This window comes from Sphingomonas bacterium (genome assembly GCF_028289855.1).
Lineage (GTDB): Bacteria > Pseudomonadota > Alphaproteobacteria > Sphingomonadales > Sphingomonadaceae > Sphingomonas.
Genome location: NZ_JAQGKZ010000105.1, coordinates 1 through 56286 on the forward strand (window position 1 = coordinate 1; position 56286 = coordinate 56286).

At 65.1% G+C, this 56286-nt stretch carries 57 protein-coding genes and 1 tRNA gene (1 of these 58 only partly in view); 36 read left to right on the forward strand and 22 right to left on the reverse strand.

What is annotated here, in order from left to right; genetic code table 11:
- Together JWM94_RS12265 and JWM94_RS12270 are read right to left on the reverse strand one after the other, a co-directional pair.
- Window positions 1–953: glycosidase (locus tag JWM94_RS12265; protein ID WP_299427230.1), on the reverse strand; the 953-nt coding region annotated here is incomplete at its 3' end.
- Window positions 954–961: 8 nt separating this feature from the next.
- Window positions 962–1837 (reverse strand): alpha/beta hydrolase, encoded by an 876-nt coding sequence (locus tag JWM94_RS12270; RefSeq protein WP_299427233.1) that lies wholly within the window; start codon window positions 1835–1837, stop codon window positions 962–964.
- 37 nt (window positions 1838–1874) lie between these two features.
- Here JWM94_RS12270 and JWM94_RS12275 point away from each other — a divergent pair, with 37 nt between their 5' ends.
- From JWM94_RS12275 to JWM94_RS12320, 10 genes are all read left to right on the forward strand, one after another.
- Window positions 1875–3311, forward strand: a complete 1437-nt coding sequence (locus JWM94_RS12275; protein ID WP_299427236.1) for a protein adenylyltransferase SelO family protein — start codon at window positions 1875–1877, stop codon at window positions 3309–3311.
- 11 nt (window positions 3312–3322) lie between these two features.
- Entirely contained in the window at window positions 3323–4744 is a 1422-nt protein-coding gene (gene astD / locus JWM94_RS12280; RefSeq protein ID WP_299427239.1) for a succinylglutamate-semialdehyde dehydrogenase, read from the forward strand.
- 207 nt (window positions 4745–4951) lie between these two features.
- Window positions 4952–5173, forward strand: coding sequence for a YdcH family protein (locus tag JWM94_RS12285; RefSeq protein ID WP_299427242.1), 222 nt, complete (start codon window positions 4952–4954; stop codon window positions 5171–5173).
- Window positions 5174–5188: 15 nt separating this feature from the next.
- Window positions 5189–5899 (forward strand): Bax inhibitor-1/YccA family protein, encoded by a 711-nt coding sequence (locus JWM94_RS12290; RefSeq protein WP_299427245.1) that lies wholly within the window; start codon window positions 5189–5191, stop codon window positions 5897–5899.
- Between the two features lie 2 nt (window positions 5900–5901).
- Complete coding sequence (locus JWM94_RS12295) at window positions 5902–6171, forward strand: zf-TFIIB domain-containing protein (RefSeq protein ID WP_299427248.1); 270 nt, start codon at window positions 5902–5904, stop codon at window positions 6169–6171.
- Between the two features lie 97 nt (window positions 6172–6268).
- Window positions 6269–7060, forward strand: coding sequence for a uroporphyrinogen-III C-methyltransferase (gene cobA, locus JWM94_RS12300; RefSeq protein ID WP_299427252.1), 792 nt, complete (start codon window positions 6269–6271; stop codon window positions 7058–7060).
- The gene (locus JWM94_RS12305) at window positions 7057–7353 is read left to right on the forward strand and encodes a DUF2849 domain-containing protein (protein WP_299427255.1); all 297 of its coding nucleotides are present in this window, start codon (window positions 7057–7059) and stop codon (window positions 7351–7353) included. Before cobA ends, JWM94_RS12305 begins: the two co-directional genes overlap by 4 nt.
- Window positions 7354–7456: 103 nt before the next feature.
- The gene (locus JWM94_RS12310; RefSeq protein ID WP_299427258.1) at window positions 7457–9088 is read left to right on the forward strand and encodes a nitrite/sulfite reductase; all 1632 of its coding nucleotides are present in this window, start codon (window positions 7457–7459) and stop codon (window positions 9086–9088) included.
- On the forward strand, window positions 9081–9482 hold the full coding sequence (locus tag JWM94_RS12315) for a DUF934 domain-containing protein (protein ID WP_299427261.1): 402 nt from the start codon (window positions 9081–9083) through the stop codon (window positions 9480–9482). The genes JWM94_RS12310 and JWM94_RS12315 overlap by 8 nt, the downstream gene beginning before the upstream one ends.
- The gene (locus JWM94_RS12320; protein ID WP_299427264.1) at window positions 9475–10233 is read left to right on the forward strand and encodes a phosphoadenylyl-sulfate reductase; all 759 of its coding nucleotides are present in this window, start codon (window positions 9475–9477) and stop codon (window positions 10231–10233) included. Before JWM94_RS12315 ends, JWM94_RS12320 begins: the two co-directional genes overlap by 8 nt.
- Here the strand turns inward: JWM94_RS12320 and JWM94_RS12325 are convergent.
- The gene (locus JWM94_RS12325) at window positions 10230–11735 is read right to left on the reverse strand and encodes a replicative DNA helicase (RefSeq protein WP_299427267.1); all 1506 of its coding nucleotides are present in this window, start codon (window positions 11733–11735) and stop codon (window positions 10230–10232) included. The genes JWM94_RS12320 and JWM94_RS12325 overlap by 4 nt on opposite strands.
- A gap of 88 nt (window positions 11736–11823) precedes the next feature.
- On the opposite strand from JWM94_RS12325, the gene JWM94_RS12330 reads away from it, so the two are divergent.
- The 4 genes from JWM94_RS12330 (at window position 11824) to dcd (ending at window position 14056) form a co-directional block, all read left to right on the forward strand.
- Window positions 11824–12306: a UPF0262 family protein gene (locus JWM94_RS12330; RefSeq protein ID WP_299427270.1), complete on the forward strand. Its 483-nt coding sequence runs from the start codon at window positions 11824–11826 to the stop codon at window positions 12304–12306.
- Window positions 12307–12308: 2 nt separating this feature from the next.
- Window positions 12309–12983, forward strand: a complete 675-nt coding sequence (locus JWM94_RS12335) for a GH25 family lysozyme (RefSeq protein ID WP_299427274.1) — start codon at window positions 12309–12311, stop codon at window positions 12981–12983.
- Window positions 12980–13414: a cytidine deaminase gene (locus tag JWM94_RS12340; protein WP_299427277.1), complete on the forward strand. Its 435-nt coding sequence runs from the start codon at window positions 12980–12982 to the stop codon at window positions 13412–13414. Before JWM94_RS12335 ends, JWM94_RS12340 begins: the two co-directional genes overlap by 4 nt.
- An 87-nt stretch (window positions 13415–13501) precedes the next feature.
- Window positions 13502–14056 (forward strand): dCTP deaminase, encoded by a 555-nt coding sequence (gene dcd, locus JWM94_RS12345; RefSeq protein ID WP_299427280.1) that lies wholly within the window; start codon window positions 13502–13504, stop codon window positions 14054–14056.
- Window positions 14057–14246: 190 nt separating this feature from the next.
- On the opposite strand, the gene JWM94_RS12350 is transcribed toward dcd, so the two are convergent.
- From JWM94_RS12350 to JWM94_RS12365, 4 genes are all read right to left on the reverse strand, one after another.
- Window positions 14247–14675 carry a biopolymer transporter ExbD gene (locus JWM94_RS12350; RefSeq protein WP_299427283.1) on the reverse strand — a complete coding sequence of 143 codons (429 nt, stop codon included), beginning with the start codon at window positions 14673–14675 and terminating at the stop codon, window positions 14247–14249.
- A 29-nt stretch (window positions 14676–14704) separates the two neighbouring features.
- Window positions 14705–15175, reverse strand: coding sequence for a biopolymer transporter ExbD (locus tag JWM94_RS12355; RefSeq protein WP_299427286.1), 471 nt, complete (start codon window positions 15173–15175; stop codon window positions 14705–14707).
- Window positions 15176–15268: 93 nt separating this feature from the next.
- Window positions 15269–16063: a MotA/TolQ/ExbB proton channel family protein gene (locus tag JWM94_RS12360; protein WP_299427289.1), complete on the reverse strand. Its 795-nt coding sequence runs from the start codon at window positions 16061–16063 to the stop codon at window positions 15269–15271.
- A 70-nt stretch (window positions 16064–16133) separates the two neighbouring features.
- The gene (locus JWM94_RS12365) at window positions 16134–16799 is read right to left on the reverse strand and encodes a TonB family protein (RefSeq protein ID WP_299427293.1); all 666 of its coding nucleotides are present in this window, start codon (window positions 16797–16799) and stop codon (window positions 16134–16136) included.
- Between the two features lie 214 nt (window positions 16800–17013).
- Between JWM94_RS12365 and JWM94_RS12370 the strand changes: the two genes are divergently transcribed.
- Window positions 17014–17844 (forward strand): hypothetical protein, encoded by an 831-nt coding sequence (locus JWM94_RS12370; protein WP_299427296.1) that lies wholly within the window; start codon window positions 17014–17016, stop codon window positions 17842–17844.
- Here the strand turns inward: JWM94_RS12370 and JWM94_RS12375 are convergent.
- Window positions 17841–18212: a dihydroneopterin aldolase gene (locus JWM94_RS12375; RefSeq protein WP_299427299.1), complete on the reverse strand. Its 372-nt coding sequence runs from the start codon at window positions 18210–18212 to the stop codon at window positions 17841–17843. The two genes, JWM94_RS12370 and JWM94_RS12375, sit on opposite strands and share 4 nt — an antisense overlap.
- A 99-nt stretch (window positions 18213–18311) precedes the next feature.
- On the opposite strand from JWM94_RS12375, the gene JWM94_RS12380 reads away from it, so the two are divergent.
- Genes JWM94_RS12380 through JWM94_RS12395 form a run of 4 tightly spaced genes read left to right on the forward strand, consistent with a single transcriptional unit; the run spans window position 18312 to window position 21184 of the window.
- Window positions 18312–18824, forward strand: coding sequence for a GNAT family N-acetyltransferase (locus JWM94_RS12380; RefSeq protein WP_299427302.1), 513 nt, complete (start codon window positions 18312–18314; stop codon window positions 18822–18824).
- Window positions 18825–18849: 25 nt separating this feature from the next.
- On the forward strand, window positions 18850–19416 hold the full coding sequence (locus JWM94_RS12385; protein ID WP_299427305.1) for a DUF1285 domain-containing protein: 567 nt from the start codon (window positions 18850–18852) through the stop codon (window positions 19414–19416).
- Entirely contained in the window at window positions 19413–20009 is a 597-nt protein-coding gene (locus JWM94_RS12390; RefSeq protein ID WP_299427308.1) for a CoA pyrophosphatase, read from the forward strand. The genes JWM94_RS12385 and JWM94_RS12390 overlap by 4 nt, the downstream gene beginning before the upstream one ends.
- The gene (locus JWM94_RS12395; RefSeq protein ID WP_299427311.1) at window positions 19997–21184 is read left to right on the forward strand and encodes a CCA tRNA nucleotidyltransferase; all 1188 of its coding nucleotides are present in this window, start codon (window positions 19997–19999) and stop codon (window positions 21182–21184) included. The genes JWM94_RS12390 and JWM94_RS12395 overlap by 13 nt, the downstream gene beginning before the upstream one ends.
- Here the strand turns inward: JWM94_RS12395 and JWM94_RS12400 are convergent.
- Both JWM94_RS12400 and parC read right to left on the reverse strand, forming a co-directional pair.
- Window positions 21154–22800 (reverse strand): EAL domain-containing protein, encoded by a 1647-nt coding sequence (locus JWM94_RS12400; protein WP_299427480.1) that lies wholly within the window; start codon window positions 22798–22800, stop codon window positions 21154–21156. The two genes, JWM94_RS12395 and JWM94_RS12400, sit on opposite strands and share 31 nt — an antisense overlap.
- 149 nt (window positions 22801–22949) lie before the next feature.
- Window positions 22950–25199: a DNA topoisomerase IV subunit A gene (gene parC, locus JWM94_RS12405; RefSeq protein WP_299427314.1), complete on the reverse strand. Its 2250-nt coding sequence runs from the start codon at window positions 25197–25199 to the stop codon at window positions 22950–22952.
- 233 nt (window positions 25200–25432) lie between these two features.
- Between parC and JWM94_RS12410 the strand changes: the two genes are divergently transcribed.
- Window positions 25433–27286: a PEP/pyruvate-binding domain-containing protein gene (locus JWM94_RS12410; protein WP_299427317.1), complete on the forward strand. Its 1854-nt coding sequence runs from the start codon at window positions 25433–25435 to the stop codon at window positions 27284–27286.
- On the opposite strand, the gene gcvA is transcribed toward JWM94_RS12410, so the two are convergent.
- A complete protein-coding gene (gene gcvA / locus JWM94_RS12415) occupies window positions 27283–28179 on the reverse strand; it encodes a transcriptional regulator GcvA (RefSeq protein ID WP_299427320.1) in 897 nt (298 codons plus the stop codon). The two genes, JWM94_RS12410 and gcvA, sit on opposite strands and share 4 nt — an antisense overlap.
- A 114-nt stretch (window positions 28180–28293) precedes the next feature.
- Here gcvA and JWM94_RS12420 point away from each other — a divergent pair, with 114 nt between their 5' ends.
- From JWM94_RS12420 to JWM94_RS12440, 5 genes are all read left to right on the forward strand, one after another.
- Window positions 28294–28479 (forward strand): hypothetical protein, encoded by a 186-nt coding sequence (locus JWM94_RS12420; RefSeq protein ID WP_299427323.1) that lies wholly within the window; start codon window positions 28294–28296, stop codon window positions 28477–28479.
- A 67-nt stretch (window positions 28480–28546) separates the two neighbouring features.
- The gene (locus JWM94_RS12425; RefSeq protein WP_299427326.1) at window positions 28547–29434 is read left to right on the forward strand and encodes an alpha/beta hydrolase; all 888 of its coding nucleotides are present in this window, start codon (window positions 28547–28549) and stop codon (window positions 29432–29434) included.
- 66 nt (window positions 29435–29500) lie between these two features.
- The gene (locus JWM94_RS12430; protein WP_299427329.1) at window positions 29501–30388 is read left to right on the forward strand and encodes a hypothetical protein; all 888 of its coding nucleotides are present in this window, start codon (window positions 29501–29503) and stop codon (window positions 30386–30388) included.
- Window positions 30389–30487: 99 nt separating this feature from the next.
- A complete protein-coding gene (gene purC, locus JWM94_RS12435) occupies window positions 30488–31267 on the forward strand; it encodes a phosphoribosylaminoimidazolesuccinocarboxamide synthase (protein WP_299427333.1) in 780 nt (259 codons plus the stop codon).
- 7 nt (window positions 31268–31274) lie between these two features.
- A complete protein-coding gene (locus JWM94_RS12440) occupies window positions 31275–33092 on the forward strand; it encodes an acyltransferase (RefSeq protein ID WP_299427336.1) in 1818 nt (605 codons plus the stop codon).
- On the opposite strand, the gene JWM94_RS12445 is transcribed toward JWM94_RS12440, so the two are convergent.
- Complete coding sequence (locus JWM94_RS12445) at window positions 33064–33213, reverse strand: hypothetical protein (protein WP_299427339.1); 150 nt, start codon at window positions 33211–33213, stop codon at window positions 33064–33066. The two genes, JWM94_RS12440 and JWM94_RS12445, sit on opposite strands and share 29 nt — an antisense overlap.
- A gap of 156 nt (window positions 33214–33369) precedes the next feature.
- Between JWM94_RS12445 and purS the strand changes: the two genes are divergently transcribed.
- On the forward strand, window positions 33370–33600 hold the full coding sequence (gene purS, locus JWM94_RS12450) for a phosphoribosylformylglycinamidine synthase subunit PurS (protein WP_299427483.1): 231 nt from the start codon (window positions 33370–33372) through the stop codon (window positions 33598–33600).
- Window positions 33597–34262: a phosphoribosylformylglycinamidine synthase subunit PurQ gene (gene purQ, locus JWM94_RS12455; protein WP_299427342.1), complete on the forward strand. Its 666-nt coding sequence runs from the start codon at window positions 33597–33599 to the stop codon at window positions 34260–34262. The genes purS and purQ overlap by 4 nt, the downstream gene beginning before the upstream one ends.
- Here purQ and JWM94_RS12460 read toward each other — a convergent pair.
- Entirely contained in the window at window positions 34259–35002 is a 744-nt protein-coding gene (locus JWM94_RS12460) for a queuosine precursor transporter (protein ID WP_299427345.1), read from the reverse strand. The genes purQ and JWM94_RS12460 overlap by 4 nt on opposite strands.
- Window positions 35003–35059: 57 nt before the next feature.
- Here JWM94_RS12460 and JWM94_RS12465 point away from each other — a divergent pair.
- Window positions 35060–35136 (forward strand) — tRNA-Arg (locus JWM94_RS12465).
- A gap of 6 nt (window positions 35137–35142) precedes the next feature.
- On the opposite strand, the gene JWM94_RS12470 is transcribed toward JWM94_RS12465, so the two are convergent.
- The 3 genes from JWM94_RS12470 to JWM94_RS12480 all read right to left on the reverse strand — a co-directional run bounded on the left by JWM94_RS12470 (window position 35143) and on the right by JWM94_RS12480 (window position 38227).
- Window positions 35143–36150, reverse strand: coding sequence for a CaiB/BaiF CoA-transferase family protein (locus JWM94_RS12470; protein WP_299427348.1), 1008 nt, complete (start codon window positions 36148–36150; stop codon window positions 35143–35145).
- Window position 36151: 1 nt separating this feature from the next.
- A complete protein-coding gene (locus JWM94_RS12475; protein WP_299427351.1) occupies window positions 36152–36934 on the reverse strand; it encodes an SDR family NAD(P)-dependent oxidoreductase in 783 nt (260 codons plus the stop codon).
- A 117-nt stretch (window positions 36935–37051) separates the two neighbouring features.
- The gene (locus JWM94_RS12480) at window positions 37052–38227 is read right to left on the reverse strand and encodes an acetyl-CoA C-acetyltransferase (RefSeq protein WP_299427354.1); all 1176 of its coding nucleotides are present in this window, start codon (window positions 38225–38227) and stop codon (window positions 37052–37054) included.
- 148 nt (window positions 38228–38375) lie between these two features.
- On the opposite strand from JWM94_RS12480, the gene JWM94_RS12485 reads away from it, so the two are divergent.
- Together JWM94_RS12485 and JWM94_RS12490 are read left to right on the forward strand one after the other, a co-directional pair.
- Window positions 38376–40454, forward strand: a complete 2079-nt coding sequence (locus JWM94_RS12485) for a malate synthase G (RefSeq protein ID WP_299427486.1) — start codon at window positions 38376–38378, stop codon at window positions 40452–40454.
- Between the two features lie 222 nt (window positions 40455–40676).
- The gene (locus JWM94_RS12490; protein ID WP_299427357.1) at window positions 40677–41009 is read left to right on the forward strand and encodes a hypothetical protein; all 333 of its coding nucleotides are present in this window, start codon (window positions 40677–40679) and stop codon (window positions 41007–41009) included.
- A gap of 68 nt (window positions 41010–41077) precedes the next feature.
- On the opposite strand, the gene JWM94_RS12495 is transcribed toward JWM94_RS12490, so the two are convergent.
- The 3 genes from JWM94_RS12495 to JWM94_RS12505 are packed head-to-tail and all read right to left on the reverse strand — an operon-like array spanning window position 41078 to window position 46894.
- On the reverse strand, window positions 41078–44650 hold the full coding sequence (locus JWM94_RS12495) for an error-prone DNA polymerase (protein WP_299427360.1): 3573 nt from the start codon (window positions 44648–44650) through the stop codon (window positions 41078–41080).
- Window positions 44647–46194, reverse strand: coding sequence for a DNA polymerase Y family protein (locus tag JWM94_RS12500; protein WP_299427489.1), 1548 nt, complete (start codon window positions 46192–46194; stop codon window positions 44647–44649). The genes JWM94_RS12495 and JWM94_RS12500 overlap by 4 nt, the downstream gene beginning before the upstream one ends.
- On the reverse strand, window positions 46130–46894 hold the full coding sequence (locus JWM94_RS12505) for a hypothetical protein (RefSeq protein ID WP_299427363.1): 765 nt from the start codon (window positions 46892–46894) through the stop codon (window positions 46130–46132). The genes JWM94_RS12500 and JWM94_RS12505 overlap by 65 nt, the downstream gene beginning before the upstream one ends.
- A 98-nt stretch (window positions 46895–46992) precedes the next feature.
- Between JWM94_RS12505 and JWM94_RS12510 the strand changes: the two genes are divergently transcribed.
- Together JWM94_RS12510 and JWM94_RS12515 are read left to right on the forward strand one after the other, a co-directional pair.
- Window positions 46993–47286, forward strand: a complete 294-nt coding sequence (locus JWM94_RS12510) for a plasmid stabilization protein (RefSeq protein ID WP_299427366.1) — start codon at window positions 46993–46995, stop codon at window positions 47284–47286.
- A 41-nt stretch (window positions 47287–47327) separates the two neighbouring features.
- The gene (locus tag JWM94_RS12515; protein WP_299427369.1) at window positions 47328–49379 is read left to right on the forward strand and encodes an NAD(+) synthase; all 2052 of its coding nucleotides are present in this window, start codon (window positions 47328–47330) and stop codon (window positions 49377–49379) included.
- Here JWM94_RS12515 and JWM94_RS12520 read toward each other — a convergent pair.
- The gene (locus JWM94_RS12520; protein WP_299427371.1) at window positions 49376–49633 is read right to left on the reverse strand and encodes a hypothetical protein; all 258 of its coding nucleotides are present in this window, start codon (window positions 49631–49633) and stop codon (window positions 49376–49378) included. The two genes, JWM94_RS12515 and JWM94_RS12520, sit on opposite strands and share 4 nt — an antisense overlap.
- Before the next feature lie 75 nt (window positions 49634–49708).
- Between JWM94_RS12520 and JWM94_RS12525 the strand changes: the two genes are divergently transcribed.
- Window positions 49709–50602 (forward strand): alpha/beta hydrolase, encoded by an 894-nt coding sequence (locus JWM94_RS12525; protein ID WP_299427374.1) that lies wholly within the window; start codon window positions 49709–49711, stop codon window positions 50600–50602.
- Window positions 50603–50979: 377 nt separating this feature from the next.
- Window positions 50980–51261, forward strand: a complete 282-nt coding sequence (locus JWM94_RS12530) for a UvrB/UvrC motif-containing protein (RefSeq protein WP_299427377.1) — start codon at window positions 50980–50982, stop codon at window positions 51259–51261.
- Here JWM94_RS12530 and JWM94_RS12535 read toward each other — a convergent pair.
- Entirely contained in the window at window positions 51258–52418 is a 1161-nt protein-coding gene (locus JWM94_RS12535; protein WP_299427381.1) for an alpha-hydroxy-acid oxidizing protein, read from the reverse strand. The two genes, JWM94_RS12530 and JWM94_RS12535, sit on opposite strands and share 4 nt — an antisense overlap.
- Before the next feature lie 73 nt (window positions 52419–52491).
- Entirely contained in the window at window positions 52492–53166 is a 675-nt protein-coding gene (locus tag JWM94_RS12540) for a DUF6445 family protein (protein ID WP_299427384.1), read from the reverse strand.
- 566 nt (window positions 53167–53732) lie between these two features.
- Here JWM94_RS12540 and JWM94_RS12545 point away from each other — a divergent pair.
- Together JWM94_RS12545 and JWM94_RS12550 are read left to right on the forward strand one after the other, a co-directional pair.
- Window positions 53733–55019: an ATP-grasp domain-containing protein gene (locus JWM94_RS12545; protein WP_299427387.1), complete on the forward strand. Its 1287-nt coding sequence runs from the start codon at window positions 53733–53735 to the stop codon at window positions 55017–55019.
- Window positions 55019–56286, forward strand: the 5' portion of a protein-coding gene (locus JWM94_RS12550) for a hypothetical protein (protein ID WP_299427390.1). Its footprint extends 1444 nt past the window's final position; the window shows 1268 of its 2712 coding nt (coding positions 1–1268); the start codon lies at window positions 55019–55021; the stop codon falls past the right edge of the window. Before JWM94_RS12545 ends, JWM94_RS12550 begins: the two co-directional genes overlap by 1 nt.

The window sequence follows — 56286 nt, forward strand, 5'->3', positions numbered from 1 at the left end:
TCCAGCAATGCCTGGTGGCTGGTGCGGATCACCACGCTCGGGTCGTCCGCGTCGAGGATCGACCAATAGGTGCTGTAGATCCCGACCACGCCGGATGGCTCGACCCCATGCCACAGCGTCAGCCAGCCATCCTCGGTCAGCACAGGTGGCGATCCGCCACCCATCCGCGCGGTGGACACGGTCGCGGCGTGCGGGCGGATGCCGGGCTTGTCATACGGCTTCCAGTGCAAGGCATCGGGCGAACTGGCGAGGTTGATCGAGGGCCCGCTGCGCCATTCGCTACCCGGCGGATAGGCGAAGTACAGGTCGCCAAGCGGCCGAGTCTGCGCCCAAAATTTATCGCCGACGAGCCCCTCGAAGATCAGCATGTCCTTGTTCTGGTGGTCGAGCACGATCCCTTCGAGCCGCCAGTCACGCGCATCGTCGGATGTGTAGAGTGCGGTGCATTGCCGCTCGGGACTGACCGAGCAGGTGGTCATCAGCCACCGATCGCCGACCTTGCTGATCCGCGCATCCTCGACGCCATAGCATTGGTACGGGGCGCGCGGCGCGATCACGCGGTCGTAATGGATCGCTTCGACTCGCCGCCCCTCGGCATCGAGTTCGACCGGGAGCAGCCAGGACAGGCTGGTCAGCGCGATCACCTTCCACCCGCCGCTGCGCATGACGAACGTGCGCGGGTCGGCGGTGTCGACCATCTCGATCGGCCAGGCGTCGAGCACGTAGTGGCCATCGTCCCACCGGATCGCGTGGATATGCTGGTCGAAAATCGGCTGGTGCAGCGCTTCGGCGATTCGCACCATCATCAACAAATTGCCGTTGGGCAGCCGAGTCAGCCCGGGGTTGAACGCCCCCAGCACATAGGTTTCGGTATCGAGATGCCCGGCGAGCGGGCTCCGCGCCAGATCGATGTCGCGCGGGTCGAGAACAAGAGCGTCGAAGGTCATGGTCACGCGACGCCTCAGGCCCGCACCGGTTCCCTCGCCACCCGTTCGAGCAACCGATCGATCGCCGCCGCGGCCTCGCGCTCGGTCAGCAATGGGGTGTGGCCGACGTCGGGCACCGTCACCAGCTCGGCATGGTCGAGCCGCGCGACCATTTTCTTCGCGGTCTCCTCGCCCAGCACATCCGATCGGCCGCCGCGTACAAGCAGCGTCGGGACATGCTTTAGCGCGTCGAACATCGACCACATGTCCGGCGCCGCCTCATTGCCGGGCACGCGGAACGGTTCGGCGATCTTCATGTCGTAATCGAGCACGATGCGGCCCGAACTGTTGAGCCGATACAGCCGCTTGGCCATCGCCAGCCAATCCTCGATCGAATGGTGCGGATAGACGTCGGCATTGCCCTCCTGCACCGCGCGCGCCGCGTGCATCCAGGTTGGCCAGGTGTTCGACTTGCCGACATAGGAACGGATCCGCCCCAGCCCCGCCGCCTCGATCTCCGGCCCGACGTCGTTGAGCAGCACGCCCACGACCTTTTCGGGCGCCGCGGCTGCGAGCAGCATCGTCACGATCCCGCCGAGCGAGGTGCCGAACGCGACGTAGCGGTCGCAGCCGAGTTCGCCGAGCAATCCCTCGACGTCCTTCGCGTAGGTCGTCGGCAAATAGGTCATCGGGTCCTTGGCGTACCCGCTCCCCCCGCGCCCGCGGAAATTGACCGCGATGACGCGCCACTCGCCCGCCAGCCGTTCGGCGACCTCCTCGAAATCGCGCGCGTTGCGGGTCAGCCCAGCCAGGCACAGGATCGGCGGGCGGTCGTCGCGGCCGGGATAGTCGCGATAGTGCAGCCGCACCTCGTCGTCGGACTCCCAGTAACGATTTTCATAAGCCGGCATGGTTGCGTCCTTTGGGGCGACACCGCCATATTGCCGCATGCCCGCCCGCCCGCAAGCTTATCGCCCCGAAACCGCCATTCTGGAACTGGGCGACGCGTTCTACGACCCGGTCGCCGCGGCCGATTTCCCGCAAGCGCTCCTGCGCTTCCGCAACGACCGCGCGGCGGCCGAGGTCGGGCTGGATTCGCTGAGCGACGACGAATGGCTAGCGCATTTCGGACGGTTCACTCCGTTGTCCGGTTCGCTGCAGCGACCACTCGCGCTGCGCTATCACGGGCATCAGTTCCGCGTGTACAACCCGGAGATCGGCGACGGGCGCGGGTTCCTGTTCGCGCAGATGCGCGACGCATCGAATCGATTGATGGACCTCGGCACCAAAGGGTCGGGACAGACACCCTACAGCCGGTTCGGCGACGGGCGGCTGACGCTCAAGGGCGGCGTGCGTGAGGTGCTGGCGACCGAAATGCTCGAGGCGCTTGGCGTGCAAACCTCACGCAGCTTCTCGCTGATCGAAACCGGCGAGGAACTGGAACGCAACGACGAGCCCTCCCCGACGCGCGGCGCGGTGCTGGTACGGCTGAGCCATAGCCATATCCGCATAGGCATGTTCCAGCGGCTCGCTTATTTCCGCGAGGAGGAGAACCTCAGGGCTTTGACCGCCTACGTCCTGCGGCACCTTAATGATGAGGAGCCGGGCGATGACGCGGCCGTTCGCTTGCTCGACCTCGTCGTGCAGCGCACCGCCCGCCTCGCCGCCAGCTACATGGCCGCCGGCTTCGTCCACGGCGTGCTCAACTCGGACAATATCAACGTCACCGGCGAAAGCTTCGATTACGGGCCGTGGCGGTTCAACCCGACCTGGGACCCGGCGTTCACCGCCGCCTATTTCGACCATGCGGGGCTCTACGCGTTCGGCCGCCAGCCTGAGGCGATCCACTGGGACGCGATGCAGCTCGCGGTATCGCTACGCCCGATCAGCGAGGCGGAGCCGCTGATCGAAGTGCTCGATACGTTCGGCGAGCATTACCAGCGCGCGGTCAGCGACGCGATCCTGTGGCGACTCGGCCTGACCCCGCGCGATCCCCACAGCGACCGCCAAGTCGTGCAGACAATCGAGCCGGTATTGCGCGGTACCGAAACGTCGATCGACCAATTCTTCTTCGATGCGTTCGGCGGCACGCTCCCCGATAGCTATGGCGAGCCTTGGGCCGAGGCTCGCGCCGCACTCGTGGCCTACGCGCCCCGCGCCGACCGGTCGCACCCCTATTGGTCTGGCGAGCCCTGCTCGATGCTGATCGACGAGGTCGAAAGCATCTGGTCTGCCATCGACGAGCGCGACGATTGGGCGCCGTTCCATGCCAAGATCGCCGCGATCCGCGCGATGGGCGGAGCCATCCAAGGTTCCGGCGACGCGCAGCGTCGTGGGAAAGATGGCGGAGGGGAGGCGCTGGCGAACGCCGCGCCGACCGGCTAGGACATCGGCGAATGCCCGGCGACCTGATCTCCCACGAACCCGCGACCGGCGCCGAATTATGGCGCGGCAGCATCGGCGACGTCGATGCCGAAGTCGCGGCCGCGCGCGCGAGTTGGGCCGAATGGGCGGCCAAACCGGTTACTTTCCGCATCGAAACGCTGCGCCGCTACGCCAACGTCGTCCGCAAGCACGCCGACGCCTTCGCCGACCTGATCGCGCGCGAAACCGGCAAGCCGTTATGGGAAGCCAAGACTGAAGTCGCGTCGGTCATCGCCAAGGTCGACATTTCTGTCGCTGCCTATTCGGAGCGCACCGGCCAGCGCCGGATGGAAGGCGACGCGGGCAGCCGCATGGCGCTGCGGCATAAGCCGCACGGCGTGCTCGCGGTGCTTGGACCGTATAATTTCCCGGCGCACTTACCCAACGGCCACATCATCCCGGCTTTGCTCGCGGGCAACGCCGTGGTGTTCAAACCGTCCGAAAAGACTCCCGCGTCGGGCGCGTTCCTGATCCAGTGCCTGCGCGAGGCTGGCGTGCCGGAGGGCTGCGCGCGCGTGCTGATCGGCGGGCCGGCGGAGGGCAAGGCACTTGCCGCGCATGACGATATCGACGGGCTGCTGTTCACCGGGTCGGCGCACACGGGCCTCGCGCTCAACCGCCAATTCGCGAGCCGCCCGGAAAAAATCCTCGCGCTAGAGATGGGCGGCAACAACCCGATCATCGTGTGGGACACGCCCGACCTCTACGCCGCCGCGGTGCTGGTGGTTCAATCCGCGTTCACCAGTGCGGGGCAGCGCTGCACGGCAGCGCGGCGGCTGATCGTCGACGAGGCGCTGTACGAGCCGCTGATGACCGAAATCGGCAAGATCGTCGACCGGCTGATTGTGGGGGGGCCGCACGACAATCCGGCGCCGTTCATGGGCCCGGTGATCGACAACCAGACTGCCGATCTACTGACCGAAAGCTTCCTCGAACTGATGATGCGTGGTGGCAAGCCGATCCGCCACCTCGAGCGGACCAACGACAATCTCCCCTTCCTGCTGCCCGGCATTCTCGACGTGACCGGTTTGAACGACCGGCCCGACATCGAATTGTTCGGCCCGATCCTGCAAGTCGTCCGCGCGCTCGATTTCGACGAGGCGATCGCCGAGGCGAACAACACCCGCTACGGCCTGTCGGCGAGCCTGATCAGCCAGACGCCCGACCTCTACAACCGCTTCTGGGCCAACGCCCGCGCCGGGATCGTCAACTGGAACAAGCCGACCAACGGCGCCAGTTCGGGCGCGCCGTTCGGCGGCATCGGCTGGTCGGGTAACCATCGGCCCAGCGCCTATTACGCCGCCGATTATTGCGCCTATCCAGTCGTGTCGAACGAGGCCGACTCCGCGCGGGCGAGCATCGGCGTCGGGTTGCGCGAGTACGAGCCGGAATAGGCGCGCGCCGCCCACCCCTTGCAACTTTCCGCGATTTCCCTAGTTTATAGCGTGCGGGACCGGGCCCCTCTGGCGACGGCTGAAAAGCCTTCGTGATGTCGGACCGCATCGAGGTAAACTCGGTGCAGGTTCGGTTGCCCTTTATCCGGCGCCCCAACTCTCAACCGAGCGGACTTCGATCGATTCAATATCGATGGAGTGGCTTGTATGACCAATTTGATCGAGCGGCTGATTGCCGCTCACCAGCTTATCAACCGGGAGATTCGCCGCGAACTGGCGCGCATGGCGCCCGATGCGTTGCGCATCCGCGACCTCAAGAAGCGCCGCTTGGCGATCAAGGATCGCTTGTTCCGGCATGTCCCCGACGCCGCCGAGATGCGGCGCGTCGCGCGGATTGCGCTGCGCCGCCGCGCGGTAGCGGCAATCTGACCAGGAGCCAGAGACATGGACACATACACCCCCTTCTCGCGCTTGGCGCAGTCGAGCGCGGCGTTCGACACAGATCTGCGCGGCTATATGCTGGGCATCTATCGCAACATGGGTCTCGGCCTCGCGCTGACCGGGCTGGTTGCCCTGGCGGTGGCAGCAACGCCGCCGCTCAGCGCGTTGATCTTCGGCACCCCGCTCAAATGGGTGGCGATCTTTGCGCCGCTCGCCTTCGTAATGTTCTTCAGTTTCCGGATCGACCGGATGACCACCGCCGGAGCGCGCGCCGCCTTTTTTGCGTTCGCCGCGGTGATGGGCGTATCGATGGCGAGCATCTTCCTCGTCTTCACCGGCACCAGCATCGCCAGCGCCTTCTTCACCGCCGCCGCGATGTTCGCCGGCCTCAGCTTGTGGGGCTACACCACCGAGCGTGACCTGACGGGCCTCGGATCGTTCCTGATGGTCGGGCTGATCGCGGTGGTCGGGGTCAGCTTGGTCAATCTGTTCATCGGATCGTCGATGCTTCAGATGCTCGTCTCGATCGTCGGCGTCGTGGTGTTCGCGGGCCTGACCGCGTGGGACACGCAGCGGTTGAAGAGCGAGTTCGTTCAGTATCGCGGACATCAGGCGCTCGACAAGATGGCGATCATGGGCGCGCTGTCGCTCTATCTGAACCTGATCAACATGTTCCAGTTGCTGCTCGGCCTGATGGGCCAGCGGGAGGAATGACGATGAGCAATTTCACCTGTCCGGTCGACGGCGCGACCCTGGTGCCGATGGAGCGCCAAGGGATCGAGATCGATCATTGCCCCACGTGCCGCGGCATATGGCTCGATCGCGGCGAGCTCGACAAGATCATCGAGCGCAGCGCGGCGCCCGCGCCACCATCGCGTGAGATGGCGTATGAGGAACGGCGCCCATCCTACGGCGACCGGCCCAGCCTTGACGATCGCCACCGGCCCAAGCGCAAGCGGTCGTTCCTGGAGGATTTGTTCGACTGATCCTCCTTGGGGCGGGCGTGGCAAAAGCTCCGCTACGCCCGCCCCAACCATCCATGCGTTGCCCGACCGGCCCGTCGCGACCATTTCGCGTCGCATCATGGCAACGCTTCTCGACCCCCAGGCGCGCGGGCGCGTCATCCTGGTCGGCGCCGGTCCCGGCGACCCCGGCCTGCTCACAGTTCGCGCGGTGGATGCGCTGAAATGCGCCGACGTCGTCGTCCATGACGGGCTGATCGATCCGCGTGTGCTCGACATCGCGCCGCCCGACGCTCACCGCATCTCGGTCGCCAAGCAGCGCGCCAAGCACACGCTGCCACAGGAGGCGATCAACGCCCTGATCGTCGCGCACGTTCGCGCCGGATCGATTGTCGTTCGGCTGAAGGGCGGCGATCCGTTCATCTTCGGGCGCGGCGGTGAAGAGGTCGAGGCGGTGCGTTCGGCGGGATTGCCGGTCGAAGTTATCCCCGGCGTGTCGGCTGCGCTCGGCTGTGCGGCGGAGGCAATGCTACCGCTGACGCATCGCGACCACTCGTCGGCGGTCAGCTTCGTCGCGGGCCAGTGCAAAGGGCTGGCCGATCAGGATTGGTCGGGGCTCGCCGGCAAGGGCCGCACGCTCGTCATCTATATGGGCGTCGCGACGTGCCCTGACATTGCCGACAAATTGATGGCGGATGGCGTCGCGCCCGACATGCCCGTCGCCGTGCTCGAGCGCGGCACGCTCGAAGGGCATCGCGCGATCAAGACGTTGCTCGCCGATCTCGGCCCGATGGTCGAGCGCGAGAAGGTGCAGAGCCCGGCGATCATCGTCGTCGGCGAAGTGGTCGATCTGTCCGACGCCGAGGACAAGCTCGCGCGCTGGGCGCGGGTTGCCGAAAGTGCTGCAGCGTGAAGCTCGCGACCGGCAACGACTTGGCCACCGGCGACGTCATCTGGTGGACCGGCCAGGGCTGGTCGCGCCATGTCCAGGATGCGGTCGATGTCGGCGATGGCGGCGATGCGATCCTCCAGGCCGAGGAAGGCGCGCGCCGGGTCAACGGATCGTATATCATCGACGCGACCGAAACGCCCGACGGCCCGCGCCCCGCGCACATCAAGGACCGCGTCCGCGCGCTAGGCCCGACGGTGCGGCCCGACCTGACGCTCAAGCCGAGCGATCCGGCGGCGGGGAGCTGGGTAATATGAGCGCGTTTTCTTCCCCGTTCATCCCCGGACTGGATCCGGGGCTGTCGAAGCACATGCCCGGTACACGCCCTTCGACAAGCTCAGGGCGAACGGAGTCCATTTGATGTACCGCTACGACCGATACGACCAGGCGATCGTCGATGCCCGCGTCGACGAATTCCGCGACCAGGTGCGGCGCCGCCTGGCCGGGCAGATTACCGAGGATCAGTTCAAGCCGCTGCGCCTGATGAACGGGCTGTATCTACAGCTGCACGCCTATATGCTGCGTGTCGCGGTGCCGTACGGCACGCTCGACAGCCGCCAGATGCGGATGCTCGGCCACATCGCGCGCAAATACGACCGCGGCTACGGCCATTTCACCACGCGGCAGAACATCCAGTACAATTGGATCAAGCTGGAGGAATGCCCCGACATCCTCGCCGACCTAGCGACCGTAGAAATGCACGCGATCCAGACGAGCGGCAATTGCATCCGCAATATTTCATCCGACCAGTTCGCCGGCGCCGCTGCGGATGAGGTCGCCGACCCCCGCCCCTGGGCCGAACTGATCCGCCAATGGAGCACCTTCCACCCCGAATTCAGCTTCCTGCCGCGCAAGTTCAAGATCGCGGTGATCGCCGCCAACGAGGACCGCGCGGCGATGCGGCTGCACGATATCGGCATCCAATTGATCGAGTGCGACGGTGTGCTCGGCGCCAAGATTTTCGTCGGCGGCGGCATGGGCCGCACGCCGATGATCGCGCCCGAAATCAAGGACTTCATCACAGCCGACGACCTGATGAGCTATCTCGAAGCCTGCTTGCGCGTGTACAATCGCCACGGCCGGCGCGACAATATCTACAAGGCGCGGATCAAGATCCTGATCCATGAGATCGGCGCTACCGAATATGCCCGTCAGGTCGAGGAAGAGTTCATCGCGGTGAAAGCGCTCGGTATCGACCCGCCCGCGGCAGAACTGGCGCGCATCACCGCGTTCTTCGGCGAGCCCGCGTTCGAAACCGGCGCGGCCACCCACATCGACCGCAGCGACCCTGATTTCGCGGTCTGGGTCGACCAGAACGTCAAGCCACACAAGCAATCCGGCTACGCGATCGTCAACATCAGCCTCAAGCCCATCGGCGGCATCCCCGGCGACGCGAGTGCCGATCAGATCGACGTCATGGCCGACCTTGCCGAACGCTACAGCTTCGACGAATTGCGCGTCACCCACGCGCAGAACATCGTCCTGCCGCATGTCCGTACCGCCGACCTGTATGCGGTGTGGCAGGCGCTCACTGACGCGGAACTCGCCGAGGCCAATCTCGACTTGATCAGCGATATCATCGCTTGCCCCGGGCTCGATTATTGCAGCCTCGCCAACGCGCGATCGATCCCCGTCGCGCAGAAGATCGCGACGCGGTTCGCGGATCTCGGGCGCCAGCGCGAACTGGGCGAACTCAAGCTCAAGATTTCTGGCTGTATCAACGCATGTGGGCATCACCACGCTGGCCATATCGGAATCCTCGGCGTCGACAGGAAAGGCACCGAGAATTACCAGCTCCTGCTCGGCGGATCGGGCGCGGAGGACGTCAGCCTCGGTAAGATCACCGGTCCGGGATTCGACGAGGACGGCGTGGTCGACGCGATCGAGCGCGTCACCGACAAATATCTCGCGGTGCGCGCCGACGGCGAGCGCTTCCTCGACACGTATCGCCGCATCGGGTTCGAGCCGTTCAAGGAAGCGATCTATGGCTGAGCAGGACGAACCCGCGGTGACGCTCGACGCATTCCTCGACGGCCAGACCAATGCGACGTCGGTGCGGCTGGAGGCGGGCGACGATGCGCGCGCGCTGATCCCGCATCTCGGCCAACTCGCGCTGATCGAAGTGTCGTTCCCGGCCTTCCGCGACGGTCGCGGCTATTCGTCGGCGCGGGTGTTGCGCGAGGCGGGGTATGCGGGCGAGTTGCGCGCGGCCGGCGACGTGCTGATCGACCAGGTGCCGTTCATGCGGCGCTGCGGCTTCGACAGCTTCGCGCCCGAAGCGCCGATCGATCCGGCGGTGCTGGAGGCGTCGCTGGCGCGCTACGAATACCACTATCAGTCGGCCGCCGATGCCGCCGTCCCGGTGTGGAAGCTGCGGCATGGCTAACCCCTTGCGCAAGATCGACCTGATCGACACCGCGCCGGCCTTCACGCAGGCAGATGCCGACCGCCTCAACACGCGGTTCGCGGGCGTCGATACGCTGACGATGCTGCGCGCGCTGTTCGCCGACGGCACGCTTGGCAACACCGCGGTGGTGTCGTCGTTCGGTACCGAAAGCGCGGTGCTGCTCCATCTCGTCGCGCGCGCCGATCCGGCGACGCCGGTGATCTTCGTCGATACGCTGCGGATGTTCCCCGAAACGCTCGCCTATCGCGACACGCTGGTCGCGGCGTTGGGGCTGCGCGACAGCCGCACGATCACTCCCGATCCGCTCGTGCTGGCGGCCAGGGATGCGGAGCGGTTGCGCTGGTCCTTTGATCCCGACGGCTGCTGCGACATCCGCAAGGTCGAACCACTTCGCCGCGCCAAGGCCGGGCTCGACAGCTGGATTTCGGGTCGCAAGGCGTTCCAGTCGCAGACTCGCCAGAACATCGCGCGGTTCGAAGTCGAGGACGGTCGGCTGAAGGTCAATCCGCTCGGCGACCGGGTGAAAGCCGATCTGGACGCGTATTTCGCCGAACACGATCTGCCGCGCCATCCGCTCGAAGCCGATGGCTACGCATCGGTCGGCTGCCAACCATGCACGTCGAAGATCCAACCGGGCGAAGATCCCCGGGCGGGCCGCTGGCGCGGGTGGGAAAAGACCGAATGCGGGATACACGTGCCAGAAAAACCGGGCGAAGAGCCAGTGTTTTAGGGCGCGGCTAAATAATTCCTGTCGAGCTCATAATTACTGAATTTCGTTATTTCGGCCTCAAAGCGAAGCTTGACCTTTCCCGTAGAGCCATGGCGTTGTTTAGCGATAATTAGCTCTGCCAAACCTTGGTGCTCTGCGAACTTTTCCGACCAAACCGCGTGTTTGGTGTGGACGTCCGCGGCGCTCGTCGGCGTCGGGTGCTCAGGCTCGCTCATCGCAAGATAATAATCCTCGCGATAAACAAAGAGCACAACGTCGGCGTCTTGCTCGATCGATCCCGATTCGCGTAGGTCGGATAGAACCGGACGCTTATCCTCTCGCTGCTCGACAGCGCGACTAAGCTGCGACAGTGCTAACACTGGCACATTCAAGTCTTTCGCAAGTGTCTTCAGCCCACGGCTGATTTCGGAGATTTCTTGCACTCGATTATCGTTTGAACTTCGACCACTACCCTGCAAAAGCTGCAGGTAATCCACAACAATCAATCCGAGCTCGCCATTCATCCGACGTTGCATTCTTCGTACGCGGGTATGGAGCTGTCCGATCGTCAGGCCAGCTGTATCGTCTATAAGAAGAGGCAAATCCTGAAGCTCCCCCGAAGCAGCTACAAGCTTATCCATCTCGTGTTGTTTGATGTCTCCCAAGCGGAGCCTATGCGAACTCAGCCCAGCCTGTTCAGCTAAGATGCGCGTCGCCAACTGGTCGGCGGACATTTCTAAACTAAAAAACCCGACCTTCGCACCGATACGCCGTTGGACAGCGATCTCATCCTCAACGTCCCGCATCCAACGCTGGGCAGCATTAAATGCAATATTTGTTGCAAGCGCGGTTTTCCCCATACCTGGTCGACCGGCAAGAATAATTAGGTCTGATTTTTGCAGTCCACCCATAACAGCGTTCATGGACGTTAGCCCGGTAGTAATTCCGGACACCTTACCGCCAGAATTTAGGGCGCGATCTGCCATCGCCACCGCTTGTGTTGCCGCCTTTCCGAATGTCTTGACCGCCGCCTCGCTACCGCCATCGGCGGCGACTTTGAACAACTCCTCTTCCGCCGCCTCGATCTGACCGCGCGGATTGACTTCTTTCGACGTGTCCATCGCCTTGTCGACCAAGCCGCGCCCGACTTCGATAAGCGTTCGCAGCATCGCCAAATCGTAAATTTGCTGCGCGAACTGCCGCGCCCCGATCATGCCCGCGCCCGATCCGGTCAACCGCGCTAGATAGCCAGGGCCGCCAAGCTCTTTCATCGCCGGATCGGCCTCGAACATCGGCCGTAGCGTCACGGGTGTCGCATTCATGTCCCGCTCGCGTAAGCCTTTGATCGCGGCGAAGATCCGCCCATGCAGCGGCTCGAAGAAATGATCCGCGGTCAGCCGGTCGGTCTCATCGGCGATGCGGTTGTCGATCATCATCGCGCCGAGAAGCGCGGCTTCCGCCTCGACATTCTGCGGCAACGTCGGGGGTTCGGTCGTTGTGAGAGAATGAATCGCGGTCGCCATGCCAGTCCTTCTACGCGCTCGTCGGTTTGGCTCAACCATGGTTGCGACCGGCGTTGTGCATAAAGCCGTGGACCGATAAGCGCGAAGCGTGGCCGATCATCGCATCAAGGAGATCAAGCTCGACGAGCGGACGATCATGTGGCGCAACGCCGATGTCGAGCAGGAACGCCGCATCGCGATCTTCGACTTGCTGGAAGACAATAGTTTCCGGCCCGAGCGCCAATATCCTGACGATTATGCCGGCCCCTATCTACTCAACGTGGCGGTCGAGGAAGGCCGGTTGGTGCTCGACGTCGCGCGCGAGGACGGCTCGCAGCTGGAAACATTGATCCTGTCGCTCGGCACGCTCAGGCGGCCGATCAAGGACTATTTCGCGATCTGCGATTCGTATTACGACGCAATCCGCAACGCGAGCCCGGCACAGATCGAGACGGTGGACATGGCGCGGCGCGGTGTCCACAACGATGCCGCCGAGCTCCTCAAGGAGCGGCTGGGGGGCAAGATAGAGGTCGATTTCAACACCGCGCGGCGGCTGTTCACGCTGATCTGCGTGCTGCACATCCGGGGCTGACGATGTCGCGGCGGGTTTTGCTGTGGGGCGGGCTGAGCGTCATCGCGGCGCTGTTCGCTGGCGCGCTCTATCTGTTTGCGCTGAGCTGGCGGCCATCGACCGACATATACGACGTCCAGGGAATCGACGTGTCCGCGGCGAACGGCGCCATCGACTGGAACGCGGCCAAGGCGGCTGGCGCCAGCTTCGGCTACATCGCCGCCACCGACGGGGGCACGCGCGACGAACGGTTCGAGGAGAATTGGCGCGCCGCCGCCGCGGCCGATGTCAGGCGTGGCGCGGTTCATGTCTGGTCGCTTTGCCAACCCGCCGCCGATCAGGCGAACAATTTCAATACCGTGGTGCCCAAGACGGACGATTCGCTACCGCCGGCGCTATCGATGGATTTCGCGGCCGGTTGCGATGCGCGGCCCATGCGCGATGCCGTGCTGGGCGAAATCCGCCGCTTTGTCACGATGGTCGAGGCGCATACCGACCGTCCGGTGATCCTGCTCGCGTCGCGCGCGTTCGAGGCGCAGTATCGCGTCACGGAAGCGATCGACCGCCCGATATGGAGCGCGGGGAATTTCTTGTCCCCCGATTATGCCGAGCGGCCATGGCGGATGTGGCGCGCGAGCGATATGCGTCGGATCGACGGCATAAACGGGCCGGTAAACTGGGACGTGGTGGCGAAATGAGCGATGCGGAACGACTGATCGCAGCGGCGCGCACGGCGGCGGCCAACGCCTATGCGCCCTATTCGGGTTTCTCGGTCGGCGCGGCGTTGCTGATGAGCGATGGCGACGTGATCGGCGGCGCCAATTTCGAGAATGCCAGTTACGGCCTCACGCTTTGCGCGGAAACCGTCGCGACCGCCACCGCCAGCGCAGCCGGACGACTGAGGGAGATCGTCGCGGTCGGCATCGTCGGCGGGATGACGGGGAAGGACGGCATCGAGCCGGTGCTGCCCTGTGGCCGCTGCCGCCAGGTGCTCAACGAAGCCGCGCAGGTCGGTAAACGCGATCTCGCGATTTATTGCTCGGGGCTAACCGGCGGCCCGGTCGAGGAGTATCGATTGTCCGACCTGCTGCCACACGCGTTCGGCCCGGCGAGCCTCGGTCTGGCCTGACCCGCACCGTCCACAACTTTTCGTAGGCCGTCGCCTTGCCCGCGGCGTGCCCACGCGACATCGTTGGCAAAAGGGAGCGATTGCCGAATGTCCATCCTGTCCGACCGCTGGATCCGTGAGCAGGCTACCGAACACGGCATGATCGAGCCGTTCGTCGAGGCGCAGCGCCGCGAAGGGTGCATTTCCTACGGCCTGTCCTCCTACGGCTATGACGCGCGCGTCGCCGACGAGTTCAAGATCTTCACCAATATCGACAGCGCGGTGGTCGATCCCAAGAATTTCTCCGACAACAGCTTCGTCGATCGCAAGACCGATTGCTGCATCATCCCGCCCAACAGCTTTGCGCTGGCGCGGACGGTCGAATATTTCCGCGTACCGCGCGACGTGCTGGTGATCTGTCTCGGCAAATCGACCTATGCGCGTTGCGGGATCATCGTCAATGTGACCCCGCTGGAGCCCGAATGGGAGGGGCACGTCACGCTCGAATTTTCGAACACGACGCCGCTACCGGCCAAGATCTACGCAAATGAGGGGGCGTGCCAGTTCCTGTTCCTCCAGGGCAACGAGCCGTGCGAGACGAGTTATGCCGATCGCGCCGGTAAATATATGGGCCAGCGCGGAGTGACGCTGCCGAAACTCTGAGGTCGGGTCAGCGGATTAGCGGTCGCTAATCCGCGTCGCGGGCCCGACCACGGCCAGCCTCGCACCTACGAGGCCTGACGACGCGGCTTTGCCGCGGCGCGATGGATCACCAGCCACACCTCATCGCCAAACGAAAAGGGCGGCCGCTCGCGCGACCGCCCTTTTGCCAACCCGGTGCTGAACGACAGCGTCAGAATTCGTTCGCGTAATATTCGTTGCCGATGAAGCCGAGCTTGGTGATGCCCGAGCGCTTGATCACCGCGAGCACGTCGTCGATCTTGCCATACCGCGCATCGGGCGACGGCTGGAAGTGCAGTTCGGGCTCGGGGACGATTGCTTTGGTCGCCTCGAGAAACTGCGCCAATTGCTCATCGCTCGTGATCTCCGTGCCTTTCCACGTCATCCGGTCATCGGCATAGATGATGATCTTGTTCTTCTGCGGCTCGACCGCCGGTTGCGGCTGATTGGAATTGACCGGCAGGTCGACCTTCACCGCATGCGTCTGGGCCGGGATCGTCATGATGAACAGGATGAGGAGCACCAACAGGACGTCGATCATCGGCGTCATGTTCAAGTCCATCATCGGCGAGCCATCGTCCTTGCCGCCACTCATTGCCATGATTCAAAACTCCGTAATATCGCTGGCGGTCAGGATTTGGGCGGCGGCTGCGAGATGAAGCCGACCTTGATGAACCCTGCGCTCTGCATCGTGTAGATCGCGCCGCCGACACATTTGTACGGCACATCGACGTCGCCACGAATATGGACCTCCGGAATCTTTTCCGGGTCGATCGGACCGGCTGCCTTCAGCCGTTCGATGTCCGCGTCCATCTTCTTCTTGGCTTTGTCGTGCAGTTCCTGGTGACCCATCCGGGTCATGCCCCAATAAACCGCGCATTGGCCCTTGTCGTCCTTGGTGATCGACAGCGAGACGTTTTCGGGCTTGGTCGTCGTCGGGTCGTACTTCACATCGGGCAGCTTCAGCTTGATGTTCTGAACCACCACGGGAACGGCGATGAGGAAGATGATGAGCATCACCAACATCACGTCGACCAGCGGCGTGGTGTTGATGTCCGACATCGGTGTATCGTCGGAGCCACCTCCGGAACTGAACGCCATTGAGCAATCCTATCCTTAACTTCGGCTACCCACGGCAATGCGCCGGGGGGCAGGCGGGACGGAGCCGTTCAACTCCGTCCCGTATCGTCTGCCTTACGACTTGATCGGCACGCCGCCGGTCTGGCCGGCCGTGGTGGTCGCGACGGGCTTGGCCGCCGGAGCGGACCCAGCAGCCTTGCGCGCTGCCGCCGGCCGCACTGCACCGTTCGACGCGAGGTAACCGAGCACGTCGGTCGAGAAGGCACTGAGGTCTTCCGCGATCGATTTGTTGCGGCGCTGCAGCCAGTTGTATGCGAGCACCGCCGGAACCGCGACGACCAGACCGAACGCGGTCATGATCAGCGCCTCGCCGACCGGGCCGGCGACCTTGTCGATCGATGCCTGACCGGCCTGGCCGATGTTGATCAGCGCGCGATAGATGCCGAGCACCGTACCGAACAGCCCGATGAACGGCGCGGTCGCGCCGACCGTCGCGAGGAAGGCGAGACCCCCGCCCAATTGCGAGTTGATCGAGTCTTCCGAGCGGCGCAGCGAGCCGTGCAGCCAGTCATGCGCCTCGACCGGATCGGTCAGCCGACCGTGCAGTTCCTGCGCGGCGAGACCGTCATCGACAAGCTGCTTGTAGGCCGAGTTCTTCTCGAGCTTGGCGGCGCCTTCGCGCAGCGAGTTCGCGTTCCAGAAGCTGGCTTTAACGCGGCGGGCCTGGTTCATGATCTTCTGCTGCTCGAACAGCTTGGTGAACATGATGTAGAGCGAGAAGAACAGCATGATCGTCAGAATGCCGGCCACGGTCCACGAGATGAAACCGCCCTGCTGGAGGGCGTTCATCACGCCGAACTGTTCTTGAGCGCCTCCCGAGGCGCCGGAATTAAGGATGGAAATGCTCATTCGATGCTTCCTCTTTAGATCGTCCGGATAATACGGCGCCGACGGCCAAGCCGCCGGACGCCGGCTTTAATTAATCACCATCTTTCAGCACCCACCGGGTACTGATCGGCCAGGAATAGGCCTGCGGCGTCCCGTCAGAGTCCTTTTGGACTATGAAGCGGCCACGACGCGTCGCCAGACTGCACGTCGTATTGTCGAGATCGGAATTGCCGCTCGATGCGGTAACCCGGCACCCGGCAACACGGCCGGACGTATCGATGTTCAACAACACCGCGACTCGACCCGACGCATTGGCGCGCTTGGCTGCCGCCGGGAAATCCTCATCGGTGAACCAGCCACCCGGATTGCCCTTCGGACCACCCTTCACACCAATTGCCTTCGGCACCGGCGCGGTGGGCTGGGGCGGAATGGTGGGCGGCGGCGGCGTGACGACCATCGGCGCCGGCGGCACGTAGGGCGCGACGTACGGCGTCGGTACCGGCGAATTGAACACCGGCGGCGCGGTCGGCGGCGGCGGCAGGTTCGGCTGATCCGGCGGCGGCGGCGGCGGCTTGTCAGGCGGCGGCGGTGGCGGTGGTGGTGCCACGTCGAAGGTATTCAGCTTTTCACTGATCTTCTTGGCGACGCTCGACGCCAAGCCGGTCACGAATGCGTAGCCAAATGCCGCAACGATGATCGAACAGATAACGATCGCTACGATGCGGCTGCCACTAGTATCACGATCAGCATATGCCATTCAGAAACCCAACTCCCTCATCCGACCCACATGCTACCGACCGTTAACGGCCCGGCAACGAACCCTTCGGCTAGCGCCGGATCGGGTAGAACGCGAGTCTCTATCGCCACGTTAGGACCGACGCAAACGCTTTGTCGGACGCAACAAACGTACAATCGCACCGTGGCAGAATTATTTCTGTTTAGGAACGATCGCTTCCACTAACCCTTTCGGTATGTCGAGTGTTCCCATCTGGCGATTCTGTGTCGCATTCGCCCTTGCCGCACCTTTCCCCGCCATTGCCGGCCCCGGCACGACGATCCCGGCGCCTGCCCCCACGTACCGGTACGCCGACGTCGCCGATTTGACGCTGAAGGCGCCGATGGTGATCGTCGCCACCGTTCGCGACGCCGCCCGAATCAAGGGCGCTGAAGCGGCGAAGGTTGCGCCCGGTTATGTGCGCTTGTACCTGACCGTGGATGTCGTCGCGCTGATCCGCGGACCCGGTGCGGTGCCGCCACAGCTCGGCTATCTTTATGATGCCAAACTGGATTCGCGCGGGCAGGCGCCCAAGCTGAAGAAGCAGCGCGTGTTGCTGTTCGCGCGTCCGGTCGCGAGCGCGGCCGATCAGGTGCAATTGATATCGGACGGCGCGCAACTGGCCTGGAGTCCCCCGACCGAGGCGACGACGCGGCGAATCGCAACCGACGTCGTGGCCTCCGATTCGCCCCCGGCGATCGCCGGCATCTCTAACGCGTTCCACGCCGCGGGATCGCTGCCCGGCGAAGGCGAGACTCAGATTTTCCTCAAGACCGAGGGCCATCCGATTTCGCTGTCGATCATCCGCAAGCAGGATCAGAGCCCGGTCTGGACGGTCTCGCTGAGCGAGGTGGTCGACAATGCCTTGCCCCCGCCGCAGCGCGACACGTTTTTATGGTACCGTCTGGCTTGCGGCCTGCCCCGCGAGCTGCCGGCGGATATTTTGTCGGGGCTCGACCCGTCCGATTCGGCCGCGATTCGCGATGATTATGCGCTGGTGAAAACGGGACTGGGCGCCTGCCGCTAGCGGCGGTTTCTAACCAGCGTGATCCCGATCGCTTCGCCCGCCTCGGCGATCGCCAGTTTGACGATCTTGACCTCGACCCGCGCGACTCGCTTGTCCTGCAGGAACAGCGTCTCGCAGATATGCTCGGCGACCGCCTCGACCAGCTTGAAATGCACCCCCGGCGGCAACGCGGTCGTTGCGGCGTGTTTGAGGTCGAGATAGTTTTTCGACGCGGTCAGCGGCGTGTCGGGATCGAATCGGCCGGGCAGGTCGAGATCGACCGTCACCGACATCCTGAGCGGCTGCGGCAGGTGCGTTTCCTCGGAATAGATCCCCGTCAGCACCATGACCTCCAGGTCGTGGACATGCAGTTGCAGGCGATCGGTCATCGCGCGCGCCCTGCCCGTCCTGCTCTCGGCGATCAAGCCCCGCTTGCAATGGCGCGCATTGCCGGTACGACCCCGCGCCCCTGATCCGAAGGATAGAATGTGCCGACGTTCGTGCCGATCGCAACCGTGGAGCCCGCCGCTGTCGAGGCGTTGCTGGACCGCGCGTTCGGCCGCGACCGGCATGGCCGCACCGCGTATCGCCTACGTGAGGGCGTCGGCGCGATACCGGAACTGAGTTTTGCCGCGATCGAGAACGGCGAGCTGGTCGGCACGATCCAGTGCTGGCCGGTCGAACTGGTTAGCGACGACGGCGCTCGATGGCCGCTGGTGCTTGTCGGGCCGGTGGCGGTCGAGCCGGCGCGGCAGCGCGGCGGACTGGGCAAGGAATTGATGCACCAGGCGCTCGACGCCGCGGTCGAACTCGAGCTCGACGGCGCGATGATGCTGATCGGCGACCCCGAATATTATGGCCGCTTCTGGGGGTTCGGCGCCGACGCGACCGGCGGCTGGCGGCTGCCCGGCCCGGTCGAGCGCCACCGCCTGCTGGCGCGCGGCACAGAGGTCCCGGCGGTCGCTGGTATTGTCGCCCCGCGCGTGACGGTTGCGGCCTAACGCCCGCTGCCCTAGCGCTTGCCCCATGCCGATGGAGCCGCCGCCCGACCTCGCCAGCCTGTCGCTCGCCGACATCGCGCGGCTGGCAGGCACCCAGCGCCTGCCCCCGGTCGATCAGTGGCACCCGACGCATTGCGGCAACAGCGACATGCGGATCGCGCGCGACGGGACGTGGTTTCACCAGGGATCGCCGATCGGGCGGCAGGAAATGGTGCGGCTGTTTTCGACCATCCTGCGGCGCGAGCCCGCTGGCGGGTATGTGCTGGTCACGCCGGTCGAGAAGCTCGACATCGTGGTCGAGGATGCGCCCTTTGTCGCGGTCGAGATGAAGGCCGAAGGAGACGGGCGCGACGCCAAACTCGCGTTCCGCCTCAAAACCGGCGACCTGGTCACCGCCGGTCCGGATCACCCATTGCGGTTTGTCCAGTTGGACGACGGTCCGCACCCGTATCTCCATGTGCGCGGCGGGCTGGAGGCGCTGGTCGTGCGCAGCGTCTATTACGAGATTGCCGAGCGCGCACTGTCCGGCGAGGACGACCCCGCCGGCGTGTGGAGCAACGGCGCGTTTTTCGCGCTGGAGCCTGTCGCATGACATTGGCCGAGCGGTTGCGCGCGGCGCTGGCGGCCGACGATCACGATCCCATCATGCTGCCCGGCGACCAGCGCCATCCGCCGTTCGATCAGGGCGAGCCGGCCGCTGCGGCGGTGCTGGTCGCGATCACCGACCGGCCGGCGCCGGGGGTAATATTGACCCAGCGCACCGATACGATGCGCAAGCACGCTGGCCAGGTTGCTTTTCCCGGCGGCCGGATCGATCCCGGGGATAAGGATGCCGCCGCCGCCGCGCTGCGCGAGGCCGAGGAGGAAATCGCGCTGCCCCGGAGTGCGGTCGAGGTCATCGGGGCTGCCGACCTGTATCTCACCGTCACCGGCTATTCGGTGACGCCGGTGATCGGCGTGATCGCGCCCGACCTCGATTATCATCCCAACGAGGCCGAGGTCGCCGACGTGTTCGAAGTGCCGCTGGCGTTCGTGCTCGACCCCGCCAACCAAATCGAGACGAGCGCCGAATGGCAAGGCCGCATGCGTACCTATTACGAGATAAACTGGGGCGACCGCCGCATCTGGGGCGCGACCGCGGCGATGATGGTCAATTTGTCGCGGCGGCTGCGATGGGTGGCGTGACGCTGCCCCCCGCCGCGTGGCGCGACCGCGCAGGGCTGGCGCGCGTCATCGATGCATTGGGGTCCGGCACCGCGCGAATCGTCGGTGGCGCGGTGCGCGACACCTTGCTCGGAATCGACACCGCCGATGTCGATCTGGCGACGACCCACGCGCCGGAAACGGTCGTCGACCTGCTCGAAGCGGCGCGGATCAAGGCGGTCCCGACCGGAATAAAGCACGGCACGATCACCGCGGTCGCCAGTGACGAAGTGTATGAAGTCACGACACTGCGCCGCGACCTCGAAACCGACGGCCGTCATGCGACCGTCGCGTTCACCGACGACTGGCGCGAGGACGCCGCGCGGCGCGACTTCACGATCAACGCGCTCTACGCCGACCCGGCGAGCGGCGAGATTTTCGACTATTTCGGCGGGATCGATGATCTGGCTGCGCGACGCGTGCGCTTCATCGGCGACCCGCTGACCCGCATCGCCGAAGATCATTTGCGCATCCTGCGCTTTTTCCGCTTCCTCGCGCGATTCGGTGATGTGGCCGATGTCGAGGGGCTGAAAGCCTGCGCCGATCGCGCGAACGATTTGATGGCGTTGTCCCGCGAACGAATCGCCAACGAGTTGCTTCGCCTGTTGGTCGCGCCGCGCGCGCCGGAAGTCGTCGCGTCGATGGTCGAGCACGGTATTTTCGTGCCAGTGCTGCCGGAGATCGTCGACGTGCTGCAACTGGCGGCACTGGCGAGGCGCGAGGACGAAGCGGGGATAGCGCCCGACCCGATTCGCCGGCTCGCCGCGATCCTGCCGTCGAACGCTGCGACGGTGGCGACCATCGGCGCCCGGCTCAAACTGTCCAAGCTCCAGCGTCGTCGATTGGAAAGCGCGGCGGAACCGGTCGATATGGAGCCGCGCGCGCTGGCCTATCGGCTCGGCACCGAATTCGCGGTCGATCGACTGCTGCTTGCCGGCGATAGTCTTGGCGATCTCGACGGCTGGACGCCCCCCGCTCTGCCGCTATCGGGCGGCGCCCTGGTCGCCAAAGGCCTGACCGCGGGACCCGACGTCGCGCGGACGCTGCACCGAGTCGAGGATCGCTGGATTGCCGAAGGTTTTCCGGACGCGGCGCGCGTCGCGGAAATCGCCGACGAGGAAGTCGCTCAGGTGTTGGCCGACATCAGGAAGTCGTAAGCCATATCGGCTTCGAGCGGCTTGGCATAGACATAGCCTTGCCCGAACGTGCAGCCGAGTGCCGCGAGAGTCTGCGCCAGCTCGTTGGTCTCGATCCCCTCCGCGGTCGTGTCCATCCCCAGCGCCTGCGCCAGGCTGAGGATCGCGCGGACGATCGCGATCTTGTCGCGGTCGGCGAGCATCCCGGTGACGAAGCTGCGGTCGATCTTGAGCACGTCGATCGGCAGTTTTTGTAGATAGGCCAGGTTCGAATAGCCTGTCCCGAAATCGTCCATCGCGATCGTCGCGCCGAGCTGCTTGAGCGCATGCATTGTGTCGGACACGCGCTGCGGATCGGCGACCAGCGCGCTTTCGGTCAGTTCCAGCGTGAAGCGGCTGCCCGCCAATTTGTGCGCCATCAACGCGCTTTCGACCGCCGGGGCGATGTCGTCGCGGTGGAGCTGGATCGCCGACAGATTGACCGCGAACTTGACCCCGCACCCTCCGCCCGCCTTGATATCCCACGCCCGCAGCGTCTTCGCTGCCTCGTCGAGCGCCCAGCGCCCGAGCGGCACGATCAATCCCGATTCCTCGGCAACCGGGATGAAATCGTTGGGCAGATATTCCTGCCCGCTCTCGCTCGTCCAGCGTGCGAGCGATTCGAACGCGACGACACGGCCCGTGGCAAGGTCGCAGATCGGTTGATAGGTCAGCCGCAGCGCGCCTTGCTCGATCGCGCGACGCAGCTCGGTTTCGATCCCGAAGGCGGCGCGTGCGGCGTCGAACGCGCGGGTCTGGTAATGCTCGGCATGGCCCGACGTCTTGGACCGCTTCACCGCGAACTGCGCGTGACGGATCAGATCCTCGGGGTCGTCGATCTCGTCCGACCCGAACGCGACACCGATCGAACACGCGACGCGTATCTCGAAATCCGACATCCGGAACGGTGTCGCCAATGCCTGCTCGATGCGCTGCGCGACATGATCGGCCTCCGACGAATCGCCTTCGAGCGTCAGCAGGATGCCGAATTCGTCGCCTCCGGTACGCGCCAGCACATCGACCGCGCGCAACGCGCCCTTCAGCCGTCGCGCGACCGTGATCAGCAATTCGTCGCCGGCCATCGAGCCGAGGCACGCATTGACTCGGCTGAACCGGTCGAGATCGATGATCAGCACCGCATAATGCGCTGCGTCGCCGCCGGCCGCGATCTTGTCCTCGAGCCGCTCGCTGAACGCGGCGCGATTGGGTAGCCCGGTGAGGCTGTCGGTCATCATTTCGCGGCGCAGGTTGCGTTCCGTGCGCAACTCGCCGGTGTGGTCGGTCAGCGTGACAAAACAATGGGTCGACTTGGGCGAGCGGCGCGCGAGCATGATGCGGAAATGGCGGCAATCGACTGCGTCGCCGAACTCCCACGAGAATTCCTCGCGCTCGCCGTCGCTGCCAAGGAAGCGCGCGAATCGATCGCCCAATTGCTCGATCAGCGCCGATTCGCCTACCGTCGTGCCGAGTCCGGCCTGGCGGAACGCGCCGTTCGCGGCGGCGATACCGATGCGATTCTCAACCGGCCCAACCAGCGCGAGTGCCACCGGTATCAATTCGATCGAGGCGGCGATTCCGGCGAGCTGGCTCGGCAACAATTCGCCTTCCGCGGGTGGAGCGGAAACGGCTGGGGCAGTCTTCACGCGGGGGAATCCGAGCGGCATGTTCGCCGGACTAGTCTGGATTAGTTAAAGCGCCCTGAAGCATGCCCGCGAAATCAGCCACTTGGTTACGGTTTTGCTCGGCTTCAAAACTTGTTGTCCCGCGGGAATCCGGTCGGCGGCATCCGCCCCGCCGCACCGCGCGCGGTGCGCCATGGCTGAAGGTCGGTTTCGGTCCGCGTTCGTCCGCTGTCACCGCCCATCGCCCAGCTCAGCCCCTCGGCGAACTTGAACGTCACCGCATCGGCCAGCCCGCCGTCGCGAAAACGCTGCAACTGCACCCCCTGCCCCTTGGCCAGTTCGGCCACCTCGGCGAGCGGGAAGACCAGCATCTTGCGATTGTCGCCGATCGCCGCGACGTAATCGTCCTCGGGCTTGATCGGCCGGACCAGCTTGAGCTTGGCGCCGAGCCGCGGCGTCACCACGCTCTTGCCTTTGCGCGTCTCGGCGATCGCATCGGCGGCCTTGAGCACGAAGCCGCGCCCGTCGGATGCTGCGACCAGCAAACGCTCGGCCTCGTTGGCGCGAAGCAGCGCAGTGATCGGCACCTCACCATCCAGATCGATCAACAGCCGCACCGGTTCGCCGAAGCCGCGCCCGCCGGGTAATTTGTCCGCGGCCAGCGTGTAGAAGCGCCCGGTTTCGGCGGCGAGCAACAGCTTGTCGGTGGTCTGCGCGTGGAACGCGAAGCGCGGGCCGTCGCCTTCCTTGAACTTCATCGCGTCGGCGGAGGCCAGCTCGGCATGCCCCTTCATCGCGCGGATCCAGCCGCGTTGCGACAGAATGACGGTGATCGGCTCGCGCTCGATCATTGCCTCAAGCGGAATCTCGCGCGCCGGCGCGGCTTCGGCGATCGTCGTGCGCCGTTTGCCGAGCGCGGTTTCGGGGCCGTAGCGCTCGCGCACTTTGCCCAAATCGCGCTTCAACCGCGTGCGCTGACGAGCATCGCTCGACAGCAAGAGTTCGAGCTCGCCTTGCTCCTTCTCCAGCCCGTCGCGCTCCTTGCGAATCTCCATTTCCTCAAGTCGCCGCAAGCTGCGCAACCGCATGTTGAGGATCGCCTCGGCCTGCCGGTCGGTCAGGTCGAACTCGGCGATCATCACCGGCTTGGGCTCGTCCTCGGTGCGAATGATCGCGATCACGCGGTCGAGGTTGAGGAACGCGATCAGATACCCGCCGAGCAATTCAAGCCGGTCGGCGATCTTGTCGAGCCGGTGCTGCGACCGCCGCCGCAGCACGATGAACTGGTGATCGACCCAGGCGCTCAGCGCTTCCTTCAGGCTCATCACCCGCGGGGTGCGCGTCGCGTCGAGCACGTTGAGGTTGAGCGGCACGCGGGTTTCGAGGTCCGACAGCCGGAACAGGCTTTCGGTCAGCGTGTCCGAATCGACCGTGCGGCTGCGCGGTTCGAGCACGATGCGGACGTCCTCGGCGGATTCGTCGCGGACATCGGCGAGGATCGGCAGCTTCTTGTCGTTGATCAGGTCGGCGATATTCTCGATCAGCTTGCCCTTCGACACGCCGTACGGGATTTCGGTCACCACCAGGTGCCAGCCGCCGCCCTTTTCGTTGACTCGCTCGATCCGCGCGCGGGTGCGGAAACTGCCGCGCCCGGTGGCATAGGCTTCGGCGATCGCGGCGGGCGAATCGACGATCAGCCCGCCGGTGGGCAAGTCCGGGCCTTTGACGAATTCGAGCACGTCGGCATTCGCATCGTCGATCAGCGCGACCGCGGCATCGAGCAATTCGGCGGCGTTATGCGGCGGGATACTCGTCGCCATCCCGACCGCGATCCCCGCCGCGCCGTTGGCGAGCAGATTGGGGAACAGCCCGGGCATCAGCTCGGGTTCCTGGTCCTCGCCGTTATAGGTCGGGCGGAAGCCGACCGCGTCCTCGTCGAGCCCGTCCATCAGGTCTTGCGCGACCTGGGTCAGCCGCGCCTCGGTATAGCGGTAGGCGGCGGCGTTATCGCCGTCGATAGTGCCGAAATTGACCTGCCCGTCGACCATCGGAGAGCGCAGAGATAAGTCCTGCGCGAGCCGGACCATCGCATCGTAGACCGACTGGTCGCCGTGCGGATGATATTTGCCGATCACGTCACCGACGACGCGCGCCGACTTCTTGTAGGCATCGCCCGGCGCCATCCGCAGCAGCCGCATCGCCCACAGCAACCGGCGATGCACCGGCTTCAACCCGTCGCGCCCGGCGGGCAGCGACCGCGCGGTGATCGTCGACAGCGCGTAGACGAGGTAGCGTTCCGACAGCGCGCTATCGAACGGCGCATCGAGCACGCCGATCGGCGGGTTGTCGGGAAGGTCGGTGATTTCGGAAGGCATCAGGCGCGGTTAATGCGGATCGCCATATTGGGGAAGGGCTTCACGGCGGAAGGTGTGGACGACCGCGACGTGCTGACGCACGATGTCGATCGCTAGCAGGGAGAGGTTCGATCAGGTCGGTCATCCACGCCATCTTGGTCGCAGCGATATCGCTGTCGGCGATCATTACCGACCCGGCGGCGGCGCGATGCCGGGGCCCCGGGTGCAAGCGTAACGTGCCCGTCGCGGCTCTGTTGGGCAAAGATCTCATAGCCGCGCTGTCCGACAAGGCCGCGGTCGATCGGATCGCCAGCGACGCGGTCTTCGATCGGATCGCGCGAACCGAAGGCGGGGGGCGCTTTTACGAACTGCCGCAAGTAATGTTCGCGATCGACCGCAGCGCCTCGCCGCCGCGCGTCCATTGGATCAACACCCGGCAATATCGCTTTCATTTCGACTTTCTCCAGTCGCGCTACCTCACGCTCGCCGATTCCGCGACGTTCAACACCGCCAATTATTCGAACGCCGATCGTCGCTTCGTGCTCGGCGCGGTCGTGCGTTATCCGCGGCTGGCGCGATACGGGGTGGAGTTGTGGGAAGGCGACGTGGTCGAACCGGCGCTCCTGACCGCGATGATGACGCAGCTCCAGGCGACGTTCCATGCTCCGTTGACCTTCAAGCCCAATTCGGATCAGCAGCGCGCCGCCGCCGCTAAGGCCGGATTGCCGACGATCGGTATCGAGGAGGCCTATGGCAGCCGCGAACAGCTCGTGCTCAATCGCGGCAAGGCGGTCGGGCGGCTCGTCCTGGTCGGCGAGGGCGAAGAGGATGCGCTGCTGCCCGGCGACATCGCGCTGTTGAGAACCACGCCGATCCGGATGCCGCCGGTCGCGGGGATCGTCTCGGCGACCTTCACCACGCCGATCAACCATGTCAGCCTGCTCGCCAAGACGTGGGGCATTCCCAACGTCTACCGCGCCGATGCCGACCGGCTATGGGCCGCGCTGGCGGGCAAGCAGGTGGTGCTCGATGCAGCCGGCGCGACCGTGACGCTGCGTCTCGCCACCGCCGCGGAAGTGCGCAAGGCCGAGCAGGCGCAAGGCGCCAGGGCGATCCGCGCGCCGCGCGCCGATCTGGCCTATACCGGGCTGCCCGCGCTGGCCGATCAGACCGCGAGCTGGGTCAATCGCACCGGCACCAAGGCCGCCAATCTCGGCACCGTCGCCGCGATGACGCGCCGGTCCAGCGCAGGCTTCACCGTACCACCGGGCTTCAGCGTGCCGTTCGCCTTTTACGACCGTTTCGTCGCCGCCAACGGGGTCGGCGGGGATATCGAGGCATTCCTGAAAGACCCGCGCCGCAGCGACCCGGCATGGCGCGCCAGGGCACTGGCGGCGCTCCGGGCGCGGTTTGCTGGCGGCCATGTGCCGGAAGCCGATATTGCCGCCATCGCGGCCCGACGCAGCGCATTGCTGGGCGACAAGGGCGTGTTCGTCCGCTCGTCCACCAACGCCGAAGACCTTCCCGGCTTCAACGGCGCGGGGCTGTACGACACCGTTCCCAACGTCACCGGCCGCGACGCGCTCGCCGCCGCGCTGAAGACCGTCTGGGGATCGTTGTGGAACGACCGCGCCTATCTGGCGCGCGAAAAGGCGCGGATCGACCACCGCGCGGTGCGTGCCGCGGTCCTGATCCAGATCGGGATCGACGCCGACGCGGCGGGGGTGATGACCACGGTAGACCCGTTCGACGAACGATCGGACGAGCGGCGGCTGTTCATTGCGGCGAAGCGCGGGATCGGCATCCGCGTGGTCGAAGGCCGCAAGGTCGCCGAGCAACTGATCTATCGCCCCGAACTCGATTCGATCCAGATTCTCACGCGCTCGCAGGACGACGTGATGCTGCATTTCGCACCCGATGGTGGGGTCAGGGAAGTGAAGGTCGAAACCGACCGCGCAGTGCTGTCCGACGATCTGGTGCGCCGGCTTTCGAAGATAGGATTGGCGATCGAGGCAAATTTCGGCAGCCGGCCGCAAGACGTGGAATGGGTCGTGGTCGGCAACCAGATCATGATCGTCCAGTCGCGCGATTATGTGCGGGGCAATTAGACCGGGCTCGGCAGGTCGCGCGCGAGCTCTGCCATCAGCCATTCGCGGAACCGCTTGATCTTCGGCACCCCGCGCCGCGACTCTGGATAGACCAGCCAGTAGGCGTAACCCCGGGTCGAGGCTTGCTCGAACGGCCGCACCAACCGCCCCTCGGCCAGATCGTTGCGCCAGAAGAATGGGGTCAGCATCGCCATCCCCTGCCCCGCCATCGCGGCGTGCCCCTCATGCGCCTGACTGTCGAGGCGGACGCCAGGGCGCGGCGGGCCTTCGGGGACATCGACCCCGGCCTCGCGCAGCCAGAACGGCCACCATTGATCGTGCGGGCTGATCTGGGGCACGCGCATCAGCGATTCTGGGGTGAACGGGCCGTGGCGCCTCAGGAAGCCCGGCGAGCACATCGGGGTGAAGTCGACGTCGAAGATCTTGTCCGTGACGACATCGTTCCAGCCTCCCAGCCCCGAGCGGATCGCGACATCGACATCGTCGCTGGCGAAATCCGCGATCGCGTCGCTCGTCAGCAACCGCACCGCCATGTCGGGATGCGCCATCTGGAAACTACCCAACCGCCACGCTAGCCACGTATTGGCAAAGGTGTTGGAGGTGGAGACGGTCAGCACGCTTTCGTCTTCCGCACGGATCGCGCCGAACGCCGCATCGATCGCATCGAACGCGCGCGTGATCGAGGGCGCGGCACGCCGGCCGGCGTCGGTCAGCACAACGCGGCGTTTCTCGCGGCGAAACAGCGGCGCGCCGAGCCGCTCCTCCAACAACTTGATCTGATAGCTCACCGCGGCCTGGGTCATGCCGAGCTCGGCCGCGGCGCTGGTGAAGTTCTCGTGCCGGGCGGCGGCTTCGAACACGCGAACGGCGGCGAGAGGCGGCAGACGGCGCATCGCTTATCCATAAGTCTCGCTTGTCGATCATGTCCAACGATTTGTTGGCGCAATCCGCTCACGGCGAGCATATCGAAATGGCTAGCGACACCTCCGACCGAGAAGGATACGGCCATGCGTGACGATTTCCTGAGCGGCGATTGGGCCGCCAACCGCCATCATTTGAATGCGGGCATCGATAAGGCGATGGGGCGCCTCGTCACTGTTTTTGGCGACACGTTCGCGTCGTTGCACCGCCAGCAGTTCGACGCACCGTGGAAGCGCCGCTGGCGCCAGGTTCGGATCAGCGGACAGCGCTGACCGACACGAATGCCGGGCCGATCGTCGCTCCCTCGCGATCGGCCCGGTTCTACTGTACTCAGCCGCGATGATCCGGCTTGCCTTCATCGCGGCGCTGGCGTCTTGCAGCGCAATGACGCTCGATACGCCCTTCACGCCGATGACTTGGGCCGATTTGACGTCGCGTTCGCGCCCGGCACCGCAAGCGACGGTGGCGTACGGTGCCGACGAGTACCAGAAGGTCGATCTCTGGCTCCCCGCCGGCACCGGGCCGTTTCCGGTGGTGCTGCTCGTTCACGGCGGATGTTGGACGACGAGCATCGCCGATCGCAGCCTGATGGATTGGGCCGCCGAGGACCTGCGAAAGGCGGGTTATGCGGTGTGGAACATCGACTATCGCGGGGTCGATCGGCCCGGCGGGGGCTATCCCGGCACGTTTCAAGACGCTGCCGCAGCGGCAGATCTCTTGCGTACCAATGCCGCCAAATACCGGTTTGACCTCAGCAATGTTGTCGCGGTCGGGCACAGCGCGGGCGGGCACTTGGCCTTGTGGCTCGCGGCGCGGCCGAAACTCCCGGCATCCAGCCCATTGCGCACCCCCGATCCGCTGCCGATCGCACACGTCATCAGCCTTGGCGGGCTTCCCGACCTCGAGCAAACTGCTGCCAGTCCCGATAACGGGTGCGGCACGGATGTCGTCGCCCAATTGGTCGGCAAACCGGGCACCACACGCGCCGACATCTACGCCGACACGTCGGTCCCACGCCTGTTCCCGCTCGGCGTGCCGCAAGACCTCGTCAACGGGCGGGAGGACTCGATCATCCCGTACCGACTCGCGACCGATTACGTCGCCAAATCGGGGGGCGCCGCGACGCTCCATACCGTCGCGAATACCGGCCATGTCGAATTGATCGCCCCCGACACACCGGCCTGGAAAGAAACCAAGAGACTGATCGCGCTAGCATTTCGTCGCTGAAACCGCACGTCTTGACGTTATACCCCATCGATGAGATGGTGTATTATAGACAGATGGAGAGCGATCATGCGGTACGTGTTGATGGCAACGGTCGGCGTGGCGAGCCTCGCACTTGCGGGATGCTCCAAGACCGATTCTTCTTCTTTCAATAACGGCTCGTTCAGCGCCGCACCGGCGAGCATACCCCAATCCGAGCCGGCGATGCGCGACGTCGCCGAAGGCGCCGCGCCCGGGATCGCGGTGACCGCAGCGCCGGGCGTCGCGTTCACCTATCGCTACGCCTTCCGCCTGCCCGCCGCGAAGCTCGCCGCCGCGCAGGAAGCGCATGCCCAGGCGTGCGAGAAGCTCGGCGTCGCGCACTGCCGGATTACGGGCATGCGCTATCGCGTGCTCGGCGAGAACAGCAACGAAGGGCAATTGCTGTTCAAGCTCGACCCGAGTCTCGCCCGTGCGTTCGGCAAGCAGGGGATCGACGCGATCGTCGCGGCCGAGGGCAAATTGACCGATGCCGAGATCACCGGCACCGATGCCGGGGCGGAGATCGCCAAGCTGCAATCGCTGAAGGCGCAAGCCGCCGCCGAATTGCAGCGGATCGACCGCGAACTGGCGCGCAAGGATTTGAAGGAGGACGAACGCGCCGAACTGCAGCGCCAGCGCGCGTCAATCACGTCGCAGATCACCGACGCTAAGACCGGGACGAGTGATCAGCAGGAAGCGCTCGCGAACACGCCGATGGAATTCGACTATCAATCCGGCCCCGCCGTTCAGGGCTTCGACGGCAGCGCGCCGATCACCAGTGCGGCCAATGTGTTCGTCGGGTCGGCGACGGTGACGATCGGTTTCGTCCTGACGATGCTTGCGGTGCTGATCCCGCCGGGGATCATCGTGCTCGGCGGCTTCCTGCTGTGGCGTCGCTTCCGCCCGCGCCGCAAGCCCGTCGAGACGGCGGCGTGATTGCACGCCGGGACGCTTTCCTGTAACGGCCTCAACCTTCCCGCCCCGGTGCGCGCCAGCGTTGCCGGGGCGCTCCTTTCACGAGAGGTTGCGCCGAATATGGCACGCCGCCGCCAGATCTACGAAGGCAAGGCCAAGATCCTCTACGAGGGTCCCGAGCCGGGCACGCTGATCCAATATTTCAAGGACGACGCGACCGCGTTCAACGCCCAGAAAAAGGGCACGATCAGCGGCAAGGGCGTGCTCAACAACCGCATCAGCGAGCACATTTTCACGTTGCTCGGGCTGATCGGCATCCCGACGCACTTCATCCGCCGCCTCAACATGCGCGAGCAATTGATCCGCCAGGTCGAAATCGTGCCGATCGAAGTCGTCGTGCGCAACGTCGCCGCCGGCTCGATCTCCACCCGTCTCGGCATCGAGGAGGGCACCCAGCTCCCGCGCACGATCATCGAATATTATTACAAGGACGACGCGCTCGGCGACCCCATGATCACCGACGAGCATATCGCCGCGTTCGGCTGGGCCAGCCAGGAGGAGATGCACGACATCGCCGACCTGGCGATCCGCATCAACGATTTCCTGTGCGGGCTGTTCGCCGGGATCGGCATCCGTCTGGTCGACTTCAAGCTCGAATTCGGGCGGATCTGGGATAACGATTACGGCCGGATCATCCTGGCCGACGAGATCAGTCCCGACGGCTGCCGGCTGTGGGACATGAAGACCAACGAGAAGCTCGACAAGGATCGCTTCCGCCGCGACCTGGGCGGCGAGGTCGAGGCCTATCAGGAGGTCGCGCGGCGGCTCGGTCTTCTGCCCGACGAGGCCGAGGGCGCGGTGCTCGATCTCGAAAAGCATCGCCTGAACCGCGGCAAGTAGTGCCGGCTTGACCGCGCCGGGTGCGAGCGACGGGTACCGACCGGAAATCGACGGCCTGCGCGCGGTCGCGGTGGTCGCGGTCATCCTCTATCACGCGCAGCTCGGGATCCTCTCCGGCGGTTATCTCGGCGTCGATATCTTTTTCATCATCAGCGGGTTCCTCATCACCGGAATCATCGAAGCCGAACTGGCCGCAGGGCACTTCTCGATCCTGCGCTTCTACGAGCGCCGCATCCGCCGGATCATTCCCGCGCTGACGATGATGATGCTGTTGTGCGTGCCGCTGGCGTGGCGCCTGATGCTGCCCGACGACCTGGAGAATTTCGGCCAGTCCTTGGTCGCAACGACCGCGTTTGCCAACAACGTCCTGCTCACGCTGACCTCGGGCTATTTCGAGCTTGCGACCGATTTCAAGCCGCTCGTTCATACCTGGACGTTGGGGGTCGAGGAGCAATATTACCTGATCGTGCCGCTGTTGTTGGCGGGCATGTTCCGCTGGGGCGGGCGGCGGCTGACGATCGTCGTCATCGTCAGCGTTACGGCGATCAGCTTCGTCGTGGCGCTGGCCTGCGCGCGGTATGCGTCAACCGCGGGCTTCTACTTGCTGCCGTCACGTGCTTGGGAGCTCGGCGCGGGGTCGCTGGTCGCACTGCTCGCAAAACCGGTCGGCAGACGAGAGGCGCCCGCCGCAGCCGGACTGGCGGTGATTGTGTTGTCGCTGCTGCTCGCGGGCGAGCGCTTCGCCGATTTGGTCTGGCCGATGACGATCCCGGTCGCGGCGACATGCCTTGTTCTCGCCTATGGCCGCGACGGTACTATGACTGGGCGCGCGCTGGCCTGGCGGCCAGCGGTGATCGTCGGGCTAATGAGCTATTCGCTCTATCTCTACCATCAGCCCGTGTTCGCGTTCGCGCGCATCGCGAGCCTCGACCAGCCGAGCCGAGCGACGATGGCCTTGCTGATCGCGCCGGTATTTCTGCTGGCCTGGCTGTCGTGGCGGTTCGTCGAACGCCCGTTCCGCGATCGCGACCGGACGCGCTCACGTACCGTTGTCGCATTCTGGCTAGTTAGCAGCTTCATGCTCTTGGTTATCGGCGGCGCGATGGCGGCGACGTCGGGATTCAAGGCGCGCTGGCCCGAACTCGCCGAACGCGATGCGGGCTTCGGTGCTGCCCAAAACGAGGCCTACAACCTCTCTGCCTTCGCTTTCCGCGACATACCGCTACCGGATGCCAGCCCCAAAATCCGCGTCCTTGTGCTGGGCAATTCGTTCGCGCGCGATTTCATCAATATGGGCCAGGCCAGCGGCAATTTTAGCCATCACGTCGTCAGCTATGACGAGAAAACCTGCCCGTTGCGCTTCACCCCGGTCGAGCACCGCAATCTGCGAAACGCGGATTTCGTCGTGTTCGGGTCGTTCGCGAAACGCTGTCTGGACCGCTGGCTGCCGGGCGCAGCGCTCGACACCGGCGCGCGGATCATCGTGCTGGGCACCAAGAATTTCGGCTGGAACAACAATGCGGTGATGCTGCTCGACCCCGCAATCCGCTACACCTACCGCGCCAAGGTGCTCGACAGCGCGCTCGCCACCAACGAATTTGAACGCCGCGCCGTCCCGCCCGCCCAATTCGTCAACCTGCTCGGCATGCTGATGGACGGCCAGCATCGCGTCGCCGTTTTCACGCCCGACCACAAGTTCATCAGTCAGGACCGCCAGCATTTGACAAGCGCCGGCGCTGCCTATGTCGGAAGCATCGTGTTCCGCGATCCGCGCCTGCAGGCGCTGGCGACGAGCGTCAGCTCTTCACCCGGATCCCGCAAATGATTCCGAAGACGAAGCACGACACGAGCGATAGCTGAACGTACCCCGCCGGGTCGGTCCAGCCGAAATAGTCGCCGCCGAACGCGAACAGCGAAATGAACATGAACATTGCCACCACGGCCATGTCCGCACCCCCAATACCTCTCGCACGCCCTCGCGAGTCAGGCCCCGTCCCTGCCTGAAGCTGCTCCGCCCGTATTAACGAAACGTGAAACTTGCGACGAGCGGCGGGCGCGGCCATAGCGGCGCCGACTCCTACCTCAGCCAGGAAGCGCCGCCTATGAAGGTCCGCATCGTCGTCACCCTCAAGCCCGGCGTGCTCGACCCGCAGGGCAAGGCGATCCACAAATCGCTCGAGGGGCTCGGGTTTGGCGGCATCAACGACGTTCGCGCGGGCAAGGTGATCGAGCTCGACGTCGCCGACGGGACCAGCGACGACGATCTCGACGGCATGTGCCGACGGCTGATCGCCAATACGGTGATCGAGAATTACCGGGTCGAGCGCGTATGAGCGCCGCGGTCGTCGTCTTCCCGGGATCGAATTGCGACCGCGACCTTGCGGTGGCGATCGAGGCGGTGACCGGGCGCAAGCCGGCGATGGTGTGGCACGCCGACACCGAGCTTCCCGCCGGATGCGACCTGATCGCTTTGCCCGGCGGCTTTTCCTACGGCGATTATCTCCGCTCGGGCGCAATGGCGGCACGGTCGCCGGTCATGCGCGCGGTGGTCGACGCGGCGGAGCGCGGCGTACCGGTACTGGGCGTGTGCAACGGATTCCAAGTGCTGACCGAAGCCGGGCTGCTGCCCGGCGCGTTGATGCGCAATGCGGGACTCAATTTCGTGTGCCGCGACGTCGAACTGTCGGTCGACAACGCGCAATCCGCCTTCACCAGCCGCTACGCCCAAGGCGAGAAAATCCTGATCCCGGTCGCGCACCACGACGGCAACTACTTCGCCGACGCTGCGACGCTCGACCGGCTCGAAGGCGAAGGCCGCGTCGCATTCCGCTATACCGGCCAGGTTAACGGCTCCGCACGCCAGATCGCCGGCGTGCTCAACACGGCGGGCAACGTGCTCGGCATGATGCCGCATCCCGAACGCAAGATCGAAGCCGCACATGGCGGGATTGATGGGCGGCGGTTATTCGAAGGGCTGCTCGAGCTGGTCGCCTAGACCTTCGCCTTGAACGGCGAGAAATCTGTGCCTTCGTCGAACACATCGACACCCTCGGCGCGCTTGAGACCACCGACGACGAGATAAGTCGCGGGCGTGAGCAGCGCTTCCCACGCAACCTTCAGCGCCCATTGCGTGAACAGCAATTTGATCACCAGCGTGTGCGTGAATCCTTCGGCACCCCAGAAGGCGAGCGGGTAGAAGATCAGGCTATCGACGCCCTCCCCGGCAATGGTCGAGCCGATCGTCCGCAACCACAGATGCTTGCCGCTCGTCCGGATCTTCATCTTGGCGAGCACGTACGAATTGACGAATTCGCCCGCCCAGAACGCGCAGCAGCTGGCGAAGACGATCCGCGGCACCTGGCCGAAAATCGTCTGATATGCCGCCTGGTTGGTCCAGTCGGGCGCGGGCGGCAGCGCGACCACCACCCAGCTCATGAACGCCATGAATAAGACCGCGCCGAACCCCGCCCAGATCACGCGCCGTGCGCGGGCATAGCCGTACACCTCAGTCAGTACGTCGCCGATCACGTAGGAAATCGGGAAGAACAGGATGCCCGCGCCGAACGGCCAATAACCGTAGCCGGGCAACCACACTTGCGCGACCTTGCCCGCGCCGATCACGTTCGAGAGGAGCAGGATCGCGACGAACGCCGCCATCACGAAATCGTAATAGCGAAAGTTCTGGACGGCATTTGCCGTCACCGTCCGCAGCTTGCCCCGATCCCCGTCGCTCATGGCGGCGTTATGATGGGCGTTTCGCGACCGCGCAATCCGCGCTAGGCGCATCGGCGGGCGCCCGTAGTTCAACTGGATAGAGCACGAGCCTTCTAAGCTTGGAGTTGCAGGTTCGAGTCCTGCCGGGCGCGCCATTATTATTACGAGAAGCGCGGGGCCGGCGCGGGCTGCATTACGCCGTGTTGTTCAATAAAAGTGCCGCGCGCCACATTGTGCGGGTGTGCCGCCGCCTCCGCCATCGACAGGACGGGCGCGAAACAGACGTCGCTGCCCTCCATTGCCGCACACCACTCGTCGCGAGTTCGCGACTTGAAGATCGCGGTCAGCCGCTCCTTCTGCGCGGGCCATTGCGCGCGGTCGAATTGGGCGTCGAACAAAGGGTCGCCGTCGATCCCCAGTTTTTCGCGAAGCAGCGCGTAGAATTGCGGCTCGATCGATCCGATCGACACGAACCCGCCATCGGCGGTCTCGTAGACATCGTAGAACGGCGCGCCGCCATCAAGCATGTTCACACCGCGCTCGTCGGTCCACATGCCGCTGGCGCGAAAGCCCCACATCATTCCCATCAACAGTGCCGACCCGTCGGTCATCGCGCAGTCGATCACTTGTCCCGGCGCGCCGTTCCTGACCGCGAGCAATCCGCTGACCATGCCGAAGGCGAGCATCATCGCGCCGCCGCCGAAATCGCCGATCAGGTTGATCGGCGGCACGGGTTTCTCGCCCGCCCGCCCGATCGCGCCGAGCACGCCCGACAGCGCGATGTAGTTGATGTCGTGCCCGGCCGCCGGGGCATATGGCCCGTCCTGCCCCCAGCCGGTCATGCGCCCGATCACCAGTTTGGGATTGTCGCCGAGGAGCACGTCGGGCCCGATACCGAGCCGCTCCATCACGCCGGGGCGGAACCCTTCGATCAGACCGTCAGCGGTCTTCACCAGGTCGCGCAACTTCGCGATATCGCCGGGCGACTTGAGGTCGAGTTGCATCGCCGCGCGCCCGCGCAGCAACGGATCGCGCGGATTGAGCGTCGCCCCAGGCCGATCGATGCGGATCACCTCCGCGCCGTGATCGGCCAGCATCATCCCGCAAAACGGCCCCGGCCCGATCCCCGCCAGTTCGACGACGCGAATGCCGGTTAGCGGAGCCGCCATGTCAGCGCGGCGCCATCCGGATCGCGCCGTCGAGACGCACGTCCTCGCCGTTGAAATAGCCGTTCTCGATCATCGTCAACGCCAAGTTGGCGTACTCGGGAGGATTGCCGAGTCGTTTCGGGAACGGCACCGACGCCGCGAGATTGTCGCGCACCTGTTGCGGCGCACCCTGCATCAACGGGGTTTCGAAAATGCCCGGCAGGATCGTGTTGATGCGGATGCCCTCACCCATCAAGTCGCGCGCGATCGGGAGCGTCATGCCGACCACGCCGCCCTTCGACGCCGAATAGGCCGCCTGGCCGATCTGGCCGTCCTCGGCAGCGACCGACGCGGTCATAACCATCGCGCCGCGCTCACCATCCTCGCCGGGTTCGAGCGTCAACATCCCCGCCGCCGATTTCGCGACGCAACGGAACGTGCCGATCAGGTTGATCTGGATGAGCCAGTCGAACGCGGCCAGGCTGAAATGCTTGATGCTGCCGTCTTCCTTGGAGCGGCTGGCGGTCTTCATCGCGTTGCCGGTGCCGGCGCAGCAGACGAGCACGCGCTCCTGTCCGTGCGCCGCACGCGCCTTCACGAAGCCCGCATCGACGCTATCGTCGCTGGTCACGTTAACCTCGCAGAAGACGCCGCCGATTTCGTTGGCAACGGCTTCGCCTTTCTCCGCCTGCATGTCGAAGATCGCGACTTTGACGCCCTTGGCGGCCAGCGCCCGCGCTGTCGCCGCACCGAGGCCGGAGGCGCCGCCGGTGACCACTGCGGATACGGTGTTGTCGAGTTTCATTCCCGTCTTCTCCTATTCGTCATGCCGGACTTGATCCGGCATCCCGCTTTTTTCCGTTCAGCGGATAAAGCGGGACCCCGGCTCAAGGCCGGGGTGACGGTTAATGTGCGTTGACCATTACAGCCGCTCGACAATCGTCACGTTGGCGATCCCGCCGCCCTCGCACATCGTCTGCAAGCCCCATCTCTTGTCGCGCGCCTTCAATGCGTGGAGCAAAGTCGTCATCAGCTTGGTGCCCGATGCGCCGAGCGGGTGGCCGAGCGCAATCGCGCCGCCATTAACGTTGAGCCGGGCATGGTCGCCGCCGATCACCTTCAACCAAGCCAGCGGCACCGGCGCGAACGCTTCGTTGACTTCGTACAGGTCGATATCCTCAATCTTCATACCCGCCCGCAGCAACGCCCGCTGCGTCGCGGGGAGCGGTTCTTCGAGCATGATCACCGGGTCGCCCGCGGTCACCGTCAGATTGTGAATCCGTGCCAGCGGGGTCAGGCCATGATCCTTGAGCGCACGCTCGCTGACGATCATCACGCCCGACGACCCGTCGCAAATCTGGCTCGCCGACGCCGCGGTCAGCACCCCGCCTTCCTGCAACAGTTTCACCGCACCGAGCGATTCCATCGAGGCATCGTAGCGGATGCCCTCGTCGGTCGTATGGAACCCCTCATTGCCCTCTTCGTCGACGATCGCGAGCGGGACGATCTCGTCGGTGAACGCGCCGGCCTGCGTCGCCGCGGCCGCGCGCTTGTGGCTTTCGAGCGAGAAGGCGTCGAGTTCCTCGCGGCTGAAGCCGTACTTTTGCGCCATCATGCCGGCACCGACGAACTGGCTGAACCCAGGCACCCCGTAGCGGTCCTTGATCCGCTGCGAGAGCGGCCCGACGCCGATACCGAGTTGAGCGGGGGCCGTGACCGACAATCCCATCGGCACGCGAGTCATGCTCTCCACGCCCGCCGCGATGACGATGTCCTGCGTCCCCGACATCACGGCCTGGGCGGCGAACTGGATCGCCTGTTGCGACGACCCGCATTGGCGATCGATCGACACCGCCGGCACGCTGTCCGGGAGCGATGAGGCCATCACCGCATTGCGGCCGATATGCCCGCCTTGCTCGCCGGCCTGCATCACGCAGCCCATGATGACGTCTTCGATCGCCGCGCCGTCAATCCCCGATCGCTGCACCAGCGCGTCGAGCACCGCGCCGCCCAGATCGGCCGGATGCCAGTCCTTCAGCTTGCCGCCGCGCCGCCCGCCCGCCGTGCGCGCCGCCGCGACGATATATGCTTCCGCCATCCAGCCTCTCCTTTATTTGAGTTGCAGATAGCCACCGGTTGACGGAAGCGGCAAGCGAATTTGCGGGGTGGACGGCGGCACCGGTCGGTGTATTGGCACGGTTCCTCCCCGCTCAAGCTGAATGGAGTTGCGCGTGTCTGGAGGTCTCATGATCGATCGCTGCGGATTGCAGGTCGCGAGCGAGCTCGCTGCGTTCATCGAGGAACGCGCGCTGCCGGGCACGGGCATCGGGGCGGATGCGTTCTGGGCGGGCACTGCCAACATCTTCGCGCAGTTCGCGCCGGAAAATCGGAAGCTGCTCGACAAGCGCGACTTGCTTCAGGCCGAGATCGACGGCTGGCACGCCCAGCGCACCGGCACCGCAATCGATCAGGCCGAGTATCAAGCGTTCCTGAGGTCGATCGGTTATCTGGTCGACGAACCTGTGCCGTTCGCCATCACCACCGAGAACGTCGATCCGGAGATCGCAACGACCGCCGGGCCGCAACTCGTCGTGCCGGTGCTAAACGCCCGCTTCGCGCTCAACGCCGCCAATGCGCGTTGGGGCAGCCTGTACGACGCGCTCTACGGCACAGACGCTATCCCCGGCACAGCTAGGCCGGGCGGCTACGACCCGGTGCGTGGCGCGCAGGTGATCGCCTGGGCGAAGTCGTTTCTCGATTCGGCGGTGCCGCTGGCGAGCGGAAGCTGGGCCGATTTGACCGGCGCGCCGGTACTGGCCGACCCGGCGTTGCTGGTAGGGCGCGCGCAGGAAAGCTACCTGTTCCGTCACAACGGCTTGCACATCGAAGTGGTGATCGATCGCGAGCATCCGATCGGCAAGACCGACCCAGCCGGCATTGCTGACGTCATCCTCGAAAGCGCGCTTACGACGATCGTCGACCTTGAGGATTCGATTGCCGCCGTCGATGCCGAGGACAAGGTCGCGGCTTATGCCAACTGGCTCGGCTTGATGAAGGGCGACCTGGTCGAGACGTTTGATAAAAACGGCGCGACTCTCACGCGCAAACTCAACGACGACCGCGTCTACACCACCCCCGACGGCAGCACCTTCACCCTGCCCGGTCGCGCGCTGATGTTCGTGCGCAACGTCGGTCACTTGATGGCCACGCCCGCGATCCGCCTGCCCGATGGCGGCGAGGCGCCCGAGGGCATTCTCGACGCGATCGTCACCAGCCTGATCGGCTTGCACGACATCAACGGCGCGCGGAAAAACAGTCGCGCGGGATCGATCTACATCGTCAAACCCAAGATGCACGGGCCCGAAGAAGCCGCGTTCACCAATGCGCTGTTCGACGCGGTCGAAGATCTGCTCGGCCTCGCCCGTCACACGATCAAGGTCGGTGTGATGGATGAGGAGCGCCGTACCTCCGCCAACCTTGCCGCCTGCATCGCGGCGGTCAGCGGCCGGATCGCGTTCATCAACACCGGCTTCCTCGACCGCACCGGCGATGAAATTCACACGGGTATGCAGGCGGGGCCGATGGTGCCCAAGGGCGAGATGAAGACGAGCGCCTGGATCGCTGCGTACGAGAACCGCAACGTCCAGATCGGGCTCGCCTGCGGGCTGTCGGGCAAGGCGCAGATCGGCAAGGGAATGTGGGCCGCGCCCGACCGCATGGCGGATATGCTCGACCAGAAGATCGGCCACCCGATGACGGGCGCCAACACCGCCTGGGTGCCCAGCCCCACCGCGGCGACGCTGCACGCGACGCACTACCACCGCGTGGACGTGTTCGCACGGCAGAAGGAGCGCGCATCCGAGCCGATCGCATCGCTCGATGCCCTACTGTCGGTCCCGCTCGCGCTCGGCCGCAACTGGACCCCTGACGAAATCCGCGCAGAGCTCGATAATAATGCGCAGGGCATTCTGGGCTACGTCGTTCGCTGGATCGATCAGGGCGTGGGTTGCTCGAAAGTGCCCGACATCCACGATATCGGGCTGATGGAGGACCGCGCAACGCTGCGCATCTCGAGCCAGGCGCTGGCCAATTGGTTGCTCCACGGCGTCTGCGCGCCCGAAGAGATCGAAGCGGCGTTCGCGCGGATGGCGGCGAAGGTCGATGCGCAGAATGCCGGCGATCCGCTGTATGGCTCGCTCGTCGCCAACCCCAACGGTGCCGCCTATCGCGCCGCCCGCGCGCTGGTGTTCGAGGGAACGGCGCAGCCCAACGGCTATACCGAGCCCCTGCTCCACCGCTTCCGCGCCGAGGCGAAGGCGCGCTAACTTTGGACAATTGGACAAAATGGACAGCGCAATTGTCGAGTTGCGTCGCCCGAAATGTCGTTATTTTACAATTGGTCTAAGATAGGCAACAGACTAGCCGACCTTGGCGTTGCAATCCTGTTGCTCGCTCAACTTTGTTCTCGCCAAAATGGAGACGATCTATTAGACTGCGCACCGTCGGATCCGTCCGGCGTGTGCAATCTCGGTTTGGGGGTTACAGCGATGTTTAAGTTGATCAAGGTCGGCGTGGCAGCCAGCCTGCTGGTAGCGGGGATGGCCACGGCCGGAATGCCGTCGGGGCGCAATTTCACGATCAAGAATACCAACGCAAGCGTCTCGGTGCAGCGCGTATGGTACGCGCGGGCTGGCGAGGAGGGCGATCCGTGGCATGAAGTCATGCTCGATTACGCCGTCAAGCCTGGCCGGACCTCGAACTTCACCATGGGTGCGGGCGATGTCTGCCTGTACGATATCAAGGTTCAGTTCAGCGATTCGGTCATCCAGCAACGCGACAACATCAACGTCTGCCGCGGCGACACGGCGGTCGTGACCTGATCCGGCGCGCTTTTGCGTGACGTGATACGGGGCGGTGGGTTTTGGCCCGCCGCCCTTTTTCTGGCCGGTCAGTGGAAGTCGCGCGACTTGGGCAGAATGCGGACGTTGCGGGGATGCCGCCCGCCGGTCGGACGCGCCTTTTCGTAACGCGGATCGGGGATCAGGCCGATATCGGCCTGCGCCATTGCGGGGCGAGACTTGCGATCCTCCGATAACCGGCCGAGCTCGTGCGTGCGGTCGATGACGCGCGTGCCGATCAGGTGGACGACACCCCCTTCATCCTTGGCGCTACGCTGCACCTCCCCCTCGACGGTCATCAGTCGCGATCCCATCACTTGCATCCGCTGTGCCTCAAATATCCGCGCCCATAACAGCACATTGGTGATCCCGGTCTCATCCTCCAGCGTCATGAATATCGCGTTGCCCGTGCCCGGCCGCTGGCGCACCAGCACGACCCCGGCGACCGTGACGCGCGCGCCGTTCGTCGCCTTGGACACGCCTTCGCATGTCAGCACCTTCTCGGCATCGAACATCGGCCGCAGGAACTGCATCGGATGTCCCTTGAGCGACAGGCGGGTGAGTTGATAATCGGCGCTGACCTCCTCGCTGAGCGGCATCGTCGGCAGGCCGGCGTCCGTCTCAACCCCCAATTCGCGCGCACCGGCGGCGGCGAACAGCGGCAATTCGTCAGATGGCGTCCGCCTTACCTCCCACAAGGCATCGCGTCGGCCCTTGCCGATCGACCCCCAGGCATCGGCGTCAGCGAGCAACCGCAGTGCACGCGCGGGTAGATGGGCGCGGCGCGCGAGTTCCTCGATCGAGACAAAGGGGCCATTGGCGGCACGCTCGTCCGCGAGAGACTTCGCCCAATCTTCGCGAAAGCCATCGATCTGACGCAAGCCGAGCCGGAGTGCGAGGTCGCGATCGCCCGGTTCAAGACTATTGTCCCACCGGCTCGCATTCACATCGATTGCTCGCGCCTCTACCCCGCCTTTCTCTTGCGCGTCGCGGACGATTTGCGCCGGCGCGTAAAAACCCATCGGCTGCGAATTGAGCAACGCGCAGGAGAACGCCGCTGGGTGGAAGCACTTCAACCAGGCCGACACATAGACCAGCCGCGCGAACGCCAGCGCATGGCTTTCCGGAAAGCCATAGCTGCCGAACCCCTTGATCTGGTCATAGCAACGCTGCGCGAAATCGCGTTCATATCCGCGCCTGACCATCCCCTCGACCATCTTGGTCTCCAGGTTGTGGATCGTGCCGACATTACGGAACGTCGCCATCGCGCGGCGTAGGCGATTGGCATCCTCGGGTGAGAAATCGGCCGCAACGATCGCCAGTTTCATCGCTTGTTCCTGAAACAGCGGCACGCCCATCGTCTTGCCAAGTACGCCTTCAAGTTCGTCGGGCCGACCGTGACGCGGATTAGGCGCCGGAAAGGACCACGCCTCTTTCTTGGCACGCCGCCGCAGATAGGGGTGCACCATATTGCCCTGGATCGGACCGGGCCGGACGATCGCCACTTGAACGACCAAGTCGTAAAATTGCCGCGGGCGCAGCCGCGGCAGCATGCTCATCTGCGCGCGGCTTTCGACCTGAAACAGGCCCAGGCTGTCGCCCTCGCACAGCATATCGTAAACCTGCGCGACCTCGGCCGGGACGGTATCGAGCGTGTGCCGCTTGCCCCCGCTCTCCTCGATCAGGTCGAACGCCTTGCGGATGCACGACAGCATGCCGAGCGCCAGCACATCGACCTTCATCAACTGAAGCGCGTCGATGTCATCCTTGTCCCATTCGATGAAGGTGCGCTTGTCCATCGCGCCATTGTGGATCGGCACGGTTTCGTCGAGCCGGTCCTGCGTCAGCACGAACCCGCCGACATGCTGCGACAAATGGCGGGGAAATTCGAGCAATTGATCGACCAGAGTCTTCAGCCGCCCGATCTCCGGATTGTCGAGCGTGAACCCCGCCTGGGTAAAGCGCTCCTCCTCCATCTTGCTCGAATAGCTGCCCCAGATCGTGCTGGAGAGTCGTGAGGTGACGTCCTCGGTCATGCCGAGTGCCTTGCCGACTTCGCGCACGGTCGAGCGCGAGCGATAGTGAATCACCGTCGCGGCAATCGCGGCGCGGTCTCGGCCGTATCGCCGATAGACATATTGCATCACTTCCTCGCGTCGCTCGTGCTCGAAATCGACGTCGATATCGGGCGGCTCGTCGCGCTCGGCCGACACGAAGCGCGAGAACAGCAGATCGAACTTCATCGGATCGACCGAAGTGACCCCCAGGATGAAGCATACGACCGAATTGGCGGCCGATCCGCGTCCCTGGCAGAGGATCGGTGGATCCTGGGTCCGCGCGAACTTCACCACGTCATGGACGGTCAGGAAATAATACGCGTAACCACGATCACGGATGAGCATGAACTCTTCGTGCAGCAGGGCGTACAGCTTGTCGGGAACGCGATAATCGTAGCGTTCGAGCGCGGTCTGCCAGACGAGGTGCTCGAGCCAGTCCTGAGCCTGCCATCCCTCCGGCACCGGCTCGTGCGGATATTCGTAGCTGAGTTGGTCTAGCGTGAAGTCGATGCGAGCCAGCAGGCGTTCGGTTTGAGCAATCGCGTCAGGATAGCGGCGGAACAGGCGGGCCATTTCGGCGGCCGGCTTCAAATGCCGCTCCGCATTGGCCGCGAGGATGCGGCCGGCGTGCTTCACATCGGTGCCCTTGCGGATGCAAGTGACGACGTCGTGAAGCTGGCGCTGGCCGGGTGAGGCGTAGAGCGCGTCGTTGGTCGCGATCAGCGGAACGCCGACGGTCGAAACAATTCGGGCAAGATCGCGCAGCCGCCGATTGTCGCGCCCGTCGTAGAGCGTGGACACACCGAGCCATAACCGGCCGCCCACGATGCGTTTGAGGCGGCGCATAGTATCCCCCAGCACATCGTCACCCCGGACTTGATCCTGGGTCCACCTCACCACGTGGCCAGTTGCTCGTGGCTCGATGGATGCCGGATCAAGTCCGGCATGACGGTCGGGAAACGGGATGACATTGGTATTTACCGCTTCATCCTCGCCCAACCGCAAGACCCCGCGATCCTGCTCCTCGGCGATGCGCCGTTTCTCGGCTAGTTCCTCGACCTCGCCCGCATCGAAGCTGCTCTCCGCCAGCACAATCAGCAGCAAATCCTCATGGTGCGCGATCAGGTCGCCGAGATCGAGCAGGCACCCGCCCTTAGACGCGCGACGATTGCCTACGGTCAGCAATCGCGTCAGCCGTCCCCAGCCGAACCGTGTCGCAGGGTAGGCGACGATATCCGGCGTGCCATCGCGGAACACCAGCCGCGCGCCGACCACCAGGCGAAAGTCGAAAGCGGGTTCGGGTATGGCGTCGGGTTCGGGAAAATCCTCCCACGGGCGGTCCGCCTCGTGCTTCGCCTTGGCCTTTGCCCACACTTCACTGAACTGTTCTCGCGCTTCCTTGAGCGCGACATACGCGCGCACCACGCCCGCCACGGTATTACGGTCGGCGATGCCGATGCCCCGCATTCCCAGTGCGATCGCCTCGCCTACCATCTGCTTGGGATGCGATGCGCCGCGCAGGAACGAGTAATTGGTCGCCGCGACCAGTTCGGCAAAGCCGGTCATGCGAACACCCCGTGAACGTACCAATCGAGCGCCGGTTTGCCGTCTACGAACAGGCCATGACGGAAAATCCAGAGCCGCCGCCCGCGACGGTCCTCGACTCGGTAGTAATCGCGCGTCGGCGCCTCGCGCGGCGCCCACCATGGTGCGGCAATTCGTTCGGGTCCCTCTGCCAGTGCGACGTCGTGGAGCGTACGGCGCCAGCGGAACTGGCGCGGCGGTCCGTCGGGAACCCCGGCAATCACGCTTTCGATCTGCTGCGGCGGATCGAACAGGTGGATCGGGCGGAGCGGCGGCTCGCCGGGTTCGAGCGCGGGCCAATCGCCGGGCGGCGCGGGATCGGCGGCAGGGAGCGTGAACTCAGCCTGTTCGGGCAAATGCCGGTCGCGCGGCGCGAACCGTCGTATCCGTCCGCGCCCTAATCTCGTCGTCAGGCGATCGACCAACGCCGCCAGCTCGGCCTCTGCGACTGCCCCGCCCTCCAGCTTCAATTGCGCCGCGTCGAGCCGCTCGGCGACGGGGATGTCGAGCCGGATCAGATCGAATCCGAACCCCGGGTCGATCGGATCGGCGAGCGTGTCGATCCGTTCGCGGAATAGCCGCAGTACCGCGGGGACGTCGCGGCTCGGCCTGCCGGTGTCGACCGCCAGAAGCTGCACTAGGCCATCGGTTCGGAAGAAACGTGCGACGAACCTGCGCCCGCCTTCGTGAGTCTCCTCCAATCGCCCGATCACTTCGGCCATTAGTTCGCCCAGCACCTCCAATGCGAATTCGGTACGCGCCACTGGTTCGGCAAAGCGGCGCTCGACAAAGATCGGCGGCTTGACGATGCGCGGGGATAGCGGGCTGTCGGCTTCGCCGATCACGCGCCGCACACGCGTCGCTGCCTCACCACCGAACCGCGCGGCGATCGCCGATAGTGGCCGCACGACGACGTCGCCGATCGTCTTCAACCCAGCGCGTTTGAGCGCCAGCGTCGCTTCATCGTCGAGCCCAAGCGCGGCGACCGGCAAGCGCCGCACCGCCTCGTCCTCGCTCGCACCGGTGGTGCGATACCGCGCCAATGCGCGCGCCGCGTCGGGATTCCCGGCAAAGGCATGGCTCGCGACGACGCCGAGCCGCGCCAGCCGCACGATGGCGTCCCCCGCCAACGCGGTTTCGCCGGCGAACAGATGCCCACAGCCCGTCACATCGAGCACCAGTCCGTCGGGCGCATCGATCATCACCCATGGCGTGTAGCGTATGCACCCGTCCGCCAGCCGTTCGAGCCAGGCATGATCGTCGTGCGGGACATGATCGAACGCTTCGAGCTCGGCGACGCGGGCACGCGAATCGGCCAGCGTCATGCCCGGTTCGATCCCTAGCCGTGCCGCCGCCGGATCGACCGCGTACAGCCGCTGCGCACCCTTGACCTTCTCGATCACCGCATAGGGCACGCCTGGACGCCCCGCGAACACGTGCGGCCGCGCGATCCGCAGCCGCTCAGCCGGCAGCCACGGGAAGTACAGCGCCAGATAGCGGCGCTGTGGCGGGGTCCTGGAAGGCATGTCGTTCACGATTCCACTCCACGCGCCACGTTGCACCGGCGGGAGCGGCGCGGCGGCGCAACAATTCGATCTCGAACACCGGATGCCCCGGTGCTCCGGCGGGCGTCCCGTCGGCCAGCGGTACCGACGGCGCCGCCGCCACCCGCCACCGCGTGTCGGCGGCGCTCGGACTTTCTGCCGCCGCCATCCGCAGCAACAGCACCGTCACCCCCGACGCTTCCGCCGCGAGCATGAGACGCCGAGTCGCGGTCAGATCGAGCGCCTTGGGATCGCCCCAACATTCGACCAGCAACGCCCCCAGCCCCGCGCACCGCGCCGCGCCATTCGCTGCTTTCAGGAGCGCGGCATCATCAGCGACCAGCCCGACCAGCACCGTACCGCCCGCGATCCCCAGCTCGCCCAGCCCGGTGGCGTAGAGCCGCCCGCATCGCCGTTCCGCCGCCTCGGTGCGCAGCCAAAACAACGGCTTTCCCTCACCCGCCCGCAGCCCCAGCATCGCCGCAAACCCCGCGGCACTGCCTGCTTCGCCATCCTCGGCCACCACCTCGTGCAGCCGCCCTCGCCCGAGCCCACCGCCCAGACAGGCATCGATCCCGGCATGCCCGGTCGCAAAGCGCAAAGCTTCATCACGCGGGCGTGCCTGTTCGAGACGCGCCAGACGCCGCCGCAGCTTGCTGAGCGAGGCTACCGACTCGGCCATATTTGTTCATGATATGTTCTATTTCAGACGATGCAATCGGATTCGGATCGCTCCCCAGCCTTGCGCGTTTTCGCCAGCGATCATGAGAGGAGGCCGACATGCCCCAAGGCGACAAGAGCGCGTACACCGACAAGCAGAAGCGCAAGGCGCAACATATCGAGGAAGGCTACGAAAAGCGCGGCACGCCGAAGAAGGAAGCTGAGGCCCGCGCTTGGGCGACGGTCAACAAGGAATCGGGCGGCGGCAACAAGTCCGGGTCGGGACGCGGCAAGAAGGACACGCATGTCTCCTCCGCACGCGGTGGGCTCACGCATAAGGCTGGGACGCCCGAGGCGCGATCGGCGGCGGCGCACAAGGGCTGGGACACCAGACGGCGCGACGCTAGAGCCTGATGCGGTGGCGCTAGGCCGAGAACGGCGCTAAGCGGCGCTGGATGGCGAAGACGCATCGTTTTTTTTCGCACCATGCGCACGAATTCCTGCGGGTGGCGGCGTGCACGCCGGTCGCGACGGTCGGCGACATCGCCGCGAACGCCGCGGCGGCGATCGCGCTGGCGAAGCGCGGGCATGATGAGACCTGCGATCTGCTGGTGTTTCCGGAACTCAGCCTCAGCTCCTACGCGATCGACGACTTGCATCTGCAGGACGCAATTCAGCGCGCGACCGACGCCGCGCTGGCCGACGTTGCCGATGCCACCGCCAAGCTGCGCCCGGTTTTGCTCGTCGGTGCCGCGATCCCGCGCGACGGGCGGCTCTACAATTGTGCGGTGGCGATTCATCGCGGGCGCATCCTCGGCGTCGTGCCCAAGACCTACCTGCCTAATTACCGCGAATATTACGAGAAGCGCTGGTTCGTCAGTGGCGAGGGAACGAGCGGGACGATCGACCTCGCCGGCCAGACCGACGTGCCGTTCGGCGACGACCTGATCTTCGCCGCCAGCGACTTGCCGCACTTCATCTTCCACGCCGAAATCTGCGAGGATTTCTGGGCGCCGGCCCCGCCCTCGACCTACGCCGCGATGGCCGGGGCACTGGTGTGCTGCAATCTGTCGGCGTCCAACGTCGTCATCGGCAAGTCGCGGCAGCGCATGCTATTGTCGGCGGCACAGTCCGACCGCGCGATCTGCGCCTACGTCTTCTCCGCCGCGGGGCCGGGCGAGAGCACTACCGACCTCGCCTGGGACGGCCAGGGCATGATCCACGAGCTCGGCGAGCTGATCGCGGAAAGCGCGCGGTTCGAGGACGACCCCGAACTGCTGGTCGCCGATGTCGATTGCGGGCGCGTGCGGCAGGAGCGGATGCGCAACGGCACGTTCAACGACGCCGCGCGATTCGCCGGGGTCGAACCCACCAGCTTTCGCCGCGTCGCGTTCGAGGCCAAGCCCGATTTCGCCGATGTCGGCCTCAAGCGCGACATCCGCCGCTTCCCGTTCGTCCCTAACACCCCCGAAAAGCTCGACGCCGACTGCTACGAGGCATTCAACATCCAGGTCACCGCGCTTGCCCAGCGCGTGGTCGCGGCAAAGGCCGAACGGCTGGTGATCGGCGTGTCGGGCGGGCTCGATTCGACCCATGCGCTGATCGTCGCGGCTAAGGCGATGGACCGGCTCGGTCGCCCGCGCTCGTCGATTCTCGGCTACACCATGCCCGGTTTTGCGACGAGCGACGGGACCAAGGCAAATGCCTGGGCGCTGATGCGCGCGCTCGACGTGTCGGCCGACGAAATCGATATCCGTCCCGCCGCCGAACAGATGCTCAGGGACATGCGCCACCCGTACGCCGAGGGAAAACCGGCATACGACGTGACGTTCGAGAACGTCCAGGCGGGCCTGCGCACCGATTACCTGTTCCGCCTTGCCAACCAGCGTAATGGCCTGGTGGTCGGCACTGGCGACCTGTCGGAGCTCGCGCTCGGCTGGTGCACCTACGGCGTCGGCGACCAGATGAGCCATTACGCGGTCAATGCCGGCGTGCCCAAGACGCTGATCCAGTTCCTGATCCGCTGGTGCATCCGCACCGATCAGTACGATGCCGAGACCGACCGCGTGCTGGAGGCGATCCTGGGCCAAGAAATCTCACCCGAGCTGGTCCCCGCGGGCAAGGACGGGGCGCTGCAATCGACCGAGAGCAGGATCGGCCCCTACGCGCTCAACGACTTCTTCGCGCATTACATCGTCCGCCACGGCATGGCGCCGTCCAAGGTCGCGTTCCTCGCGCTCAAGGCGTGGGAGGATGCCGGCCGGGGCCGCTGGCCGCGCGATTTCCCCGCCGCCGCGCGCACGGCTTACGATTTGCCGACGATCCGCGAGTGGCTCGAAAAATTCCTGTTCCGCTTCTTCACGATCAGCCAGTTCAAGCGCTCGGCGATCCCCAACGGACCCAAGGTATCGGCGGGCGGCGCGCTCAGCCCCAGAGGCGACTGGCGCGCGCCGTCGGACGGCAATGCCAAGCCGTTCCTCGACGAACTAAAGGCCAACCTGCCTTAGTCGTCCTCGCCTTCGCTCAGTTCCATAAAGTCCCGCGCCGCGTCGCGGTCGGCGGGATCCTTGAACGCCACGTCGAGATCGGGCGCAACGCCGAGCATGTGCATCAGCGCCCACAGCGCGAAGCGCCGCCCGCGATCCTGCGTCATGCCGAAATCGACCCGCATCCGCTCGGCGCCCGCCGCAAGGCCGTCGGGCGACAGCGACGCGATGTCGGTCGTTCCGAAATAGCGGCGGAGCTGGTCGTCGAGGTCCATCGCCCCACCCTGCTCTGCTGAGCACTTGCCGACAAGGCTCCCGCCTGCCAGCGTACCGCAAACAGGAGAGCGCGCGTGAAGACACAGGCGAACGGCATCGAGATCGAATATGAAGTCTATGGCGCCGACGATGCGCCGCCGGTCCTGCTCATCATGGGCCTGGGCGCGCAGCTGACCTTGTGGCCGATGCCGATGGTCGAGCAACTCGTTGAGCGCGGCTATCGCGTGATCCGCTACGACAATCGCGATGTCGGCCTCTCGACCAAGTTCCACGATGCCGAGGCGCCATCGATGACCGCGATCGTCGGCGCGCTGATGATGGGGCAGAAACCCGACGTCCCGTATCTGCTCGCTGACATGGCCGCCGACGCGGTCGGTCTGCTCGACGCCCTCGGCATCGAAAAAGCCCACGTCATGGGCGCGTCGATGGGCGGGATGATCGCGCAGATGGTCGCGGCGACGTATCCGTATCGCGTGCTCTCGCTGACCTCGATCATGTTGAGCACCGGCAATCCCACGCTGCCGCCCGCTAGCCCGGAGGCGATGGCGGTACTGACTCAGCGCCCCGAAGGCGCCGACGAGGACTCGATGGTCGCCCACGGCGTCCGCGCCGAAAAGATCATCGGCAGCCCCGGCTACCCCGCCAACGAGGCCGAGCTGACCGAGCGAGTCCGCGCCAGCTTTCGCCGCATGCATTACCCGCCCGGCTTCGCGCGCCAGATGGCGGCGATCGTCGGCAGCGGCGACCGCCGCGCCGCGCTGAGAACAATCACCGCGCCGACGATGGTGATCCACGGCGCCGACGACCCGCTCGTCCCGCTCGCCGCCGGCCGCGACACGGCGGCGACAATTCCCGGTGCCAAGATCGTCGAGATACCGGGCATGGGACACAATCTGCCCGAACCGCTGATCGGCCCGGTGCTCGATGCGTTCGAGCAGGTGGCGAAGGCGGAAGCGCCGGTCGGCTGAGTCTCAAGCCCCGTCGCAAAAGCCGGTGCCCCATTAAGCGCGTGTGCGGGATCGTGGACCTTTCTCCTCGTACGGGGGCGATAACCGCGTGCCGAAGTTGCGATTGGGTGCCGGAGATGAGCGGTTATTCGGCCCCGGATGGCGGGGAAACAGGCGAGACACCGTCGTTGTGCGACCGAACCTAGCGCATTGCGCGGACGTGACTTTCCTTCGCGCCGACGATCCGGCGCAGGGCGGCATGATATTCAGACTGTCAAAGAGCGATTGAAAGCATAGCATTTCGGCTGGTGTGTAGGAAAATGGTTCCATTCATCTCGTTGATCAACGTCGCTTCTTGCGGGAGTTGAGCGAACAAGTTCCTCGCGCGTTGTCCCACCATGACCAGCGACATCGAAACCGTCCGCCTCCGTATGGAAGCCGCCGCGCAAGCGCTCGATTTCGAGCAAGCCAAACGCCTGCGCGACCAGCTCAATCTGATCCGCGGCGGCGCGAGTTTGGCCGAAGCCGAAGCGAGCGACACGTCCGACCTGACGCGTCAGCAGCCGGGTAAGATGGGTCTGGGCACCAGCCAGCAGCGAATGACGCCACCCGAAGGTTGGAAGCCGCCGCCCAAGCCCGATTCGATGACCACAGGGAATGGCGGCAAACGCCGCCGCTAAACCCGCTGCGCCCCCGCGGCGCGCACCGCGTCAAGCGTCGGCATCCCGTTGACCGCCATCATCAGGTCCGCCTCGGCCAGAATGCACTTGAGCACGTGCGCCGCGCCTGCCGCGCCATCGAGCGCCAATCCATAAGCGAACGGCCGCCCCACCCCGACCGCCTGCGCGCCAAGCGCCAGCGCCTTGATGACGTCGCTGCCCGACCGGATGCCACTGTCGAACCACACCGGCGTGCTACCCGCCCCCTTCACCACGCCGGGGAGCATGTCGATCGCGGCGATGCCGCCATTGGCCTGGCGCCCGCCATGGTTCGAGCAGAACAGCACGTCGGCACCATGATCGACTGCTTTCCGCGCGTCGTCCGGATGGCAGATGCCCTTGAGCACGATCGGCAACTCGGTGACCGACTTGAGCCACGCCATGTCGTCCCAGGTCAGCGGTCGGGCGAATTGCGACGCCCATAGCATCGTGGCTTCGGCGGGCGCCGTCGCCGGGTCCTTGCCGAACATCTTTTTGAACACCGGATCGGCGAAATAATTGGCCAAAACGTGCCCGCGGAGCTGCGGGAAATTGCCGGCGTTGAGGTCGCGCGGGCGCCAGCCGGTGACCCAAGTGTCGAGCGTGACCACCAGCGCACGATACCCCGCCGCTTCGGCGCGGCGGATCAGGCTTTCGGCGAGATCCTTGTCGCGCGGGGTGTAGAGCTGGAAGAAGCCGGGCACGTCGCCGAGGTGCTTCGCGACGTCCTCCATCGTGTCGTTGCCGAGCGTCGAGACGGTCATCGGCACGCCGCTCATCGCCGATGCCTGCGCCGCCGCGACGTCACCGTGCTGGTCGGGGGTGCAGATGCCGGTGACGCCGATCGGGCTCATGAAGATCGGGCTGTGATAGGTGTGGCCGAACAAAGTGGTCGACAGATCGCGACTTGTCGTGCCGACCATCATCCGCGGGATCATGCCCCAGTGGCGGAACGCGGCGGCATTCTGGTCCTGCGTCCATTCGTCGCCGCAGCCGCCCTGGACGTAATTGAGCACGTGCGGCGGCATCGCGGCGGTCGCGCGCTGGACGAGCGTCGCGTAATCGACCGGGAGCTTGGGGAGCACGCCGCGCAAGCCCGCGCCGTAGATCTCGTTCTGATAGTCGCCGAAATGCCCCATTGCTCTCTCCGTCGATGCGTTGGGCGGATTATGGCCGATCGAACCGACCGTGTCTCGCGCCAACGCGCCGCGGTCAGTCGCGCCGGAGGCGGACGAAGATGTTGGTGGTCAGCCGCCCGGCACGCGGATCGGAATCGAGAATCGCGTCCGGCGGAATGATCCCCGAATGGAGCAGCGCGCCGGGATAGATGGCGAGCCGGTCGCGTCGCCCCTCGATCCGCCCGATCTCCTCGTAATGCGCGTTCGACCCCTGAACATAGCCGGCCATCGTCGCCGCCGCGCGCTTCGCGTGATCGACGAACGTGCCTTGGTTACGGGCATCGACGCGCTCGATCCCGGTGGCGCGCTGGCGGAAGAATGCCGTGCCCGGCGTGTCGGTCAGGTAGTGCATCACCGCGAGATGATCGGGGTCGGTCGAATCGAAATGCGGCGCGCGCTGGGCAGGGTCGAGCGAGCCGGGCGGCGTCGTGACGATCGAGAAGCTCGCCTCGATCAGGTCGAACCCATCGGCGTCGAACGCACCGCCGATGAACGGCGCGGAGATTTCCAGCAGGTGCTCGACATAGGCATTCGCGCGGGCGTCGGGCGCGATCGGCTGGCGGAGCCCGGGATAGTAATTGCCCGCGCTCGGCGGAAACGGCGCCATCGCCGCGGCCAGCGCGACCGCCGCGCCGGGGGCGCCCGTGACGTCATCGATGACGACGACCGGGATTTGCGCGTCGCCGATGTGGCGCAGTTCGGGTGTCATCGCCTCTCCGGGGGAATTTGGAGCGACGTTATGCGGGAGTAACTCGCCGCGGCAAAGCCGCGTCGTCAGTCGTCGCTGCGCGACGCTGGCCGCGCTGGCGCGAGGTCTATTTAGCTACGCTAAATTGTCCCGCGCTGCGCGGTGGCGGTGGAGGCAGTCATCGCCGAACCCGTCTCTCGCGGCCGATCTCTCATTGGTGTGCTTTGGTACCGCGGGTTCGCAAGCGACTGGCCGAGGTGGAGGCAGTCACCGCCGAACCCGTCTCTGGCGGCTGATCTCTCGTTGGTGCGTTTGGTACCATCCTCCCCCGGGGACGGGTCAAAAACGCGATGCGCAGCAGGTGTTGCCCCGACTGTGCGAAGTGGAGATGTCGATGAGACTACATTGGTGGTGTGAGAGTCGCGGGTTCATATCCCACCGTCCCGCCCAAAGATAAGCATTCTCCGGCTCAGCGTAGTCAACAAACAGTCAGCCGCAGTATTTCCCCTCGGCCCAGAGTGTCCGTCCGATGTCGGATTGTCTCAAAAGGTCCATTGCGCAGAGACTGACCCCGAAGTGGGGCGCTTATGCTGGTTACGGGAATGCTACACGGATCGCGGCTGCTGCGGCATGTCGGCTTTCCCACGCCCGAGATACTCGGGCCCGACGCTAGCGAAGCGGCAATCCAAGCGCTGATCGCGAAGCACAAGTTCGTTTTCGTCAAGCCGGTGTTCAAGGGCGGCGTAGGCAAGAAGGGTAAGGCCGGATTGATCGGCAGGGCGACCAGTCTGCGCGAAGCGCTAGCGGAGAAGGAAAGACTCTATTTCGCCGAGCATCGCCACGGCAATGCGGTCGCCAAGGCCAACGGCGTTACCTTCGAAGCCGGCGTGCCGGCCGAACACGAAGTGTATTTCTCGATCACTGATTCGACCGAATATCGCGCCCCGACCATGACGCTGACGCATCGCGGTGGCGTCGATATTGAGGAACTCGACCCGTCGGAGATCGCGCATGTACCATTCGACGCGCTGACCGGGCTCAAGGCTTTCGTCGTCGCCAATGCGTTGACCGATATCGGCGCGCCGCGCAACATCATCTCGCCGCTCGTCCAGCAACTGCCCAAGCTGTGGGACCTGGTTCACCATTACGGCATGACCACATTGGAGCTCAATCCGATCCGGATGCGGCCCGACCGCAGCGGACGGCTGACCCCAGTGGCGTGCGATTTCAAATGCGGCTTCGACCGCGACGATCACCGCGTCGCGCGGTTCGACCTGCCGGCCGATTTGTTCACCGCCGACACGTCGGACTTCGAACGCGAGGTCAACGAGTTGCGCACGCACCAGGGCCAGTCCGATGTGTTCGTGATTAACGACCGCGGAACGATCCTCGCGCCGACCTTCGGCGGTGGCGCGAATTCGCTGGTGACGGAATTGCTCGGCGACGCCGCGATCATCTCGTCGGACTTCGGCGGCAACCCGCCCTATGAGAAAATGAAGTCGGTGGCGCGAATTTGCTACCGCCACTGGCTGAAACAATCGAACGTGCTGTTCATCGTCGGCGGCAAATCGAACAACACCGATATCTACGAGACCTTCCGTGCGATGGGCGATGCGTTGCGCGAGCATTTCAGCGCACATGGCCCATCGCCGCTTTACGTCGTGGTCGGACGCGGTGGCCCCAAACTGGTGCGCGGCATGGGCGCGCTAGCGGAGGCGTGCGACGGGCTTGGGATCCCGTACCGCCAGTTCGGCTTTGACAGCGCGATGTCCGAAGTGGTGCTCTACGCGCGCAACGTCGATGCGTGGATGAAGGCCGGCGGACGAGCGGAGATCGCCGCGCGCATGGGCCTCAACAAAGCGGAGGCGGCGTAATGCGCGAGCGGCTGGCCGGCCTGCCCTATCATCTCGGCGTCCCCTCGCTCGGCGATGTCGCGACGCGCGCCGATCGGGTGTGCGTGCTCAACATCATGGGCGGAGAATCGAGCCAGGTGACCCCGGTTTGCCACGCCTTTTCGGGGGGCAACATCGCGTTCGGCACCTCACCCGGTCGAAAGGGGCAATCCCTGAAAACCGCGATCGGCGACATTCCTGTCTTCAACAATGTTCGCGAAGGACTCGACGCCGGTCACGCCTTCAACACCGGTGTCGTCTACCTTCCTCCGAGCGGCGTACGCGACGGCGTGACCGAATTGGTAAGGGTCAATCCCGCGCTCGAAAAGATCGTGATCATCACCGAAAAGGTATCGGTCCACGACGCGCGCGAGGTCCGGGCGATCGCGCAGGCCGCCGGCGTCGACATCTTCGGCGGCAATTGCCTGGGCATGGCCGACAGCTGGAACCGCGTGCGGATCGGCGGTGCGCTGGGCGGCGACCATCCCGACGAGGTCCTGCTGAAAGGCTCGATCGCGATCTTCTCCAATTCGGGCGGTTTCACCACGACGATCGCGCAATATCTGGCGACAGAAGGCTGGGGCACGACTACGCTGATCTCTTCGGGCAAGGACGTCTATATCCACTATTCAGCGCGCGACTTCGCGATCGGGTTCAAGGCCGACGATCGCTCGCAGGCGGCGGTGCTCTATGTCGAGCCGGGCGGCTATTACGAACACGGCGTCGATTTCGGCAAACCGGTGGTTGCGTGCGTGGTCGGACGGTGGAAGTCGCGACTGACGCGGGCGGTGGGACATGCCGGCGCGCTGGCCGGGTCGGGTGACAATGCCGAGGCCAAGGAACGCTGGTTCATGGACGCGTTCGGCGTCGATGCGCCGTTCACGATCGATAACCCGATATGTTCGGCCAAGGGTGCGCTCGTCACCAACATTGCCGATATTCCCGTCGCGCTGTCCGCGGTGATGCGGCTGAACGGCATCGGGCCCGATTTCACTCCGCGCGGCGACTTGTCGCTAAAGCCCTGGCTTGCGAACGATCAGGGGCTGGCGCTGCCGTCGCATCTCGCGCTCCCCACGGTACGCGCGATCGAACCCTACGATACCCAGATCGCGGCGCTCGGCCGCCAGATCGGCAAGGTCATTCCGCGGCAGACGATGAAGGACAAATCGGGCGCGAGCGTGATGGACGCGAAGACGCAGGTGACCAGCGTCCATCGCCATTCGGTACTCGATCTCGCACTGCAGCCGCT

Coding starts and splice junctions, on each gene's coding strand:
- JWM94_RS12315 (WP_299427261.1), top strand. CDS start 9,081: ATGGCTGAGCAGGACGAACCCGCGGTGACGCTCGACGCATTCCTCGAC.
- JWM94_RS12530 (WP_299427377.1), top strand. CDS start 50,980: ATGACCAGCGACATCGAAACCGTCCGCCTCCGTATGGAAGCCGCCGCG.
- JWM94_RS12540 (WP_299427384.1), bottom strand. CDS start 53,166: ATGACACCCGAACTGCGCCACATCGGCGACGCGCAAATCCCGGTCGTC.
- JWM94_RS12490 (WP_299427357.1), top strand. CDS start 40,677: ATGTTTAAGTTGATCAAGGTCGGCGTGGCAGCCAGCCTGCTGGTAGCG.
- JWM94_RS12460 (WP_299427345.1), bottom strand. CDS start 35,002: ATGAGCGACGGGGATCGGGGCAAGCTGCGGACGGTGACGGCAAATGCC.
- JWM94_RS12480 (WP_299427354.1), bottom strand. CDS start 38,227: ATGGCGGAAGCATATATCGTCGCGGCGGCGCGCACGGCGGGCGGGCGG.
- JWM94_RS12290 (WP_299427245.1), top strand. CDS start 5,189: ATGGACACATACACCCCCTTCTCGCGCTTGGCGCAGTCGAGCGCGGCG.
- JWM94_RS12270 (WP_299427233.1), bottom strand. CDS start 1,837: ATGCCGGCTTATGAAAATCGTTACTGGGAGTCCGACGACGAGGTGCGG.
- JWM94_RS12275 (WP_299427236.1), top strand. CDS start 1,875: ATGCCCGCCCGCCCGCAAGCTTATCGCCCCGAAACCGCCATTCTGGAA.
- JWM94_RS12535 (WP_299427381.1), bottom strand. CDS start 52,418: ATGGGGCATTTCGGCGACTATCAGAACGAGATCTACGGCGCGGGCTTG.
- JWM94_RS12430 (WP_299427329.1), top strand. CDS start 29,501: ATGCGGTACGTGTTGATGGCAACGGTCGGCGTGGCGAGCCTCGCACTT.
- JWM94_RS12335 (WP_299427274.1), top strand. CDS start 12,309: ATGTCGCGGCGGGTTTTGCTGTGGGGCGGGCTGAGCGTCATCGCGGCG.
- parC (WP_299427314.1), bottom strand. CDS start 25,199: ATGCCTTCCGAAATCACCGACCTTCCCGACAACCCGCCGATCGGCGTG.
- astD (WP_299427239.1), top strand. CDS start 3,323: ATGCCCGGCGACCTGATCTCCCACGAACCCGCGACCGGCGCCGAATTA.
- JWM94_RS12475 (WP_299427351.1), bottom strand. CDS start 36,934: ATGAAACTCGACAACACCGTATCCGCAGTGGTCACCGGCGGCGCCTCC.
- JWM94_RS12485 (WP_299427486.1), top strand. CDS start 38,376: ATGATCGATCGCTGCGGATTGCAGGTCGCGAGCGAGCTCGCTGCGTTC.
- JWM94_RS12545 (WP_299427387.1), top strand. CDS start 53,733: ATGCTGGTTACGGGAATGCTACACGGATCGCGGCTGCTGCGGCATGTC.
- JWM94_RS12285 (WP_299427242.1), top strand. CDS start 4,952: ATGACCAATTTGATCGAGCGGCTGATTGCCGCTCACCAGCTTATCAAC.
- purC (WP_299427333.1), top strand. CDS start 30,488: ATGGCACGCCGCCGCCAGATCTACGAAGGCAAGGCCAAGATCCTCTAC.
- JWM94_RS12420 (WP_299427323.1), top strand. CDS start 28,294: ATGCGTGACGATTTCCTGAGCGGCGATTGGGCCGCCAACCGCCATCAT.
- dcd (WP_299427280.1), top strand. CDS start 13,502: ATGTCCATCCTGTCCGACCGCTGGATCCGTGAGCAGGCTACCGAACAC.
- JWM94_RS12515 (WP_299427369.1), top strand. CDS start 47,328: ATGGCGAAGACGCATCGTTTTTTTTCGCACCATGCGCACGAATTCCTG.
- JWM94_RS12310 (WP_299427258.1), top strand. CDS start 7,457: ATGTACCGCTACGACCGATACGACCAGGCGATCGTCGATGCCCGCGTC.
- JWM94_RS12505 (WP_299427363.1), bottom strand. CDS start 46,894: ATGGCCGAGTCGGTAGCCTCGCTCAGCAAGCTGCGGCGGCGTCTGGCG.
- JWM94_RS12340 (WP_299427277.1), top strand. CDS start 12,980: ATGAGCGATGCGGAACGACTGATCGCAGCGGCGCGCACGGCGGCGGCC.
- cobA (WP_299427252.1), top strand. CDS start 6,269: ATGGCAACGCTTCTCGACCCCCAGGCGCGCGGGCGCGTCATCCTGGTC.
- JWM94_RS12385 (WP_299427305.1), top strand. CDS start 18,850: ATGCCGATGGAGCCGCCGCCCGACCTCGCCAGCCTGTCGCTCGCCGAC.
- JWM94_RS12390 (WP_299427308.1), top strand. CDS start 19,413: ATGACATTGGCCGAGCGGTTGCGCGCGGCGCTGGCGGCCGACGATCAC.
- JWM94_RS12495 (WP_299427360.1), bottom strand. CDS start 44,650: ATGACCGGCTTTGCCGAACTGGTCGCGGCGACCAATTACTCGTTCCTG.
- JWM94_RS12510 (WP_299427366.1), top strand. CDS start 46,993: ATGCCCCAAGGCGACAAGAGCGCGTACACCGACAAGCAGAAGCGCAAG.
- JWM94_RS12370 (WP_299427296.1), top strand. CDS start 17,014: ATGTCGAGTGTTCCCATCTGGCGATTCTGTGTCGCATTCGCCCTTGCC.
- gcvA (WP_299427320.1), bottom strand. CDS start 28,179: ATGCGCCGTCTGCCGCCTCTCGCCGCCGTTCGCGTGTTCGAAGCCGCC.
- JWM94_RS12355 (WP_299427286.1), bottom strand. CDS start 15,175: ATGGCGTTCAGTTCCGGAGGTGGCTCCGACGATACACCGATGTCGGAC.
- JWM94_RS12365 (WP_299427293.1), bottom strand. CDS start 16,799: ATGGCATATGCTGATCGTGATACTAGTGGCAGCCGCATCGTAGCGATC.
- JWM94_RS12350 (WP_299427283.1), bottom strand. CDS start 14,675: ATGGCAATGAGTGGCGGCAAGGACGATGGCTCGCCGATGATGGACTTG.
- JWM94_RS12445 (WP_299427339.1), bottom strand. CDS start 33,213: ATGGCCGTGGTGGCAATGTTCATGTTCATTTCGCTGTTCGCGTTCGGC.
- JWM94_RS12360 (WP_299427289.1), bottom strand. CDS start 16,063: ATGAGCATTTCCATCCTTAATTCCGGCGCCTCGGGAGGCGCTCAAGAA.
- JWM94_RS12425 (WP_299427326.1), top strand. CDS start 28,547: ATGATCCGGCTTGCCTTCATCGCGGCGCTGGCGTCTTGCAGCGCAATG.
- JWM94_RS12520 (WP_299427371.1), bottom strand. CDS start 49,633: ATGGACCTCGACGACCAGCTCCGCCGCTATTTCGGAACGACCGACATC.
- purS (WP_299427483.1), top strand. CDS start 33,370: ATGAAGGTCCGCATCGTCGTCACCCTCAAGCCCGGCGTGCTCGACCCG.
- JWM94_RS12320 (WP_299427264.1), top strand. CDS start 9,475: ATGGCTAACCCCTTGCGCAAGATCGACCTGATCGACACCGCGCCGGCC.
- JWM94_RS12375 (WP_299427299.1), bottom strand. CDS start 18,212: ATGACCGATCGCCTGCAACTGCATGTCCACGACCTGGAGGTCATGGTG.
- purQ (WP_299427342.1), top strand. CDS start 33,597: ATGAGCGCCGCGGTCGTCGTCTTCCCGGGATCGAATTGCGACCGCGAC.
- JWM94_RS12500 (WP_299427489.1), bottom strand. CDS start 46,194: ATGCCTTCCAGGACCCCGCCACAGCGCCGCTATCTGGCGCTGTACTTC.
- JWM94_RS12395 (WP_299427311.1), top strand. CDS start 19,997: ATGGGTGGCGTGACGCTGCCCCCCGCCGCGTGGCGCGACCGCGCAGGG.
- JWM94_RS12295 (WP_299427248.1), top strand. CDS start 5,902: ATGAGCAATTTCACCTGTCCGGTCGACGGCGCGACCCTGGTGCCGATG.
- JWM94_RS12325 (WP_299427267.1), bottom strand. CDS start 11,735: ATGGCGACCGCGATTCATTCTCTCACAACGACCGAACCCCCGACGTTG.
- JWM94_RS12470 (WP_299427348.1), bottom strand. CDS start 36,150: ATGGCGGCTCCGCTAACCGGCATTCGCGTCGTCGAACTGGCGGGGATC.